Source organism: Dehalococcoidia bacterium, from assembly GCA_025054935.1.
GTDB lineage: Bacteria > Chloroflexota > Dehalococcoidia > SpSt-223 > SpSt-223 > JANWZD01.
In genome coordinates this window covers 57413-114870 of the sequence record JANWZD010000007.1, presented here as the reverse complement: position 1 = coordinate 114870, position 57458 = coordinate 57413, and the positions used below count along the sequence as shown (strand labels likewise).

52 protein-coding genes and 1 tRNA gene (2 of these 53 running past the window's edge) are annotated in these 57458 nt (G+C 65.9%); 24 read left to right on the top strand and 29 right to left on the bottom strand.

The features are described from left to right. Positions 1-260, top strand: the 3' end of a protein-coding gene (locus NZ773_09465) for a 4-(cytidine 5'-diphospho)-2-C-methyl-D-erythritol kinase (protein MCS6802150.1). 589 nt of this gene lie to the left of the window's left edge; the window shows 260 of its 849 coding nt (coding positions 590-849); its start codon lies off the left edge, out of view; it ends in the stop codon at positions 258-260. Here the strand turns inward: NZ773_09465 and NZ773_09460 are convergent. The 6 genes from NZ773_09460 to NZ773_09435 form a co-directional block, all read right to left on the bottom strand. Next, positions 244-660, bottom strand: a complete 417-nt coding sequence (locus NZ773_09460; protein MCS6802149.1) for a hypothetical protein — start codon at positions 658-660, stop codon at positions 244-246. The genes NZ773_09465 and NZ773_09460 overlap by 17 nt on opposite strands. A 71-nt stretch (positions 661-731) precedes the next feature. Beyond that, on the bottom strand, positions 732-1589 hold the full coding sequence (locus NZ773_09455) for a polyphosphate kinase 2 family protein (GenBank protein ID MCS6802148.1): 858 nt from the start codon (positions 1587-1589) through the stop codon (positions 732-734). Between the two features lie 118 nt (positions 1590-1707). Next, positions 1708-2214, bottom strand: coding sequence for a hypothetical protein (locus NZ773_09450; protein ID MCS6802147.1), 507 nt, complete (start codon positions 2212-2214; stop codon positions 1708-1710). 793 nt (positions 2215-3007) lie between these two features. Further along, entirely contained in the window at positions 3008-4111 is a 1104-nt protein-coding gene (locus NZ773_09445; GenBank protein ID MCS6802146.1) for a Cof-type HAD-IIB family hydrolase, read from the bottom strand. Between the two features lie 224 nt (positions 4112-4335). Continuing rightward, complete coding sequence (locus tag NZ773_09440; protein ID MCS6802145.1) at positions 4336-5034, bottom strand: dienelactone hydrolase family protein; 699 nt, start codon at positions 5032-5034, stop codon at positions 4336-4338. A 132-nt stretch (positions 5035-5166) separates the two neighbouring features. Then, complete coding sequence (locus tag NZ773_09435; protein MCS6802144.1) at positions 5167-5925, bottom strand: SDR family oxidoreductase; 759 nt, start codon at positions 5923-5925, stop codon at positions 5167-5169. Positions 5926-6060: 135 nt separating this feature from the next. On the opposite strand from NZ773_09435, the gene NZ773_09430 reads away from it, so the two are divergent. Next, positions 6061-7125 carry a ParB/RepB/Spo0J family partition protein gene (locus NZ773_09430; protein ID MCS6802143.1) on the top strand — a complete coding sequence of 355 codons (1065 nt, stop codon included), beginning with the start codon at positions 6061-6063 and terminating at the stop codon, positions 7123-7125. Here NZ773_09430 and NZ773_09425 read toward each other — a convergent pair. Further along, positions 7122-8051 carry a DMT family transporter gene (locus NZ773_09425; GenBank protein ID MCS6802142.1) on the bottom strand — a complete coding sequence of 310 codons (930 nt, stop codon included), beginning with the start codon at positions 8049-8051 and terminating at the stop codon, positions 7122-7124. The genes NZ773_09430 and NZ773_09425 overlap by 4 nt on opposite strands. Positions 8052-8074: 23 nt before the next feature. Here NZ773_09425 and NZ773_09420 point away from each other — a divergent pair, with 23 nt between their 5' ends. Beyond that, positions 8075-10705, top strand: a complete 2631-nt coding sequence (locus NZ773_09420) for a glycosyltransferase family 39 protein (GenBank protein ID MCS6802141.1) — start codon at positions 8075-8077, stop codon at positions 10703-10705. Next, the gene (locus NZ773_09415; GenBank protein ID MCS6802140.1) at positions 10702-11937 is read left to right on the top strand and encodes an MFS transporter; all 1236 of its coding nucleotides are present in this window, start codon (positions 10702-10704) and stop codon (positions 11935-11937) included. Before NZ773_09420 ends, NZ773_09415 begins: the two co-directional genes overlap by 4 nt. Positions 11938-12117: 180 nt before the next feature. On the opposite strand, the gene NZ773_09410 is transcribed toward NZ773_09415, so the two are convergent. Then, positions 12118-13344: an MFS transporter gene (locus NZ773_09410; protein ID MCS6802139.1), complete on the bottom strand. Its 1227-nt coding sequence runs from the start codon at positions 13342-13344 to the stop codon at positions 12118-12120. Positions 13345-13355: 11 nt separating this feature from the next. Beyond that, entirely contained in the window at positions 13356-14240 is an 885-nt protein-coding gene (locus NZ773_09405; GenBank protein ID MCS6802138.1) for a VOC family protein, read from the bottom strand. Positions 14241-14328: 88 nt separating this feature from the next. Here NZ773_09405 and NZ773_09400 point away from each other — a divergent pair, with 88 nt between their 5' ends. The 3 genes from NZ773_09400 (at position 14329) to NZ773_09390 (ending at position 16875) form a co-directional block, all read left to right on the top strand. Next, positions 14329-15252 carry a cobalamin-binding protein gene (locus NZ773_09400; GenBank protein MCS6802137.1) on the top strand — a complete coding sequence of 308 codons (924 nt, stop codon included), beginning with the start codon at positions 14329-14331 and terminating at the stop codon, positions 15250-15252. 99 nt (positions 15253-15351) lie between these two features. After that, positions 15352-15579, top strand: a complete 228-nt coding sequence (locus tag NZ773_09395) for a hypothetical protein (GenBank protein MCS6802136.1) — start codon at positions 15352-15354, stop codon at positions 15577-15579. A 126-nt stretch (positions 15580-15705) separates the two neighbouring features. Then, complete coding sequence (locus tag NZ773_09390) at positions 15706-16875, top strand: hypothetical protein (GenBank protein ID MCS6802135.1); 1170 nt, start codon at positions 15706-15708, stop codon at positions 16873-16875. On the opposite strand, the gene NZ773_09385 is transcribed toward NZ773_09390, so the two are convergent. Beyond that, positions 16876-17580 carry an SCO1664 family protein gene (locus tag NZ773_09385; protein MCS6802134.1) on the bottom strand — a complete coding sequence of 235 codons (705 nt, stop codon included), beginning with the start codon at positions 17578-17580 and terminating at the stop codon, positions 16876-16878. It lies immediately after the preceding gene. Positions 17581-17585: 5 nt separating this feature from the next. Beyond that, a complete protein-coding gene (gene clpS, locus NZ773_09380; GenBank protein MCS6802133.1) occupies positions 17586-17882 on the bottom strand; it encodes an ATP-dependent Clp protease adapter ClpS in 297 nt (98 codons plus the stop codon). A 62-nt stretch (positions 17883-17944) separates the two neighbouring features. Here clpS and NZ773_09375 point away from each other — a divergent pair, with 62 nt between their 5' ends. Next, entirely contained in the window at positions 17945-18481 is a 537-nt protein-coding gene (locus tag NZ773_09375; GenBank protein ID MCS6802132.1) for a hypothetical protein, read from the top strand. 171 nt (positions 18482-18652) lie between these two features. Here NZ773_09375 and NZ773_09370 read toward each other — a convergent pair whose 3' ends face one another. The 7 genes from NZ773_09370 to NZ773_09340 form a co-directional block, all read right to left on the bottom strand. Further along, the gene (locus NZ773_09370) at positions 18653-19135 is read right to left on the bottom strand and encodes a MaoC family dehydratase (protein ID MCS6802131.1); all 483 of its coding nucleotides are present in this window, start codon (positions 19133-19135) and stop codon (positions 18653-18655) included. After that, a complete protein-coding gene (locus NZ773_09365; protein ID MCS6802130.1) occupies positions 19132-19530 on the bottom strand; it encodes a RidA family protein in 399 nt (132 codons plus the stop codon). The genes NZ773_09370 and NZ773_09365 overlap by 4 nt, the downstream gene beginning before the upstream one ends. Positions 19531-19626: 96 nt before the next feature. Continuing rightward, a complete protein-coding gene (locus NZ773_09360; protein ID MCS6802129.1) occupies positions 19627-21861 on the bottom strand; it encodes a VWA domain-containing protein in 2235 nt (744 codons plus the stop codon). Positions 21862-21864: 3 nt separating this feature from the next. Further along, entirely contained in the window at positions 21865-23259 is a 1395-nt protein-coding gene (locus NZ773_09355) for an AAA family ATPase (GenBank protein MCS6802128.1), read from the bottom strand. Positions 23260-23428: 169 nt separating this feature from the next. After that, positions 23429-23800 carry a hypothetical protein gene (locus NZ773_09350; GenBank protein ID MCS6802127.1) on the bottom strand — a complete coding sequence of 124 codons (372 nt, stop codon included), beginning with the start codon at positions 23798-23800 and terminating at the stop codon, positions 23429-23431. Between the two features lie 179 nt (positions 23801-23979). Next, positions 23980-24426 carry a YbjN domain-containing protein gene (locus NZ773_09345; protein ID MCS6802126.1) on the bottom strand — a complete coding sequence of 149 codons (447 nt, stop codon included), beginning with the start codon at positions 24424-24426 and terminating at the stop codon, positions 23980-23982. A gap of 35 nt (positions 24427-24461) precedes the next feature. Beyond that, positions 24462-25781, bottom strand: coding sequence for an amidohydrolase (locus tag NZ773_09340; protein ID MCS6802125.1), 1320 nt, complete (start codon positions 25779-25781; stop codon positions 24462-24464). A gap of 114 nt (positions 25782-25895) precedes the next feature. On the opposite strand from NZ773_09340, the gene NZ773_09335 reads away from it, so the two are divergent. The 4 genes from NZ773_09335 (at position 25896) to NZ773_09320 (ending at position 31111) form a co-directional block, all read left to right on the top strand. After that, positions 25896-26348 (top strand): hypothetical protein, encoded by a 453-nt coding sequence (locus NZ773_09335; protein ID MCS6802124.1) that lies wholly within the window; start codon positions 25896-25898, stop codon positions 26346-26348. A 95-nt stretch (positions 26349-26443) separates the two neighbouring features. Continuing rightward, the gene (gene polA / locus NZ773_09330; protein ID MCS6802123.1) at positions 26444-29272 is read left to right on the top strand and encodes a DNA polymerase I; all 2829 of its coding nucleotides are present in this window, start codon (positions 26444-26446) and stop codon (positions 29270-29272) included. Beyond that, positions 29265-30164, top strand: a complete 900-nt coding sequence (locus NZ773_09325) for a hypothetical protein (protein MCS6802122.1) — start codon at positions 29265-29267, stop codon at positions 30162-30164. Before polA ends, NZ773_09325 begins: the two co-directional genes overlap by 8 nt. After that, entirely contained in the window at positions 30164-31111 is a 948-nt protein-coding gene (locus NZ773_09320) for a formamidopyrimidine-DNA glycosylase (protein MCS6802121.1), read from the top strand. Before NZ773_09325 ends, NZ773_09320 begins: the two co-directional genes overlap by 1 nt. Here the strand turns inward: NZ773_09320 and NZ773_09315 are convergent. From NZ773_09315 to NZ773_09305, 3 genes are read right to left on the bottom strand one after another with little or no spacing between them, the layout of a single operon-like run. Further along, entirely contained in the window at positions 31008-32408 is a 1401-nt protein-coding gene (locus NZ773_09315; GenBank protein MCS6802120.1) for a hypothetical protein, read from the bottom strand. The genes NZ773_09320 and NZ773_09315 overlap by 104 nt on opposite strands. Then, positions 32405-33235, bottom strand: coding sequence for an alpha/beta fold hydrolase (locus NZ773_09310; GenBank protein MCS6802119.1), 831 nt, complete (start codon positions 33233-33235; stop codon positions 32405-32407). Before NZ773_09310 ends, NZ773_09315 begins: the two co-directional genes overlap by 4 nt. Continuing rightward, positions 33232-34326, bottom strand: a complete 1095-nt coding sequence (locus tag NZ773_09305; GenBank protein ID MCS6802118.1) for a cysteinyl-tRNA synthetase — start codon at positions 34324-34326, stop codon at positions 33232-33234. Before NZ773_09305 ends, NZ773_09310 begins: the two co-directional genes overlap by 4 nt. Before the next feature lie 186 nt (positions 34327-34512). Here NZ773_09305 and NZ773_09300 point away from each other — a divergent pair. The 6 genes from NZ773_09300 to NZ773_09275 all read left to right on the top strand — a co-directional run bounded on the left by NZ773_09300 (position 34513) and on the right by NZ773_09275 (position 42798). Continuing rightward, positions 34513-34585, top strand: a tRNA-Ala gene (locus NZ773_09300). Positions 34586-34883: 298 nt separating this feature from the next. Beyond that, positions 34884-37331, top strand: a complete 2448-nt coding sequence (gene leuS / locus NZ773_09295; GenBank protein ID MCS6802117.1) for a leucine--tRNA ligase — start codon at positions 34884-34886, stop codon at positions 37329-37331. A 135-nt stretch (positions 37332-37466) separates the two neighbouring features. Continuing rightward, positions 37467-39122: an ABC transporter substrate-binding protein gene (locus NZ773_09290; GenBank protein MCS6802116.1), complete on the top strand. Its 1656-nt coding sequence runs from the start codon at positions 37467-37469 to the stop codon at positions 39120-39122. Between the two features lie 75 nt (positions 39123-39197). After that, a complete protein-coding gene (locus NZ773_09285; GenBank protein ID MCS6802115.1) occupies positions 39198-40865 on the top strand; it encodes an ABC transporter substrate-binding protein in 1668 nt (555 codons plus the stop codon). 72 nt (positions 40866-40937) lie between these two features. Next, complete coding sequence (locus NZ773_09280; GenBank protein ID MCS6802114.1) at positions 40938-41894, top strand: ABC transporter permease; 957 nt, start codon at positions 40938-40940, stop codon at positions 41892-41894. Continuing rightward, a complete protein-coding gene (locus tag NZ773_09275; protein ID MCS6802113.1) occupies positions 41887-42798 on the top strand; it encodes an ABC transporter permease in 912 nt (303 codons plus the stop codon). The genes NZ773_09280 and NZ773_09275 overlap by 8 nt, the downstream gene beginning before the upstream one ends. Here the strand turns inward: NZ773_09275 and NZ773_09270 are convergent. The 5 genes from NZ773_09270 to NZ773_09250 all read right to left on the bottom strand — a co-directional run bounded on the left by NZ773_09270 (position 42741) and on the right by NZ773_09250 (position 47311). After that, positions 42741-44117, bottom strand: coding sequence for an amidase (locus NZ773_09270; GenBank protein MCS6802112.1), 1377 nt, complete (start codon positions 44115-44117; stop codon positions 42741-42743). The two genes, NZ773_09275 and NZ773_09270, sit on opposite strands and share 58 nt — an antisense overlap. Further along, positions 44114-44323: a hypothetical protein gene (locus tag NZ773_09265; GenBank protein ID MCS6802111.1), complete on the bottom strand. Its 210-nt coding sequence runs from the start codon at positions 44321-44323 to the stop codon at positions 44114-44116. Before NZ773_09265 ends, NZ773_09270 begins: the two co-directional genes overlap by 4 nt. A gap of 3 nt (positions 44324-44326) precedes the next feature. Beyond that, entirely contained in the window at positions 44327-45652 is a 1326-nt protein-coding gene (locus tag NZ773_09260) for a 2-oxo acid dehydrogenase subunit E2 (GenBank protein MCS6802110.1), read from the bottom strand. A gap of 43 nt (positions 45653-45695) precedes the next feature. Then, a complete protein-coding gene (locus tag NZ773_09255) occupies positions 45696-46367 on the bottom strand; it encodes an MBL fold metallo-hydrolase (protein MCS6802109.1) in 672 nt (223 codons plus the stop codon). Positions 46368-46474: 107 nt separating this feature from the next. Further along, on the bottom strand, positions 46475-47311 hold the full coding sequence (locus NZ773_09250) for a sigma-70 family RNA polymerase sigma factor (protein ID MCS6802108.1): 837 nt from the start codon (positions 47309-47311) through the stop codon (positions 46475-46477). A 288-nt stretch (positions 47312-47599) separates the two neighbouring features. Here NZ773_09250 and radC point away from each other — a divergent pair, with 288 nt between their 5' ends. Next, entirely contained in the window at positions 47600-48316 is a 717-nt protein-coding gene (gene radC, locus NZ773_09245) for a DNA repair protein RadC (protein ID MCS6802107.1), read from the top strand. Further along, positions 48313-48783 carry a DinB family protein gene (locus tag NZ773_09240; protein ID MCS6802106.1) on the top strand — a complete coding sequence of 157 codons (471 nt, stop codon included), beginning with the start codon at positions 48313-48315 and terminating at the stop codon, positions 48781-48783. The genes radC and NZ773_09240 overlap by 4 nt, the downstream gene beginning before the upstream one ends. On the opposite strand, the gene NZ773_09235 is transcribed toward NZ773_09240, so the two are convergent. Beyond that, positions 48780-51623 carry a hypothetical protein gene (locus NZ773_09235; GenBank protein MCS6802105.1) on the bottom strand — a complete coding sequence of 948 codons (2844 nt, stop codon included), beginning with the start codon at positions 51621-51623 and terminating at the stop codon, positions 48780-48782. The genes NZ773_09240 and NZ773_09235 overlap by 4 nt on opposite strands. Positions 51624-51647: 24 nt before the next feature. Then, positions 51648-52949, bottom strand: coding sequence for an ammonium transporter (locus NZ773_09230; protein MCS6802104.1), 1302 nt, complete (start codon positions 52947-52949; stop codon positions 51648-51650). A gap of 357 nt (positions 52950-53306) precedes the next feature. On the opposite strand from NZ773_09230, the gene NZ773_09225 reads away from it, so the two are divergent. The 4 genes from NZ773_09225 (at position 53307) to clpX (ending at position 57268) form a co-directional block, all read left to right on the top strand. Beyond that, a complete protein-coding gene (locus tag NZ773_09225) occupies positions 53307-53732 on the top strand; it encodes a hypothetical protein (protein MCS6802103.1) in 426 nt (141 codons plus the stop codon). Between the two features lie 170 nt (positions 53733-53902). Further along, positions 53903-55276, top strand: a complete 1374-nt coding sequence (gene tig, locus NZ773_09220; protein MCS6802102.1) for a trigger factor — start codon at positions 53903-53905, stop codon at positions 55274-55276. Positions 55277-55320: 44 nt separating this feature from the next. Then, entirely contained in the window at positions 55321-55902 is a 582-nt protein-coding gene (locus tag NZ773_09215; protein ID MCS6802101.1) for an ATP-dependent Clp protease proteolytic subunit, read from the top strand. Between the two features lie 76 nt (positions 55903-55978). Further along, positions 55979-57268: an ATP-dependent Clp protease ATP-binding subunit ClpX gene (gene clpX / locus NZ773_09210; GenBank protein ID MCS6802100.1), complete on the top strand. Its 1290-nt coding sequence runs from the start codon at positions 55979-55981 to the stop codon at positions 57266-57268. 51 nt (positions 57269-57319) lie between these two features. On the opposite strand, the gene NZ773_09205 is transcribed toward clpX, so the two are convergent. Then, positions 57320-57458, bottom strand: partial view of a YfhO family protein gene (locus NZ773_09205; GenBank protein ID MCS6802099.1) — the end only. It continues 2810 nt past the right edge of the window; the window shows 139 of its 2949 coding nt (coding positions 2811-2949); the start codon falls outside the window, past its right edge; it ends in the stop codon at positions 57320-57322.

The following is a 57458-nucleotide window of genomic DNA, read 5'->3' as shown; positions in this document are numbered from 1 at the left end:
TCGCTCAGCTTCGGGATGGCACGGTCGACCCTGCGGCCTTCGCTAACGACATGACCGCGGCGGCGTGTCGTCTTTTTCCGGCGGTGCGGGCAGCCTTCGCGGCCCTCGACCGGCTCGGGGCGCGACCGCATCTCTCCGGCGCGGGCCCGTCGGTCTTTGCTGCTACTGTCGATCGGGAGGAGGCGGCACGATGGGCGGCGGCGCTGCACGCCGCGGGTGTTCCGGCGCTCCTCGTCGAGCCGGTCAGTACCGTTCGCTGATCGTCCAGCCGGCGGCAGCGGGGCGAAGCGTCAGCTCTCCCGCCGGGGTGGAGAGGCCGGCGTGCAGCCACTCCACGGTCGGCAGCACCGCGGCAATCCAAGCGCTGAGGGCGTCGAGCGCGGCGAGACCAGTCGGTTCGTCCCACTCGCCGGCAGCGGCGAACACGGTGTACGGTTCGGTCGTCCACGCGATGGAGGAGAGGGGGTCGCGGCAATTGACATCGGCGTGGAATCCCGCTGGCAGGCTGGCCACAACCGAGGCCGCGAATTCCAGCCGCACTTCGACGTCGTGCACCCCGGGAATGCTCCACCAGTCGCCGGCGACCGCCCGATGAGCGTACGGCTCAAGGGCAGCGCGATGGCCACTCTCGGCGCGGATGGCAAGAACCAGCTGGCTCATGAACGGCAGTATACGCGATTGCGGCGCGGTTCTCCTGCGATGCCGTGAGCTGAGATGGGTGGAGGGGGCGCTCACCGGGAGTGGAACGCCGTCTCCCGGCTTTCGAGATACAGCTTCACTTCCGCCCGGCGCTGCGCGCCGACTTCGAGCATGACAGCGCGCCAGCGGTCGCTCAGGGTCTCAAGGCAGCGGCGCGTGATCCGCGCAATCGCAAGGTCGCGATACCATTTCCGGTCCGCGGGAATGACATACCATGGCGCGAAGTCGGTCGACGTTCTGTTCAGCATTTCCTCGAAGGCCGCTTGATACTCGTTCCACCGCTCGCGGTCTTCCCAATCGGCGACGGCTAGCTTCCACCATTTGTCCGGCTGGTTCAGGCGATCGTGAAACCGCTCAAGCTGCTCTTCGGGGGAGAGATGGAGGAAGAACTTGAGAAGGAGAGTGTTGCTTTCGGCAAGGACCTGCTCGAAGCCGTTGATCTCGGAATAGCGCTTTGCCCAAACGTCGGCCGGAACGATGCCGTGTACCCGCTCGACAAGTACCGATTCGTAGTGAGAGCGATTGAAAACGACGATCTCCCCGTGCGCCGGCACATTCTTGTGGATTCGCCAGAGGTAATCGTGGCGCGCTTCAAGCGGTGTCGGCGCTTTGAAGGAGATGACCCGACACCCAGCCGGATTGAAGGCGGTGAAGACATTGCGAATGACGCCGTCCTTGCCTGAGGCGTCGATCCCCTGCAGGATGATCAGCACGGCATGGGTGGAAGCGACGTAGAGGAGGTCGTGAAGCGCAGTCAGGGCGCTCCGATGCGTCTCGAGTTCTGCGGCAGCGTCAGCGCGCTTCAGCCCATCATCGACCCGTGTTTCGACTGCGGCGAGGCGGACGGGGTGTCCCGGCGGCACGCGGTAGCGGGCGGAGAAGTCATCCACGGACGCGGCTCAGACGCAGTGCCCGCCGGAGCGGGCGGAGGCGGTCAACCGCCGCTGCCCCAGCGGCGATCGGCAGCGCAATCGCGGCGAAGAGACAGAACGGGCACATACGCGCTCCTCAGGGCTGGACGAACTCCATCTCGCGCCGCACGGTTTCGACATACGCCTGGATAGACTCGTCCGCAAGCAGGACATGGTCGACGGGGCCCACCCGCACGAGCCGGATCTTTCCGCGACGCTGGGCGTCTTGGACAAAGTCCTTGAACCGCTCGTAGGGGATCCGATCATTGGGGAGTTCCCCGAAGCGTCGCCGCACTTCTTCGTTGACGGCGGTAAACAGGCGGACGGTCCCGCGATCGCGGAGCTCGCGGACGACGTCGACGAGCAGCTCAATGGCGAGGTCGCGGTCGGCGGTCGGCGCGGCACGCTCGGCGCTCTGCCGCGGGGGCTCGGCGGGCGGTCGCCCAACTCCATTACTGGCGAGGGCGGCGACCATGCGCTTCAGCTCCTGCACCTCACGTTGGAGGGCGCTGAGCTGGGCGCTGATCCGTTGAAGGTGGGCCGTGTCGGGCTCACGCGGCTCGCGCGACGGTTGCCAGTTGCGAGATCCAAGATACTCTGCCATACGCTCAATCATCCCTCGACTGACCGGAAACAGATGCCGGCCCCGAAAAGTTGTCGGCCCTTCGAGAAGCGTCTCGTCCCTGTGATCGTATCGCGAACCGGTCGCTTTGCCGCCGGTTCAGCGGATGCGCGAAAAGGAGGGACAGCCGCGGGAAAGAGCATGCGGTGCTCTCGCGGGGCAGACCGCGGCGATTGCGCACCCGAAAGCAAACTCTGCGGAGAGGGAGCCTACTCCTTCCGGGTGGGCGCCGGGTGAACAGCCTGCCGAAGCGGGTTCTGACCGCATTCAGAGGAAGGGGGAGAGAGATGCCACCCCCTCCGGCGCAATTCCTCTTCATCTTCCCGCACCCCGTCGACAGGGCGGCGCCGGCGACCGGCTTTAGCGGTGACCTCAACGAGAAAAAGCGAGCGCGGGGGATAGTCCAGGCAGGCAATGAGACGTGGCGCGAGGCTCGGAGGCCGGCGAGGACCGCAACATCGTCGGGCAGGCGGAGAAGGGCGTGGAGCGTCTCTCGGTCCACTGTTTCGCCGTTCCCGAGGTAAAACTGCGCCACCTTCTCCTCGCAGATCGGCGTTCTTCCGTCGGCCGCGAACAGGCTGTCGGAGACGTCGGAGCGGCGGGGTGGGCTGGACAGCCGAGACAATTGTCTGCGGTTGCCCCGACCGCTCGCCTCGTCGTGAATGCGCTCCGGCGGGAGTGCTGCGGCTAGGCGGGCCGTTCCCCGTCCTTTTCAGCAAGCTTATGAGAGGCGTCTTCTGACGTCAAGGAGAGGGGCAGAAACCACTCGTCCGCCCTACACTCCGAACAGGTGCCGGATCGCCCACGCCGCCCCGTCTTCGGTCACCGGCGGAGCGACGAGGTCGGCGATCGCCTTCAGCTCTGCCACAGCGTTCCCCATGGCGACGCCGACGCCGGCGTTCTCGAGCAGAGAGCGGTCGTTCTCGTGATCCCCGATCGCTACAATCTCGCAGCGGCGAACGCCGAGCTTGCGGGCGAGGGTCCGCAGGGCGGAGCCTTTCGACACTCCACGCGCTGTAATCTCGGCGAAGCGCGGGTTCGACTGGGTGACTTGTGCGACAGCGCCCCATCGCGCGGCGAGTTCCTCGTAAATGCGGCGGACGCCCTCGGGCCCGCTGATGAAGACGATCTTGGTTGGGCGACGTTTCAGGAACGAAACGAGGTCGCCGACTTCCGCAACGGGGATCCGATTCAGTTCGGCGTAGTAGGCCGATTCCTCGGTGAAGCGAGCGGTGTAGGCGCGGTCGTCGTGGTAGACGTGCATCGTCAGGTCGTTGGCGCGAGCAAAGGCGGCGATCTGGCGGGCTAAGGTCAGCGGAACGGGAACATGCCGGAGAATGCGCTGCTCTCCCTCGATCTCGCGCACCAGCGCGCCTTGGTAGCAGATGAGGGGCGCCGTGATGCCGAGCGCTTCGGCGAACGGACGTGAAGAGACGTACATCCGGCCTGTCGCCAGCACGACCACAATTCCGCGCTCGATCAGTGCTGCAACCGCAGCGCGGACGGCGGGCCGAATGGTCAAATCGCTCCCGATCAGCGTGCCGTCGAGGTCGACGGCAAGCAGGCGGAAAGGGCAGGACGGTCTCGCGGGTGGAAGAGCGGTGGGGGCAAGAGCGGCGCTTGGGATAATAGCGTTCTCCACGACAGGAAGCTCGCCGAATTCTAGCGGCAGGCGCCGTGCCGGGTCAGGGCGCGCCGCGGCTGCGTCGGCCGCAGCAGCGGGAGGCGCTGCAAGCAGTCGCGCCTGCCCGAGGAGGGCGGCAGAGGACGCAGGGTCGGCGGCGAGGAGATAGCGAAGCGGGTGCTTTCGGCTTCTTGTCGCAAGGAGAACGAGACGCAGCAGCCGCAGAGGCTGCCGAACGCTGCGGCGCCGCTCCAAGGAGGTCGCACCAGCCCTTTGAGACGATGCTCCCGTGGCTGGCGGAGTGCCTGCGAACACGGACGCGCCTTCGAATGCTCCTGGGGATGCGGGTCTCGTCGCGCTGGAGCGCGGAGGCGTGCGAGCAAGCGGGAGCGGCGCCGCAGGCGGTTCTCAAGGGGCGGGGCCGGCTTCAGCGCTGAGGGCCCCGCCTCTCGAAGGGGCGGAGCGGCGGCTGTGCGGGACTAGCGCAGCTTGTCGCGAAGGAAGCTGACGGCCTCGTTCCACGCCTTTTCCGCCGACTCTGGATGCAGGTTCCCGTGGTCGGGGTTGATGAAGGCGTGACCTGCGGGATAGATCGAAATCCGGATGTCTTTCCCCGCCTGCTTGTACACTTGCTCAACCCGCTCGATCTGCTCGCGGGGCACGAACGGATCCTGGGCGCCGTAGATGGCCAGGATCGGGGCGCTGACCTTTGCGACTTCCTCAACCGTCGGCTGGTAGTTGACGCCGTAGACCGGCACCGCGGCGCCGATTTGGTCGCCGAATGTCTCTGCGGCCTTGTAGGTCAGCAGCCCGCCCATGCAGAAGCCCATCACCCCGATTTTCTTCGGGGCGACGTTGTCCAGCCCCCGAAGGTACTCGATCGACGCGCCGATCTCTTTGATGGCCCGCTGCATGTTCTCAAACAGCAGCATCATCTCTTTGCCGGCTTCATCCGGCTCGGTGGCGACCCGGCCGTGGTAGTGGTCGGGCACGAAGACGACAAACCCGGCGGCCGCGAGCTTGTGGGCAAGCTCGAGCACGTGCGGCTCGATCCCCCACCACTCTTGGATCAAGACGACCCCCGGACGCTTCTCGGTATCGTCGAGGTGGACGAGGGTGCCGTCGAGCATCGCGCCATTGATCGGGAGATGAACGGCTTTTTGGCGAAGAACGGCCACAGTGCTGCTCCTCTCGTAAGATCGCGATCACACTACCATACTGCGCCGCGTCGCGGCAGTCCTCATCTCAGCTGCAGCTAAGCAGACTGTTGAGACTATCTGCCGCTCCTGTTTCGTGGAATCGCAGTCCTGTCAGTCCGATGCCGCGTTTCCCGCGCCGCTGGTGGTCTGCTTTGCGGCTTCCACTTCGTAGCGCCAGTCTTCGAGGTCGTTTTCTATCGCTGCGACGATGTCGCGCGCAGCATCTTCTGAGGTGCGCGCGGGGCGCGTCACCCGCAGCCGCTGGGCGACGGGCGAGTCGTCGACAATATAGGCGTGGTCAGCGAATTCGTTGCCGATGTAGCCCGGAAAGATATTGAGCACTCGGATGCCGTCTTCGCGCAGTTCCTTGCGCAAGGTCTCGGTCAGGAGGTTGAGAGCGGCTTTTGTCATGGCGTAGCCGGCTAAGCTGGGAGAGGACAGAACAGAGGTTACTGACGAAATGTTGACGATCAGAGCGCGGTCGGACTTCCGCAGCGCCGGCAGCGCGGCTTGAATTGCGAGGATCACGCCGAGGACGTTGGTCTTCCACGTCTCAAGGAGGAGGTCAGCGGGCAGCGACTCAATGAGACCATAGAGGCCGATGCCGGCATTGTTGACGAGGATGTCGAGCCCGCCGAACCGCTCGACCGCAAGCCGCACCGCGCGCCGGAGGTCGTCCGCCTCAGTAACCGAGCCGACAACAGCGAGGGCGCGCTCGCTTCCGATGCGCGCAACGACCTCACCCAGTCGCTCGGCGCGACGAGCAAAGAGGACGACCCGCGCTCCCTTTTTCGCCAGCTCCTCTCCAAGCGCGGCACCGATCCCGCCGGATCCTCCCGTGATGAGCGCGACTGCCCCGTCAAGGTTCATCGTTTCCTCCCTGCTGACGGTAGCACATTTGCGCGCGCGCTGCTGCCGGCGTGCCCTAACTGCTTCTTTCTCGGCAGCATGTGGCGTACAGTGGCCGTAAGCAAGCGGCCAAGCTGGCCGAGCAGGCGGGTGTCGATGAGAGAACGGCAGATCCTTTGGCTCGATCCGAACACGCTCCAAGTTGATAGCAGCTATGTGCGCAAGAAGGAGGGCGATATCGCGGGGCTCGCCTCGACGATCCGGGAGTTCGGAGTGCTTGAGCCGCTCGGGGTGCGCCAAGTGGGCACAAGCTACCGGGTGGTGTACGGCAATCGCCGCCGGCGGGCTGCCGTGCTGGCTGGCGTCGAGGCGGTGCCGTGTGTCGAAGTGGCCGACAGTGAGGAGGAGGACTATCTCGTTCACCATCTGATCGAGAATCTCCAGCGTCGGCAGCTTGGCGATATGGAGCAGGCGGAGGGGCTTGCCAAGCTGCGGCGGCGGCTTGCCCAGCGGGCGCCGACCCTGAGCGAGTCCGAACTCGACGAGCGGGTCGCGGCGATGGTCGGCTTTTCGGTGCGGACAGTGCAGCGCTACCTGTCGCTCCGGGAGCTGGCCGCCGGGGTACGCGATCTCATCCAAGACGAGGAGCTGTCGGTCAGCCAGGCGCAACATTTGCGGCTCATTCAGGAGCCGGCGCGCCAGCTTGAGCTGGCGACGCTCGCCGTGCAGCTTGAGCTACCTGCCTCGCGCCTGCGCGACGCTGCCCAGCTGATGGCGCGCCACAAAGGGCTTTCAGCGGAAGAAGCGATCCATCTCGCGGGGAGCGTCACGCTCGAAGAAGAGCGCGCGGGCACGCCTCCCGCCCTCGATGACCGGGTGAAGCGCGAATCGGCCGTGGTGGCCGATGAAGACGCCGACCTGTGGGAGGAGCAACCGCGCGACGAGATCGACGCCCTTCTCGATGCGTCGCCGGCCGGTGCTGCGCTTGAGACCACCGACCGCAGCCGGCTCCGCAGGATCCGGACGATCGATGCCTTCTGCGACGAAGTCGACCGGCTGGCGCGCGCCCTCGAGGAAGGCGACCTTGCGAAGGCCGCCGCGCGCCAGCCCGAAGCGGCTCCGCGGCTGCGCTTGGCGTACCGCCAGCTGCGGTGGGTCGCCGACGCGCTGGGAGCGTTCCTCGCCGAGCGAGGCTGGCACGAGACCGAGCCGGTTGCCTAGCTCTGCGTTGGCGCCGGCCGCGCATGCGGGGTGAGGCGGCCGGCAACGCCGGTGCTCTTCGCCTCGGCAGGGATAGCGAAGAGCATGCCGATCACGATGAGCGCTCCGCCGACGACCTGCAGCGCGCTGAGCGTCTCTCCGCCCAGCAGCACAGCGAAGAGCGCCGCGAACACAGGTTCGGCGGCGAAGATAATCGCGGCGCGGGTAGGCGAGACCGTGCGCTGTGCCCACGTTTGCACGACAAGAACGAAGACCGTTGCAGCGAGCGAGGTATAGACCACGCCGAAGACTGCAGCGGGAGTCGTCGGGATGGGCACGCGCTCAAAGGCGAGCGCGAACGGCAGGGAAAGGAGCGCCACCAGGCCGACCTGACCGACGACAAGCACCGGAAGGGGATGACGCTGGGTGGAGTGCCCGAGGGCGATGATATGGCCTGCGAAGCAGACGGCGCAGCCGAGCAAGAGGAGGTCGCCCGTCTCCACTGTCAAATCGCCTTTGAGCGTGAGCAGCCCAAGGCCGAGGGTGGCCAAAGCGGCGGCGAAGGCGAAGCGCCATCCCGGCGCGCGATGCTGCCAGAGCCAGACGCCGATCGGCACGAAGATAACGGACAGTCCGGTGATGAACCCTCCCTTGCTCGCGGTGCTCCGTTCGACGCCGAGCATCTGCAGGGCGTAGGCGCCGAAGAGCCACAGCCCCACGACAAGGGCGGCGGTCCAGTCGGCGGCTGTCATCCGGCGGAGGTCGCGCCCATAGAAGGGCAGCAGGCAGAGCGCGGCGAGGCCAAAGCGGAGAACGAGAAAGCCGAAGGGGGCAATTCCATCCAAGCCGCCCTTAATGGCGACAAACGTGCTGCCCCAAATTGCGGTCACCGCGATCAGGGCCGCAACCGGCAGAACGGATTGGTACTTGTGAACGCCACTCGTCATGCTGCTCTGCTACTCTTCGGAATATGCCTCGCCCGGCGCCTCTCTCCACCGCCGCGCTGGCGCTTCCCCAGTCGGCTTGCCTCGCGCGCTGTCGCGCCGTGCCGCTCGCCCTGCTGGGGCTCGCCTTTGCGCTCCGCCTCGCGGGAACTATCGACCGGCCGCTGTGGTTCGACGAGGGCTACACCATCTACTTCGCGGGCAGTTCCCCCGTCGAGACGGCGCGGCTGACCGCGCTCGACATTCATCCTCCCTTTTACTACTGGTCGCTTCAGCTGTGGACCGCTCTCGTCGGGTGGAACGAGCTGTCGGTGCGGTTCTACTCGGTCGCCCTCGGCACCCTCACCGTCGCTGGAGTGATCGCTTTCGGGAGCCGAGCGGTGGGACAGCGGAGCGCCTGGCTTGCTGCCGCTGCCCTCGCGCTGTCGCCGCTCCACGTGGCGTACTCATTCGAAGTGCGGATGTACGCCTTGGTGACCCTCCTTGCCCTCCTCGCAACCTGGCAGTGGTGGCGAGTTGCGACGGGACGGTCGGTTGCGCTGTACGGCGGCGTGATGGCGGCGGCGCTTCTTACTCAATATTACGCCGGATTTCTCTTTCTCGCCCATGCGCTGACGCTCCCCCTGTTCGGTCACCGCCGCCTCCGCCTCCTCGCCCTCCTGCTGGCTGGCGCGCCGTTCGCCCTCTGGGCTGCTTCTGCGGGCTCACAGCTCGCTGCCTATGTCCAGACAAAAGTGGCCGTTGAGGGTTATCTGCCGCTCGATCCGGTCAGCTTCTTCGGAGGCTTCGGCGCGGCGGCGTTTGGAGGCGGAGCGCTCGGAGCGGCCGCTGCCGTCACGGCTGCTGCTCTTGCCCTCGCGAGCCTCGCGCGGCCGGCGCGCCCCGTCGCTATGCTGCTTGCGGTCGCGGTCGTTCTTCCGCTCGCGCTCGGGTATCTCGTCAATCTGCGCTATCCGTTCAATCCGCCAGGCTGGGAACGCCTTTTTCTGTTCGTCCTTCCGCTCTGGCTGCTGCTCGCCGCAGACGGCGCAGCGCGCGTTCTCCCGCAGTTCGGCGCGCGGCCGGTCATCTTCGTGCTCGGCGGAGCAGCAGCGGCTCTTCTCCTTGCCGCTTCGTCGGCAGGAGTTTGGGCCGCGCTCGCTCAGCGCCCTGCGGATGACCCCCGCCCGATGATCCGCGTTATTGAGCGGCTCGCTCACCCCTCCGACCTGTACCTCGCGGTTTACCCGTGGCAAGTGGGGTACCTCCGCTTGTACGACCGACGGCCGCCTCCGGAGGCGCGGCTCGTGCCGGCGGAGCTGTGGGCTGCGGACCCCGCAGCGATGGAGCGCGACCTTGCGGCATGGACAGCCGGCCGGCGGGTCTGGCTGCCTGCCTACCAGCGCCTCGGCCGCCAGCTGGAGAGCCGGCTCGAGCGCGCTTTCTCCGAGCAGTTGTTTCTCATTTCAGCCGACTGGTACGGCGATCATCGGCTCCTCTTTGCCCAAGCGGGCGAGGCGCCGGACGTTCGGGCGCGGGACGTTCGCTTCGGCGACCGTCTCCTCGTCAGCGCCGCGATAGACCCGGCGCCGGTGGAAGCAGGGAAAGGAGCCGTGCCGGTAGAACTGGTCTGGGGTGCTGCTCCCAGTCCAGCGACGGCGCATCTTCGCTTGGCGGATGCGCGCGGGGTGACGTGGGCGCACCACGACACGCGCGTGATGACGGAGCGCGCCGCAACGGTCGACCGGCGCGCAGTGCTTGTGCTGCCGGCGACCCCGCCGGGACGCTATCGGCTACTGCTCTCGCTTTCTGACGGCACTGCGCTCCTCTCCGCTGTCCGCCCCGGCGCTCCCCCGGCGCCGGAGCTCGACCTCGGGGAGATCGAAGTGCAGCCCGCCCGCACGCCCCTCCCTCCAGACTCCCTCGCCATCGGTCGGCCTCTCCGCCGCACGGTTGCGCCCGGACTCCAGCTGCTTGGCGCCGAGTTCGGAGAAGGACCCTATCATGTCGGCGAGGCGGTGCTGGTCAGCCTCTATTGGCTTCCCGCAAGCGAGGAGATGCCGGAAGTCACCCTCCGTATCGGAGGCGCGGCGAGCCGCGCTCGGCCCCCGCAGGGCCGCCTACATGAGCCGATCCGCGAGGTGCGCGAGGTCATCCTCCGCGAGCGCGGCCGCCTCGCAGTGGAGGTTGCCGGCCCCTTCGGCACGACGCGGCTGGGTGAGGTTAATGTGATCGGCCGCGCTCCGGCGGCTGATGTGCCAACACCCGCCACTCTGCTCAACGTTCGGTTCGGCAGCGCTATCCGCCTCATTGGCGCGACCGTGTTCGGCCCGGAGAGCCAGGTGCTTCCGTCCGGTGCGCTCGGGCGCGAGATGGAGGTAGAGCTGCTCTGGCAAACGGCAGCTCCTCTTGACGAGGATCTTGCAGTCTTTGTCCACCTTGTCGGCCCCGACGGCCGGCCGGTGGCACAACACGACTCCCGCCCCGCCAATGGCACCGCCCCGACGCGCGGCTGGGCACCGGGCGAGATTATCATCGACCGCCATCGGCTTGTCGCCCCAGCGGGAATTGCCGGCGAGTACGCGCTCGTAGTCGGGCTGTACCATCCTCCCGCGGGGCCCCGTCTGCCGGCCGAGACGGGAGAGAGTGTCCTTGTGCATTGGGGAGTGCTGCCGTGAGGGTGCGCGCGCCGGTCTCCTCGTCGTCGCCGCCAGCGGTTGAGGGATGGCGGGTCAGTTTTGCTGCGGTCTTTGCCTCGCAGTTTGTGGCAGTCCTTGGGTTCAGCATGTTCGTGCCGTTCCTCCCGCTCTATTTGGGGGAGCTGGGCGTGCCGACTGCCGCAGAGCAGGCGCTCTGGAGCGGCGTCATTTTCGGCATCACGCCGCTCCTCGCCGGGCTGGCCTCGCCGTTCTGGGGGTCGCTAGGCGACAAGTTTGGTCCGAAGCTGATGCTGGTTCGCGCCCAGCTGCTTGGCGGCCTCGCGGTCGCGCTGATGGCGTTCGCGCCGAACGCGCTCTGGTTGCTGGCCTTCCGGATTGTCCAAGGGGTTGTCGGCGGGAATATGGGCCCCGCTGTCGCCTTGGCTGCCGCCGTCTCGCCGCCGGCGCGGCTGGGGACGACGCTCGGACTGATGCAGATGGCGGTCTACGGTGGGGCGAGTGTTGGCCCGCTTCTGGGGGGCATCCTCGCCGAGGCAGTCGGCTATCGTCTCGCTTTTCTCGTCACGGCGCTCTGTCAGCTCACGGCCGGTCTGCTCGTCCTGCTGGTTGTCCGCCACAGCGGACGCGTCGCGACGCGCCGTCAGGAACAGACAGTGCTCGGAGATGTTCGGATCCTGCTGACGACCCCCGCTCTCTTGTCGGTCGTTGCGGTCGCGTTCGGGGTCTACTTCGCGAATGGCGGGCTTCAGTCGGTCCTCTCGCTCTTTGTCGAGTCGCTCCATGAAGGAGGATCGGTCGCGTTCACCGTCGGCGTGATCTTTGGGCTTGCGGCGGCGGCGAGCACCGTCTCGGCTGTTGTCTCCGGCCGGCTCAGCGACACGATCGGCCAGCGGACGGTGCTGGTCGTCGCTCTCGCCGGCGCCGCGCTCGCTTCGGCGCCGCTGGCGTTTGCCTCGTCCAGCTGGCAACTCGGGGTCGGCCGCGTGGTGATGGGGCTGTTCGTCGGCGGCGCGCTGCCTCTGATCAACGTGCTGGCGGCGCGGATCGGCGGACCCGAGCGGCGCGCGGGCGCGATTGGCGTCGCCCAGATGGCCGGCTCCTTGGGGCTGGCGAGCGGTCCGCTCGCGGGCTCGGCAGTGGCCGCGCTCTTCTGGCTCGGCGCGCCCTTCCTCCTGATCGCCGCTGTGCTCGGTGCCGGCGCTGTCTGGGCCTTCGTCGCCCTCCGCCATACTCGGGAGGACGGTCGATAAGCAGCGCCGCCGAGCGCGCCCGTGCTTCCTCTCTGCTCTAAGCGCCCCGGGCGGCGGAAGGGCGCGGCAGGGGTGCTCCTTCTGCCGACGCTCGTTTTCCGGCGCAGCCGCATGATGCCCACCCCGCGGTCGGGCCTTACGGCGGCTGTCCGGCCTACTTCCCTATGCCGCCGCCACCCTTTACGCGCGGACGGCAGACCGTTCTGGGGTGCGCGCTGCCGGCAGCGTCCACAGCAGCAGCGTCATCGCGAAACCGAGCATGCCGGCGCCAATGAGGGTTCCGGAGGCGCCGAACAGTTGAGCAGCGGGCGCGGTCAAGAGGTAGGAGAAGGGGGAGAGCGCTGTCGAAAAAAGCCAGTCAAGGCTGGAAATGCGCCCCAGCAGCTCCTGCGGGACGCGCCGCTGGAGCAGGGTGAACCAGGCGACCATCGCAAATGTGAAAAGCGACTGAGCGAATACGCTGGCGAGCGCTGCGTGCCAGACGGTGCTCGCCCCGCCGTAGGCGGCCAGCGAGAGCATGCTGAACGCCCACGACCAGTACATCGCCGTAACCAGCCGCGCCGGGAGCCCGCTCTGGGCAATGAGGATGCCCGTTATAACCGCCGCAGCGCCGCCCGCTGCGTAGATGAGCCCGAGCTCTTCTGCCCCCGCGCCGAGATCGTTCTTCACCCGGTACGGCACCAGCACTTGGACGGGGGCGTCGTAGAAGACGAGGGTCAGGGTGCCGCTCGCGAGCGCGATGAACAGCCAGCGCTCCCGCCAAGCATAGCGGAACCCGCCGACTAGTTCGTTCAGCACGGCGCGCCCGCCCGCCCTCGCCCTCGTCCCGGCGGGGAGCTTTCGCATGCAGAGCACTGCTCCCGCGGAGATGAAAAAAGTGCCAGCGTCGAGCAGGATTGCAGCTGCCGGTCCTGCGCTCCCAACAATGAGCCCGCCGAGCGCAGGACCGATCAGCGTCATCATCATCGGCCGAATGGTTGAGCGCAGGGCATTCGCCTGCGGCAAGTCGTCGGCGGGAACGATGCGCGGCAGGATGGCGAACGCTGCCGGGTTGAACAGCATCGTGCCGACCCCCATCGGGATCATCAGCACGGCGATGTGCCACACCTCGAGCAGACCGCCGGCGGAGAGCAGCCCCATCGCGCCGGTCGCCGCGCCGCGCACGAGGTCGGCCGCGATCAGCACTGCGCGCGGATCGCTCCGGTCAGCGACTAGGCCGCCGACAAGCGCGGAAGCGACAATCGAGGCCGACAGGACAAAGCCGACAAGCGCGAGCGCTGCCGGGTCGTTGTCGAGAAGGTACACCTGCCACGCAAGCGCGACGTGAAAGAACCCATCGCCGAGGAGGGAAACTGTCCACGCGAAGGCGAGCAGCGCGAAGTCACGCTGCCGGAGAGGGCGAAGGATCCGAAGGTGGGTCAGCCGCTCCGTCGCAGTCGTTCCAAGCGCGCGAGCGCCTCGCGATCTTCTGGCCGCGGAGAAGAGGGGAGCCGGCTCTGGATCCCAAAGAGGTGTCCTTCCGGGTCAGCAAAGTAGGCGACCCGGCCGTGCGGAACATCGAACGGCGGAGTAACGACCTGCGCTCCGGCGCTGCGGAATTCGGCGGCGCAGCGATCGGCATCGGCGACGCGCAGCACAAAGGTGTCGGTGACATCGGCGTGGCTGGCCGGCAGGGGCTGAGGGGTCCCGCCCGGCGCGATTTCGATCCGCGTCATCTCGCCGGCGACGAAAACGACGGAGTCCTTCGTTCGGTGCGACACCTCGAGGCCGACGACGTCGCGGAAAAACTGCGCCACCCGCTCGACATCGGCGCAGCGGAGCACCACCCAGCCGAGCGGCAGCAGATGAGGCGGGAGAGCACCGACCCCCGGGATGGTCAGCCGGCCGCTATCCCATCGGCGCCATGCCTCGATATCTTCGGGCCGCGGGCTGGTCCGCCGCCGTTCGGCCAAGCCCGTGACGTTCCCAGCCGGGTCAAGAAAGTAGGCGAAAACAGAGTGCGGACGCTCGAACGGCTCGTTCAGGAACGTGACGCCCGCGCTCTTCAGTCGTTCCACAATCCGGTTCATCGAGACGACGCGGAAGACCGGAACGCACGGTGCCTCGGCACGGTCACGGTACGTCGGCGCAATCCGGCCGCCGGGGGCGATTTCGAGCGCCATCGTCTCGCCTGCCCAATAGGCGCTGACCTCGCCTTCGCGGAGCGTCGGCAGGCCGATGATCTCGCCGTAGAAGTGCCGCAGCACGGCCGGCTCCGGCGACCGGCGCACGAACCAGCCGAGCCCGAAAACGTCGTGCCGCATCGTCCTTCCTCAGCGTGCCATCCTACACCGTGGCACGATTCGCGCGCTATCCCGCATCTCGGGTAGGCTGAAAAAAGGAGGCACGAGGATGGTCCCCCAGCGAATTGTCTCGTTACTGCCGAGCGCGACTGAGATTGTCTATGCCCTTGGTCTTGGCGATCGTCTCGTGGCAGTCACGCACGAGTGCGACTACCCCGAAGCGGCCGCCACCAAACCGCGCGCAACGTACAGTCTGGTGAAGCACGAGTCGCTCACCGCGCTTGAGATCGATATCGCCGTGCGCGACGCGCTGCAGAACGAGGGGACCCTCTACGACCTCGACCGCGCCTTGCTCGAAACACTCCGTCCCGACCTGATCTTGACGCAGCAGGTCTGCGATGTCTGTGCGGTCTCCTTCGATCGCGTCTGCGTTGCCGCCCCGTCCTTCGGCGATCCCCAGATAGTGTCGCTCAATCCGCACCATCTGCACGATGTGCTCGACAACATCCTGCTGGTGGGGCGCGTCACGGGAACCGAAGAGCGCGCGTGCGCGCTGGTCGACGAGGCATACCGTCGGATTGGCCGCGTCGCGACGATCGCCGCGGGCCTGCGCGTCCGCCCGCGGACTGTCGTGCTGGAATGGCTCGACCCGCCCTATCGGGCTGGTCATTGGACGCCGGAAATCGTCCATCTCGCAGGCGGGGACGATCACGTCGGCCGGCCAGGGCAGGATGCGACGGTGGTGGACTGGCAGGAGGTCCTTGCGTTCGCGCCTGAGGTGATCATCATTGCGCAGTGCGGCTTTGATCTCGCGCGGTCAATGACCGAAGCGCGGCGGGTGCGCTGGCCTGCCGGCTGGGAAGCGGTGCCGGCAGTGCGCGCGGGTCGTGTCTACGTCGTCGACGGGAACTCGTATCTCAGCCGTCCGGGACCGCGGATCGTGGACAGCCTGGAGCTTGTCGCTGAAATCTTGCATCCCGAGGCCTTCGCCGGCCTGGCGCCTGCCGGAAGTTACTGTCGATTGACGTTCTAACACAGCGCTAACAGAAGTCCATCGAGCCACTAACAGAGCTGCAGTGAAGAAATCGATAGGATTTGGTAAACCTCTCGACTGGTTCAGGGAGAACGTCTCATGGCTGATGCAACCATGGAGCGTCCTGAGGGACGGGCGCAGCGGTATCTCGATCTAGTCGATCAACTTGGCAAGGCCGAGGCGCGGAATGTGATCCGCGAGGCGCTTGTTCAGGCTGGCGTGAAGCCGGTTGAGATCGATTGGAAAGAGCGCCGCGCCAAGACGTTGGCACTCCTTGACGCGATCGAGCGCGCGCTGGATCGCGACCTAGCGCGGCTTGCCGCGTAACTGACCGGCGCTGTTCTGAGAGCGGGCGGCGCCCAGCGCAACAGTTCCGCTGGCGGTCGGCCCGCTTTCTGTTTCCGCGCGCAGACGAGCGCATCTTCTTCCTCGGAGAGGAAGTACAATCCGGTAATGCTCGCCTCACCAGGTCCAGAAGGGGAGATCCACGACCATCTCTGCCTCTACTGCGGGCGTTGGTCGCGCGCGGGGGAGGAGAACGGGGCGTGCCCGCGCTGCCATCGCGACAGTCCGCCGATCCACTCGGCTCACCAGCTGCTCGGCGCATGGGGACTGAATGTTTTTCTCGAAGAGCGGGGGGTGACGGAGACGGTCGCCGAGCCGGCGTGGGCAGTCCGCGTGCTGCCCGGCGCTGTCCGCGAAGAGGTGGCGCTCGAGATCAGCTGGACCGCGCTCGACCCGCCGCGCGTCCGGCGGCTCCTCGATCGGTGGTGTGCGGCGATCGGCCTCGACCCTCGGCCTCGTTTTCGGCGGCGAGTCGAGGGGCAAGAGGTCTATGTCGCAGCCGAACTGTACTCCTTGGAGCAGTTCACCCATCCTGCCGGCCTCTACCGGCTGCTTGCCTCGCGTCTTGCGCTTACGGTTGGGGCATTGCTCAGCCTTGGCGATTCGTTAGCAAGCGGCGCCGCCCGGCCGAAGCCGCCGCGGGTGCTCAGCTGGGTGGGGGAGTGGCTGGTTCGCTTTCTCTCTGCTCCCCCTCTGCTTGATCCGCGGCGGCTCGTGGACCGGTTCTGCGTTCGCTGCTTCCATGACGAAGTGGGCTTCTTCGAGCCGACCTGCACCTACTTTCGGGACAATCCGGAGATTGCATGGGGCGCCGGCGGCGAACCGTGGTATGACCTGATGGTTGCGCTGGGCGATCAGCTAGCCGATGAAGAGGTGCGGGCCTCCTTTCTCGCTGGTCCGGACGGCGCGATGCCGCCGGTGCCTCTCGATGGGCCGGCCGACGGCTTTGCGCTTATCGGGCGAGTGCTCAGTCACTTCCGGCCGCGCCGCTGTCCGGGCTTTGTGCCGACGGGGCGGATGCTGACGCTGCTTGATGACTGGGCGACCGGAAAGGCAAGCCTCACCGAGGTGGCGCTCGGCGCGTATGACCCGCTGCTCGTGCGCGCCGCTGGCGACCGGCTGGAGCTCTGGATCGCGGATCTGTTCGAGGGGAAGGTGCAGCCGTTTGAGCGCAAGGAGCGGCGCCCCGGCGAAACCGCCTTCGTGGCGACGCGGCTGCTGAACCTTGCGGAATGGCTGAGCGCGGGCGCGCTCGAAAATCCGCAGCGCGCGCCCTGATTACCACCAATACCACGCGCTTCTGCCGCGGCCTTCCGGGATGACCCCGCGCTCGAGCACGCGGTCGAGCCGCTTGAAGAAGTCGTCCACCTCTGCGGGGGCGAGAAGGTCGCCGAGGGCACGGCGCAACCGCGTGACTGCCGCCGTGTCGTTCCGCCATCGCCGTAACCGCGCGAGTTCTTCGGCCGGGACCGGCTTCCCAAAGAACTGAGAAAGAACCGTGCGCTGCTTCGGCTCGCAGTGGAACGTTAGGCCGTGATCGATCGCCCAGACGCGGCCGTTGCGGTCGAGAAGACAGTGCGCCGCCTTCCGGTCGGCGTTGTTGGTCAGGTAGTCGAAGAGCGCGATGAGCCGGAGTTGGTCGAGAAGGCAGTCCCGGAGAGCGGTCAGCCCGCTTTCATGCTCGATATACCATTGGACCGAGCCGACACCGAGCGGCCCGTCGCGGATGACCGTCGGGGGGACGAACGCCCAGCCAAGCGCTCGAGAGGTCAGGTAGGCGGCGTACTCGCGGCGGTAGAGAGTGCCATCGGGAAAATCCCACAGCGGCGCCTCGCCGGCGCGCGGCTTGTAGATCGCGCGTCCTGCTGCTACTCCCTCATGGAGCAGCTCAACAAGCCACACGCCGTTCGACCCCCACAGGACGGGCTGCCGATTGGCCAGTTCGGCGTCGCGCAGGATGCGAAGGGCGCTCTCGGGGACCATCGCGCTTACGTGGCGGGCTCGATCGTGCTGGTGAGCCCCGCGCTCTCGAGCCGGTCGCGATACAGCTCCGCTTGCTCCAAGGGGCAGATGATGACGGTGGCGCGGCCGGTATGGTGCGCCTCGAGCATAATGGCCACTGCCTGCTCAGGAGAGAGGCCAGGGATAGCGCGGAGCAGCACGGCGACGACGTAGTCCATCGAATTGACGTCGTCGTTATGAAGGATGACCCGGTAGGGCGGGAGCACTTCGCTCCAGTGCCTCGTTGCTGGAGCGGTTTCGGTGATCAATGCGTGTGCCGGCATCGAGTACGATTATTGAAAACCTCTTGAACGAGGGCAAGTTCTGATGCCGGAGGAGGGACCCCGTGCAGATACCCGAGATTCGAGCCAGCCTCCTCGGCCAGCCGGCGCGTCGCATTGCGATCGATATCCTTGAAGAGGACTACCGCGCCATGCTCGACCTCTTCGCCGAGCGGGGGTTGACGGAAGAAGAGGGAGTGCGGCTCGCGCTCTTCACCGGCCTCGCGGAGCTTCGTCGGCAAGGCGAGGCAGAGACCGATGAGGAGTCGCTCGTCAAGCAGCTGAACCGTCTCGAGGGCGCCTACATCGGGATGAAGCATAAGGCGTACCTGCTTGCCCTCGATAATGAGCGGATGGAACTGGCCCGCAGCGGCTGGGAAGTGGAATTGGAAGCGCTGCGGCGAATGGTGGCGCAGCTGCGCGGCCAGGAAGCGCCGGCTGCGGCCGCGCCGCACGCGTCCAGCCCGCCCCCTTCTCCTGAGAACACCCCGCCGCGCCGTCCTGACGATTGGGAGCTGGAAGCGCCGGCGCATCTGATGGACGATGAACCTGCCGCCAAAGGCGCCGGGAAGTCGCTCTGGCGGCGGCTCACCGGCCGCTGACGGCGCTTTCCCGGCGTTCTGCGCCCTAGTTTGGAGAAGGCTGCCTGCATCGCGCCCGCTCGGCAGTCGCCTTGCCGGAGAAGCGGTGCGTGAGCGGCAGCCCGCGGAATGGGGTCGAGCGGTGAGGACGGTCAGGGCGGAGCCGCGGTAAGCTGACAGCTCGCCCGCGGACTACGCGGGCGACGCCGACCCGTCAGCGGCACTATCCAGCGGCTGCCGCCGCTTGATGAGATACGTTTGCGTCCCTTCGAGGACGATATCGCCGTGCTGGTTGGTGACCCACGTTCGAAACTTCACTGTCCCTTGCCGGCGCCCCGGGATCAATTCGATCACTTCGCCCTGCGGCGTGAGGGTGTCGCCGACGAAGACAGGCTTGAGGAAGCGGGAGGACTGCTCAACGAAGGCGACAATGGTCTGCTCGATCGCCCAGTTCAGGTTGCTCGCGCCCATTGCGGTGAGCACGGTGACAAGGTAGCCGTGAGCGACCGGACGACCGAAGCGGGTGGTCTTGGCATATTCGACGTCGTAATGGATGGGATGGGTGTCGCCGGTGATCGCCGAGAAGAGCAGAAAGTGCGCTTCATTGATGGTTTTCGACGGCACCCGAAAACGATCGCCGATCCGAAAGTCTTCGAAATACTTTTCGTCGGTCACTTTGAGTCCGGCAGAACAGCGACGGCGTCGATCTCGATCAAGGCGCCTTTGCGGAGGAGCCCGGCGACGATGACGCCGGTCGAGGCGGGGAAACCGTTCTTGAAGAACTCTCGGCGAACGTCGGCGGTAGCACGATACCCTTCGGTCGTCGTGATGTAGTCTGTCGTCATGACAATGTCATCGTAGGTTGCGCCAGCGGCTTCGAGAATTTTGCCGATGCGGAGGAAAATCTGGCGCGTCTGAGCGACGATATCGCCTTCGCCGACGAGATTGCCTTCGTCGTCGGTGGCGGTGGTGCCGGAGATGAAGAGCAAGTTGCCGCGCCGGACGGCGGGGGAGAAGGTTAGCTTTCGGAAATGCTCCCAGCCGGGATTGATGATCTCCTTTTCGCTCATGCCGTCTTGCCCTCCCGAAATTCGCCGAGCGGAAGGGTCGCGGAAAAGAAGGGGGAGCGTCAACAGTCGCTGGCGTCTCCCTCTCCCGCGGCGGCGCTAGCGGATGCGCTTGCTCTTGTTGGTGACGTAGTCGACGAGGACGTACTCGCCGAGCTTATCGGGCGTGGCGTAGAAGGCGCGACCGCGGTTGATCTTCGTCATCTGCTCGACAAAGCTCATCAAATATTCGCCTGTTTCGAGCATGAAGGTGTTGATGACGATCCGCTCCTTCGTGCAGCGGCGCACTTCTTTCAGTGTCTCTTGAATGGTGCGGAAGGTCGGCGGATAGGCGAAGGAGACGCGGGGACCCTCGAAGTGCGCTGTCGGCTCGCCGTCGGTGATGACAATGATCTCCTTGTTGACCGAGCGTGACTTTGCAAGCCACTCGCGGGCGAGCTGGAGGCCGTGCTGGAGGTTTGTGCCGTACTCGTACTCCTCCCAAGAGAGGGAGGTGAGGGTGTCGGCCTTCAGTTCACGGGCGATGTAGGAGAAGCCGACAACGAGCAGCTGGTCCTTGGGGTATTGGGTTTTGATCAGGCTCTCGAGCGCCATCGCCACTTTCTTAGCGGCGAGGAAGCAGCCGCGCAGCAGCATCGAGCGGCTCATGTCGAGGAGCAGCACCGTCGCCGACTGAGTGGCGAGTTCGTTGCGGTAGACCTCGAAATCCTCGGGATGAAGACGAAGCGGCGTCCCTCTGCCAGAGCGGATGACGCTGTTCATGACGGTGCGGCCGATGTCAATCTGCATCGGGTCGCCGAATTCATACGGCTTGGTCTCGTCCAGCCGCTCGCCGCCGACGCCCCGCTGCTCGCGCACCTGATGGTTCCCGAAGCCGTTGCGCTTCAGGTTGCTGAAGATGTCGCGCAGCGCTTTGTCGCCGATCTTGCGGATCGCGCGGGGAGTGAGCTGCAGTTTGCCGTCTTGGCGCTCAACCAGCCCCGCCTCTTCTAGGGTCTGGGCGAGCGACCGCAGGTCCTCGAGGCCGGTGGCTTCTTCCTCGCCGAGCAGTTCGCGCACCCGGTCCGGGTCAATCGCCTCGAGGTCTTGGTAGTCACGGACGGACTTGAGGTCGCGCTCCAGTTCGTCCATCTCCTGCAGCTGCTCCATCAGGCGCATCGCTTGCTCAAAGGTGAGCGAGTCGTCGCCCCGGAAGGGATAGCGCTGGGGCAGAAACTGGCCAGGCATCAGCTGCTGGAGCATCAGCGAGAGCTCGGTGAGCTGCTCGCGCAGTTCGGGGTCGCTGAGCAGCCCTTCCATAGCGCTCTGCAGCTGCTCTCGCTGCTCAGGCGACATGCTGTTGAGAAGCGACTGCATCTGCGCCATCGACCGGGCGAGATGCTCCAGCAGCTCTTCGAGGCTGGAGATCCCGGGCGGGAAGAAGTGGCCGTGGCGCTGCATGAACTGCTCAAAGTTCGGGCGCTGCCCCATCGCCGCGTCGCGCAGCATCTGGTTGAGATCGCGCAGCATGTCGCGCAGCCCTTGGCGCTGCTGGGGCGTCATGCTCTGAAGTGCCTGCTGCATGCCGCGGAACATGTTGTTCAGCATGTGCTTCTGCAGCATTTCGAGCAGCTCTTGGAACTGCTGGCGCGCGGTCGGGTCCATGAACTCGTATTCGGAGAGCGCTTTGATCTGACCGCCGAGGTCGCTGGGCAGCTGGTCGAGATACTCGAGCTTGCGCTGCGCCAGCCGCTCGAGCATCTCCCGGAAGGCATCGGGACTGCCGCTCGGCGCGCCGGGCTGGCCGCCTTGGCTGCCGTGCTGGCCGCCTGCCGATCGATTGCCGCGCTGGCGGCTGCCGCCGCTCTCCTCTCCGCCGGCGGCGGCGCGGGTGCCGTCTTCGCCCTCGTCGGCGCGCTCGCCCGACATCCCTTCCAACCCTTGGAGTGCCTCGAGGTCGTCGGCTGCCGTCGGCTCCTCGCTCCTGTCGGGTGAGGGCGCGTCACCGCGCTGGGAGATGCCCCGCGCTTCGTCGAGCTTGCGCTGGATTCCTTCGCGCTCAAGCTGCTTGATGCGCTCCAAGCGCTCGCGAATTTCGTCGACGACCGAGCCGAGGTCGTAGCGGTCGAGTTCACGGCGGCGGCGCTGGCGCAGCCGTTCGATCAGGTCTTGGAGCCCCATGATCTTTTCGCCGAACCGGTTCTCGCCGCCCCAGTGCATCAGCTTCCGAAGCGCCCGCTTCAGGTCGCCATCCGCCATCAGGTCGTCGGCCATCGCTTCGAGCAGGTCCTCGGCATCGAACGGCGCGACCCGCTGCGTTCCATCCCAGCGCGAATACTTGAAGGTGTAGGGCATGGCTTACCTCCGGTACCGGAGCGCGCCCGCAACGCGGTCCTTATTCAGCTTGCGGTTAAGGTGGAGACCTTCGAGGATGAACTCAACTGCAGCGGCAATGCTCGCTGGCGAGCCGGTGGCGCCGAGTTTGGCGACGGCGCTCTTGAGGCTCTGGACATCGCTCAGCTGCTGAACGTACGACATCGAGGGGGCGGAGTCGCTCACCTCGACTGTCAGGCCATTTTCGAAGCGCTGGATGACGTCGTCGAACTCCTGGAGCAAGAAGTAGCGCTTCCAGACATTAAGGATCGCGCCTTGGATCAGCTTGTCGACGACCTTCTCTTCTCGCTGGTCACCGGACGACTCGAGCTCGATCTTCCCGGTGGTTGAGGCGAGGATTGCCGGCAGGTCGCTGATCCGGGGCGTCACTTGGCGTTCCCCGAGCCGTACCGAGCGGCGAAACGCGCTCGACAGGAGGTTCTCGTAGTTCGAAATCGATACCCGCGCCGAGACGCCGGAGCGCTGGCTGATGTCGGGGCTCTTACGCGCGAGGTGCGTGAACTCGGCGATGATCTCCTTCATGTAGCGCGGAACGACAAGCTCGTATCCCTCGGAGGGGAAGGTTTGGCGTTCCGCTTCCATGATGTCGATCTCGTGCTCGAGCGTTCGCGGATAGTGAGTGCGGATCTGGGAGCCGAAGCGATCTTTGAGCGGCGTGATGATCCGGCCGCGGTTGGTATAGTCTTCGGGGTTGGCACTGGCGACCACGAACAGATCGAGCGGAAGGCGGATTTTGTAGCCCCGAATTTGGACATCGCGCTCTTCCATGATGTTCAGCAGGCCGACCTGGATCCGCTCGGCGAGGTCGGGCAGCTCGTTGATGCAGAAGATGCCGCGATTTGTGCGCGGGATCAGCCCGTAATGGATCACGTATTCGTCGGAGAGGTAGCGGCCCTCCGCGACCTTGATCGGGTCGACCTCGCCGATCAGGTCGGCGATGGTGGTGTCGGGCGTTGCGAGCTTCTCGCCGTAGCGGCGATCCCGCGGGATCCAGACGATAGGGGTGTCGTCCCCCATCTCCTCGACAATCCGACGCCCCTGCGCGGTGATCGGGTTGAAGGGGTCCTCGTGCAGTTCGGTGTCGGCAATGGCCGGGATCTCTTCATCGAGGAGCTGAACGAGGCTGCGCGCGATGCGCGTTTTCGCTTGGCCACGCTCTCCAAGCAGCACAATGTCATGGCCGGAGAGGATCGCGCTCTCGATCTGCGGGATGACCGTTTCCTCGTAGCCGTAGATCCCGGGGAAGAGCGTTTCTCCAGCCCGAAGCTTGGCGATGAGGTTGTTCCTCATCTCCTCCTTGACCGAACGAGGTTGATACCCGCTCGCGCGGAGCTGGCCGAGCGTGGTGGGTCGAGTCATCCATTCCCCCTGCATGTGGAAGCGCGACGAGCGGCAAGGTGGCGCTGAGTGGACGAACGTGTCCGGTGCGCGGGACCAAGGTGCCTGCTGTCGGTAAACGTCATCCCGACGATTATATCACCGCCGTCGGGCCAGTATTCGACATGTCATACAACCGAGAGAGCAGGCCTCAGCTCGGCGGCGAGGTGGCAGCCGCTTGACAGCATGGGACCCCGCTCGGGCTCTCGACCCGAACGGCGATCGTCGCGCGCCCCTCGTCGAGCAGCCGAGCCGGAAGGCGGAAATAGCTCGCAAGCGCGCGGCCGGCGTCCAGTCCCGACGGATAGCGGTGGCGCTCGAGCGGAGCCCCATCGACGAGGAGGACAACATCGAAGGTGGGACACTCCGCTGGCCCGAGATTGCGGACCACGTAGTTCACGCGCCAAGTCGGGGGCGAGAACGGGGCAAGCGCGCTCTCGAAATCGGCGAGGAATGCGGGAGTGACGGTTGCGACTACAGTGAGCGCTCGAGGAGGCGCGAGATGCGAGGATTGGTTCGGCATAGCACTGCTCCGCGCCGACACGGTGCCTTCCTGAGCTGCGAGGGGATGCCACCGGGAGCCTACTCGAGAGAACATGCCGATTCCAAGGGGTTAATAACCGAGGGAGCGATTCTTTCGGACAATCCGCTTCCTCGCCTGAGGCGCGAGAGCCGAAAGCGCCGCTCTTGCCGCCGCTCTTCCTAGAGGCCTTTCTCCCGGTGCGCCCAGATCCAGAACTCCACCGCCGCCGACCGCATGGTGTCGAGCCAGTCGTCGAGCAGGTCCTGATGGATGCCGGGAGCGAGGTCGATATTCTCTTCGAGGTAGATTGCTCCCTCAGGGTCATCGGGGGCGCGCGCGTAGAGATACGCCTTCGGCCAGCGGCGGTCCCGGTTCCACTCGTTGCAGAGTTCTATCACGCGGCTGAACTCGGAACGGGGAATGGGCCGCAGCCCGACGGCGCGGAAGGCGAGGATCTGCCGGTCGCGTCCGCCGATCAGGAACCAGCAGTCAAGGGCACAGCCGAGCTCCTCGTCGTAGGCGAACGCAACGCGGTAATCCCCGTCTGCGTCGCGCTGATAGGCAAGGCGGCGCGAGCGAAAATATGTTTCCAGCATTGCGGGCGAGAAGGTTTCCACACTCGCCACGGAGCGAGCCTCCCAGAGCAGCGCGGTTCGACCGATTATTCGCGGAACAGCTGAATGCGGTCCATCTGGCGGAGGAAGGCGAGATACTCCTCTTTCGACATCCGCGGGCGGTCGCGGGCGAGGATCTCGCGCGCTTTGGCGGCATCGTCGAGGAGGAGGTCGAGCGCGGTGAGCGCCAGCGCCTTCCCCGGGTTGAGCACCGCGTGCTCGTAGTTTTCGATGCGGTAGTCGGCGCCATGGCCGGTGCCCGCGGCGCCCGCGGCCGACGGGTGGATGGCGGGCATGATCTGAGAGACATCGCCCATGTCGGTGCCGGCGGCGATATGGCCTTTGCGCCCAACCTGTGCGGCCCCGACAATCCGCGCGGCGTTGTGGCGGAACAGGTCGAGCATCGCTTGGTTCTGGTGGAGCGGGAGGTACCCCGGCAGGGTGGTGATCTCCACCGCCGCGCCGAGCGCAAGCGCGCCGGCGCGCATCGCGCGATCGAACTTGCGGTTGGCATCGTCGATTGCGTCGACAGTCTTGCCGCGGACGAAGCTCTCCAAGCGCACATCAGCGGGGATGGCGTTGACGACATCGCCCCCTTTCGTCAGGATGGGATGGATCCGGACGGTGTCGGCGTCCTTGAACGTCTCGCGCTGGGCGTCGATCGCCATCAGGGCGAGCATGGCGGCACGCAAGGCATTGATGCCGTGGTGGGGAGCACCGGCCGCGTGCGCGCTCCTGCCGAGGAACCGGACGAACTTGATCACGTGGCCGTTCGACGTGTCGCTGGTGACAAGCAGCCCGTCGCTCGCTTGCGGGCTGGTGTGGACCATCATCGCGAGGTCAATGTCGTCAAACTCCCCAAGCCGGATCAGCTCTGCCTTGCCGCCGAGGAATTCGATCCTTCCTGCCGCTTTCTGGCTCAGGCGCCACTCGACTTCAACCGCCTCCTCGGCCGGCACTGCGAAGAACACGACGTTGCCGGCAAGATGCTCCCGCACCTCGAGGAGGCCGCTGGCGGCAGCGATGAGAGAGCCGATCTGCGCATTGTGCCCGCACGCATGAACGGCGCCCGTCTCCGGGTTCCAATCCGGATGCTCGCGAATGGGCAGACCGTCCAGTTCGCCGAGAATGGCGACCGTCGGTCCGGGCCGCGCGCCGCGCAGGACCGCCTTGACCCCCGTGAGGGCGAGACCAGCCCGGTAGGGAAGCTGCAGCGCCTCAAACGCGCGGCGCACTTTGGCGGCAGTCCGCTCCTCCTTATAGCCGAGCTCTGCCTCGCGTCCAATCGCCTTGGTGAGAGCGATCGCCCGTTCTCCTTCGCGGTCGATCGCCTCGAGCACGCGAGTTTTCAGCGCTTCCCGGTCCACGGACGGCTCCTCCCTAGGGAGTGATCGCGGGCAACCAGCATATCAGAACGGAGAGCGCTTGCGGGGCCGGCCTCGCTTCGCTAGAATTCGAACAAATGTTCTTAGGAGCGCCAAATGGTAGAGATGGGACTGCTGTGGTACGAGCCTAACCGCATGGTGCCGCTCGCCGACCGGATCGACGCGGCGGCGGCGCGCTATCTGGAGCGGTTCGGTGTTGCCCCCAATGTCTGTCTTGTCGCCGCGAGCGAGCTGGAGCCATTCAGTCGGATCACCCTCCGGGGTGACAAGCGCATTCAGCCTGGCTATCTCTTGATCGGCGTCGAGCACGAGGAAGCCCTCCCTCCGTGGCAGCCGGAGCGGCGCTCCTCGGACGAGGCGGAGATTGCGCTGCTCGCTCCGGATGGTCGGGTGCTGCAGCGGCTGCGTCCTCTTCGCGCGCCAGCACACGTGGGGTCACCCTCAGACCCCGCTCAGCGGCGCCTGCGCCGCCGGCAGCCGGCAGCGCAGGCCGATGCGCCTGCCCAGCGCAGGAAGGTCTCCGCGCGTCCCGGCCGCTCTCAGCAATAGCGAGCGCTTTTCTGCTCCCTGCGCTGCGCGGAAGCGAGGCAGAGGGTGCCGGCCGGCGGACTATACTTCATCCAGCCCGCGGAGGAGGCTCGTGCATGGCGGATCGTCCCGGTCTGTTCCTGCTCTTTGATGGTCATGCGTTGGTTCACCGGGCATATCACGCAATGCCGCCCCTCACCGTGCAGCGCACTGGCGAACCATCGGGCGCCGTGTTTGGGGTCGCGACGATGCTGCTTCGCCTCCTCGCCGACTATCAGCCGAGCTACCTTGCGTTCGCGTTCGATCTGCCGGCGCCGACGTTTCGGCATGCAGAGTATGCCGACTACAAGGCGAACCGCCCTGCCGGCGACCCTGACTTGCGCGCTCAGATCCCCCGCGTGCGCCAGCTTGTCACCGCTTTTGGCATCCCCTACTACGAGGCCGAAGGCTACGAGGCCGACGACATCATCGGCACGCTCAGCCGCCAGATTGAAGAGCGCGGTCTCGACACCATCATTGTCACCGGCGACCAGGATACCTTTCAGCTGATCGACGACCATATCTCGGTGCTCACGAGCCGAAAGGGGTTCACCGACACGGTGCTGTACACGCCGGCGGCAATCCGCGAGCGCTACGGGATTGCGCCGCACCAAATTCCGGATTTGAAAGCGCTCGTCGGCGACCCCTCTGACAATCTCAAGGGGGTCCCGGGGATCGGGGAAAAGACTGCGGCGAAGCTGCTCCAGCAGTTTGGCTCTGTCGAGGGAATTCTGGATCATCTCGAGGAGGTCACCCCTACCCGCATTCGGGAGGCTCTCGCGGCCCATCGCGACAACGTCCTCTTCTCAAAGCGCCTTGCGACGATCGTGCGCGATGCGCCGGTCACCCTGGACCTTGACGCGAGCGCGGTGGGCCCGTTCGATCTCGCGAAGATCACCGAGTTTTTCCGGGAGATGGAGTTTCGGAGCTTGCTGGGGCGGGTGCAGACGCTTCCGGGCCTGAGCGAGCGTGCGCGCTCTGAGGTGCAGCTGGCGATGTTTCCGGCGGCGGCGCAGGCGGCAGGCAGTGCGCCGCCCCCCACCATTGTCCGCACCGAAGCCGACTTGGAACGATTGGAGCGGATACTGGCCTCGGCGGAGGAGATTGTGCTCGACACCGAGACGGACAGTCGGGAGGCGATGCAGGCGCGCCTCGTCGGGATCGCGCTCCTCCCGCTGCCGGGTGACGAGGCGTTCTACATCCCCGTCGGGCATGTCGACGGCCCGGCGCTGCAGGTGGTGCCTGCCAAGCACGGGCCCGCTGCCGCTCTGCTCGCGCCGTCCGCGGCGGCAGGGCAGCTGCCCCTTGACCTTGTTGTCGCCCGTCTTAAGCCGGTGATGGCCGATCCGGCTAAGCCGAAAATCGCCCATAACGGCAAATACGACCTGATCGTGCTCGCAGAACATGGCGTCGAGGTCGCCGGCCTGCGCTTCGACACGATGATCGCCGCCTACCTGCTCAATGAGCGGGCGCTCGGGCTCAAAGAGCTTGCGGCAGCAAAGCTCGGCATGGAGATGACGCCGATCAGCGACTTGATCGGCAAAGGGGCGAAGCAGATCTCGATGGCGGAGGTCGCTATCGAGCCGGCGGCGGCGTACGCTGCTCGCGATGTCATCGCGACCGCGCGCTGCCGCGACGTGCTCGCCCGCGAGATCGAGGCGCAGGGGCTGAGCCAGCTGTTTTACGACATTGAGATGCCGCTTGTGCCGGTGCTGGCGGCGATGGAGCGATGCGGCATCGCCGTCGATACCGCTCTCCTGCGGTCGCTCTCGCGTGAACTCGCGGAGAAGATCCTCGAACTCGAAGCGGCGATCTACTCGTCGGTCGGGCACCGCTTCAACATCAACTCGACGCAGCAGCTCGGCGCGGTGTTGTTCGAGGAGTTGAAGCTTCCCTCTGCGCGCCGCACTAAGACCGGCTACTCCACCGATGCGCAAGTGCTCGAGGAGCTGCGCGGGCTTCATCCGGTCGTTGAGCAGATCCTCGAGTACCGCCAGCTGACCAAGCTGAAGGCGACCTATGTCGATGCCCTTCCCGCCCTGATTAATCCGAAGACGGGCCGGATCCACACCAACTTCAACCAAACCGTTGCGCGGACGGGCCGCCTCAGCTCATCCGAACCGAACTTGCAGAACATCCCGGTCCGCACCCCCCTCGGCCGCCGCATCCGCCAAGCCTTTATCGCCGGACGGCCCGGAGCGGTGCTGCTCTCTGCTGACTACTCCCAGATCGAGCTGCGCGTCCTCGCCCATATGTCGCGGGATCCGCGGCTGGTTGAAGCGTTCGAGCGGGGTGAGGATATCCACGCGGCGACGGCGGCGGCGATTTTCCGCGTCCCGCTCGAGGACGTGACCCCAGACCAGCGGCGGGTTGCGAAGACGACCAACTTCGGCATCATCTACGGGATCAGCGACTTCGGGCTTGCCGAGCGGACCGAGCTGTCGCGCAAGGAGGCGGCGGAGTTCATCCGCACCTACTTCGAGACCTACCCCGGGATCAAGGAGTACCTCGAACGGACAAAGGCGGAGGCGCGTCAGGGACGAGTCCAAACGCTCACCGGCCGCTATCAGCTCTTCTCCGAGCGGGAAATTCTCAGCCCCAATCCCTCGGTCCGCGGCGCTGCTGAGCGCACCGCCATCAACATGCCAATCCAAGGCACGGCTGCCGACATCATCAAGATCGCGATGATCCGGCTGCACGAAGAACTGCGCCGCCGGGAGATCGACTGCGGGCTCCTGCTGCAGGTCCACGATGAGCTTGTGCTGGAGATTGACGAACACCGGCTCAAGGAGGTCGCGGCGCTTGTCCGTGAGGTGATGGAGCATGCGTTCCCCCTCTCCGTTCCCTTGCAGGTTGAGGTCAAAGCGGGGAAAAACTGGGACGAGATGACCCCGGTCCATGGCTAGCGTCACGCTCCCCGTCCCGGAGGATGCCCTCGACCTCGCTGCGACCCTTACCAGCGGGCAGGTATTTCGCTGGCGGCGGGAGGGAGACTGCTGGGTCGGCGTTGTCGGCCAGGCGGTCTGGCGTGTCCGCTTCGCGCGCGGCGCGCTCACCGTTGAGAGCGTCGGCGCTCCGGTCACCGCGGCGGACGTTGCGCGCTTTTTCCGCCTCGAGGTCGACCTCGCCGCTCTGCGCGCGGCGCTCCGCCGCCTCGCTCCTCCCCTTGACGACGCCCTCGACCGATTTCCGGGCTTGCGCGTCGTCCGCCAGCCTGCCGCCGACGCGCTCGTCAGCTTCGCGATCGCCTCGGCGAACCATGTTGGGCGCATCGCCCGCTCCCTCGACCGCCTCGCCACCACCTATGGGACACCGGTGGGGGAACTGGACGGAACGCGCTTCTGGGCACTGCCGTCATGGGAGCGGCTCGCTGCGGCGGACCCGCGCGCGCTTTGGCGCGATGCTGATCTCGGCTACCGCGGCCGAGTGCTGCACCAGCTAGGCGCCGTGCTGGCAGCGCGCCCCGCAGCGTGGCTGGAAGGGTTGGCAGCGCTTCCCTATCGTGAGGCCCGGGCCGAACTGATGGCGCTCCCGGGGATCGGCCCGAAAATCGCCGATTGTGTCTTGCTCTATGGGCTCGGCTTCGACGAGGCGGTGCCGGTTGATTCGCATATCTGGGCGACAGCCCGCGCGCTGTTTGGCGAGGCGATCCCGACCACGAGCCTGACGGAGCGCACCTATCTCCGCGTCGCCGACCTTTACCGCACGGCGTTTCCGGCCAATCCCGGCTGGGCGCAGCACTATCTCTTTCACCGTCGCCGGCAGACCCCTCCTGCCGCGCGGCGGCGGGCAGCGTAATGCCAGAGCTCCCCGAGGTTGAGACGATCCGCCGCGGGCTTGCCGAGCGGATTGTGGGACTGCCAATCGCTGCTCTCGACCTCCTGCTGCCGAAACTGTTCCTCGCCGGTGATGCCGCGACGCTCGTGGGCAGACGGATTGTCGGAGTACGGCGGGTCGCCAAATTCCTCGTCTGGGACTTCGATGACGGCAGGAGCCTTGTCCTTCACCTGAATCTGTCGGGCCAGATTGTCTATGAGCATCCCGATGGTGGCCGCTTCGCCGGCGGGCATCCGATCCCGGCGTTCGACTCTCCCTTGCCGCACAAGACGACGCGGCTGGTCATCCATTTTCAGGACGGCTCACGGCTGTATCTCTCTGACGTTCGAACGTTCGCGAAGGCGCGCCTGCTGCCCGGGCCGGAGGCCGCCGCCTTCTTAGCGGCGCAGCGGCGAGGCCCCGATGCGCTGCTGGACACTATCGAGGCGGGCGAGTTTGCGGCGACGCTGCGGCGGCGCAAGCGAGCGCCGATCAAAGCGGTGCTGCTCGATCAGGCGGTCCTCAGCGGGATCGGCAATATCTACGCGGACGAGGCGCTGCATGCGGCCGGGATCCACCCCCTGCGGGCAGCGTCCAGCCTCAGCGATGCGGAGGCCGCTGCGCTGCTCCGCGAGGCGCAAGCCGTAGTCGCGCTCGCTGTGACTGAGGGGGTGGCGAAAGTGCGAAATGGCAGAGCGGCGCCCGATGCCGCGCTGCCGCGTGTCCATGCTCGCCGCGGTGAGCCGTGCCCGCGCTGCAGGACGCCGATCGAGCGGATTGTTGTCGCGCAACGAGGGACGTATTTCTGTCCCCGCTGCCAGCCGGCTACTCGAAGCGCGCCACCCGGATCCGAGGGAACTGCTGCTCGACCGTCTTCCGCCGAAGCGCTTCAAGGGTTGGAACAAGAGACGGCGGCACCGTCGGGTTGACTTCGACAAGCCAGACGCGGGAGGCAGGCGCGACCTTCGGAGCGAGCTGGGCGGGGTCCTCTCCCTCACCGAACGTGATGAGGGGCAGCGCGCCGTTGTAATACCGCGCCAAGACGATCGCTTGGTAGCCTTGGTAAAGCACGAGGACGTCGCCCGGCTGTTCTTCGGCCTTAAGAAGCGCGGCGACTCCGTGCCAATCCTCCTTGGGGTGGAGGAAGAGTACGAGAGCGAGCGCCGGCAGCCCCGCCGCGACGAGCGGCGGGCCAAGCCGAGGCCGCCAGGCTGCGATGCTGACCGCGGCGCTGGTCAGCGCGAGCGGCGCGACCACAGCGAGGTGGCGTTTGATGCTGTTGCCGGCCGGCGTCAGCATGATTGCGGCAAGACCGAGGATGACGACCGCCGCGCCTCTGCCAAGGAGGGGCCGCGCGGTCGCAGGGTGACGGCGGACCACCCACCAGCCGCCGGCGCCTGCGAGCACGAGCGCCGCCACGCCTGGCACGAACAGGAGCACGGCTCGCTCAGCGAAGCGGTGCCCGCTCAGCTGGCCGAGGGCATCCTCGAGGCGGGGGAGGAGCGGCAAGCTCCCAAGCATCACCAGCGCCGTGACGACACTCCAGCCGACGAGCAGGTCGCGCCGCTTCCACCCCGCGGCGAGGAAGGCGACGCTCAGCGCGCCAAGGAGAGGGATCATCGCGTAGTGGGTCCACACCCCGAGGAGCGCTGCAAGCCCAGAGGCTGCCCAAAGCAGCAGCGGTGGCAGCGGGGTCGCGTGCCGACCGTCGCCGCCGCGCCGATGGCCGCGTGTCGGCTGCAGGAGACGGGGGGACAGCAGCAGTGCGAGAGCGGCGGCGGCAACCGTGAGCAGCAGGGCAGTGAGGGCGACGCTCCGCTGCTCTTGCGAGTACCACACGCCAAGAGCAGAGGTCGTGGTCAGCGCGGCGGTCAGCCCCGCCCCCGGCAAGCCGAGGGCGCGAACAGTCGCCGTGCAGACGACAACGGTAAGCGCGCCGGCGAGCGCCGAGAGAAGGCGCCGTCCGCCGTCTCCATCGAGCAGCGGGTGGAGAGCCGCCCATCCTTTCAGGAGCAGGGGATAGAGCGGGGGATGAAAGGGATCATGCCCGACGATCACGGCCACAGGCTGCGCCGAGAGCCAAGCGCTGTATCCCTCATCGGTCCAGAAGGCGCGATCGCCGATGCGGATAAGCCGCACTCCGAGCGCGACGACGAAGAGCAGCGCAAGCAGCAGGCCGAAGGAGCGGGCCGCCTGCTGCCGCGCCTTTGGCGCGAGCATGGTCACGGCGGAATGATAGGCGGCTCTTCTTGGAGAAATCGCACAATTGCCGCCGCAAGCTGCTCACTCTCTGGGGCTTCCAGTCGGATCAGGTCGTGGCCGCCCTCGAGCTCAATGTAGTGGACCGGCCCGCCGAGGGAGCGGAGGAGCTGGCGGGTCGCGGCGACAGGCACAGTCTGATCGTGGCGGCCCTGCAGGACGAGGGTGGGAGCACGCACGCGGCGCAGCGCTTGCAGGCTCTGCCGCCCGAGGCGGCGGATCTCATCGATCGTCGGGGTTGGGATCGTCAGCTGGCGGCGCAGCTGCTCTTGGACGGCGGGGTCGTCAAGGTTGAGGTCGGGAGCGACATCTCGGAAGAAGGCGCGGAGTCGAGGGTCGTCGAAGTTGGCGTGACGGAACGGCGCAACGGTGGGGATGATCCGTTTCAGGACGGGAAGGAGGAACTCGCCGACGACGCCAAGGCGCCACCAAGGTGCGACGAGGATGAGCCGGTCGGGCGGAGCGCTGGCGGCGAGGGCGGCCGCGATCGTGGCGCCGAACGAATAGCCGAGGATGGCTGTTCGGCGCGCGCGCTGGCGAAGCTGACGCCATTCGGTCGCCGCCGCGCGCACCCAGTCGCGCCCGGTGTGGCGGGAGAGCGCAGCGATCTGTTCGCCGAAGCCGGGCAGCAAGATCCCGCGCGCGCGCCAGCCGACAGCGGCGAGGCGCGTCGCGAGCGGGCGGAGCTCGCGCGGGGTGCCGGGAAAGCCGTGGACGAGGAGGATGCTGTCGGTCCCGTCGCCGATGACGAAGGGGCCATGGTCAGGACCGGCGTAGAAGAGATGCGTGGTCACGGGCTGCGGGAGGAGGTCTCTCGAGGGCGGAGAAGCGGACCGGTCGGCGTGTCGTCGACCCACCAGCCGCGCGCCACGATCTCGGCGCGGAGGCGGTCGGCAGTCGCCCAGTCGCGCGCGGCGCGCGCCGCGGCACGCGCTTGGACGAGCTGCTGGACGGTAGCATCGGGCTGCGGCGCTGCATCTGGCTCCGCGAGGGCGGCGAGGGCAGCGTCCCAGAGAGCCGGGTCGATCCCTTCCCGCAGGTCGGCAGGGAGTGATCCCTCCCCCAGCACCGAAAGGGGGAAGAGGTCGCCGGCGCGATAGATGGTCTGTTTGCCTTCTCGGAGGATGGTCACGGTGTCGAGCCCCATCACTCGGCAGCGCTGTTCGGCCACCTCGATGATAAGCGCAGTGTGGTCGTCGATGCCGACGATGGTGTGACCTGGCGGCAGCATGGCGCACATCGCCTCGAACCGCTCGCGGCCGATGTAACAGCGGGAGGTATCGAGGGCTGCGCCGCCGTCGGTGTTATTCCAATGGGGAACGAATGTCACGCTCAGCCCATACTGGGCGAGGAGATCGAGCCCGTCCTTCCAGTGGGGGTCCTCGCCCACCTTGTAGATCTCATAGATCGGCATGGTGTAGCGACTGACGGCGAGGGAGGCGGCACTCTCGAAGCAGATCGGCGCTCCCATCCGGTGGCGGACCATGAGATAGCGCCAGGCGAGGCTGTCGCGCAGCTGGCGGACGGTGTAGGTCGGGCTGCCTGCGCCGAGGTAGAAGTAGTTTGCCTTCAGCATCGGCGCGCAGATCGCGGGGTCATCCGGGCTGAAGGGGGTGCCTCGTTTGCGCGCCGGGATCACGACTACCTGCGGCGCGTAGGGCTGCAGCCGCTCGCGCAGAAACTTCGCATACCGGCCGGCGACGTCAGCGGAATTCAGTTCGAACCCTGCCGGGGTTTCCAGAATGGCGACGCGAATGGGGCGGTCGAGGCCGCGCCACAGAGCGTCGTGGACTTTGCGGCCCGTCAGGGTCATTTCCATAGAGCCGAAAAAGACCAAGGGGCCGGGGCGCTGCGGCGGGATCGGGATGGCACGAGGCTTGGTCATAGAGCGTCCCGCGTCGATCCGACCCTTGCGAGGCCGGACGTCGCTCAGGAATCTACCATGCACCTGCAACTTGTTCAGGGCGAGCGTGAACGCCGCGCACTGCTCAGCCGCATAGCGCTCCTAGGACTGCAACTCGCTGAGGGCGGTTGTGGGGGGAATGCGTGTCTGGTACACTTTTCACTTGCTGGGCCTGTGGCGCAATTGGGAGCGCGCCTCCATGGCATGGAGGAGGTCAGGGGTTCGAATCCCCTCAGGTCCACCCATGCGCCGGCCGAGACGGAGAGAAGAACGGACCACCCCGACCGCGATGGCTGCTGTCGCGTGCGCCGCTGTTTCGCAATCTGCCCCGAATGTCCTGAGGCTGCGGGAAGGGGGAGTGTCGCTGCGCAACGGGGCGTCCGACTCGCCGTGGGCGAAGGGCCGAGGCGGTGGCGCGCTCTCCGAATGACGGTCGTCTCGATGACGCCGCGGTGATGCCCTAGGTGGTCTCTCCCGTCCCTCGTCGCTGCTGAGTGGTCGACAGGGCCGGGTTTTTCTTTTTCCGTAGGGAGGAGCAGATGACGGAGCGACGGGTCGCGATCCCGCCCTACAAACCTGCCGAGATTGAGCCGAAGTGGCAAGCCCGCTGGGAGGCGGATGGCCTGTATCGGGCGCCCGACTATGTCGAGCCGAAATGGTACTACCTCACCATGTTCCCCTACACCTCCGGTGACCTGCATATGGGGCACTGGTATGCGATGGCGCCGACGGATGTCCAAGCCCGCTGGCGGCGCATGAAGGGCTACAACGTCATGCTGCCGATCGGCTTCGATGCCTTCGGCCTGCCGGCGGAGAACGCCGCGATTAAGCGCGGCATTCATCCCGCCGCGTGGACGATGGCGAATATCGAAAACATGCGCCGTCAGCTGAAGACCATCGGCGCGAGCTTCGATTGGAGCCGCGAGGTCATCACGTGCCTGCCCGAGTATTACAAATGGAACCAATGGTTCTTCCTCCGCATGCTCGAACGCGGGCTCGCCTACCGGGCGAAGGCGCAAGTCAACTGGTGTCCCGATTGTCAGACGGTGCTGGCGAACGAACAGGTAACTCCGGCAGGCCTGTGCGAGCGCTCCGACACCCCCGTCTACAAGCGCGAACTGGAGCAATGGTTTCTGCGCATCACGGCCTACGCCGAAGAGCTGCTGAACCATGAGGGGCTCGATTGGCCCGAGCGGGTCAAGCAGATGCAGAAAAACTGGATCGGCCGCTCGGAAGGCGTTGAGGTCAGTTTCGGGATCGAGGGGCGCGAGGGAGAGATCCGGGTCTTCACGACGCGGCCGGACACGATCTTCGGCGTCACGTTCATGGTGCTCGCGCCGGAGCACCCCCTCGTCGAGGAGCTGACGACCCCCGAGCAGCGCGAGGAGGTAGAGGCCTACATTGCCCAGACGCGCCGCTTGTCCGAAATTGAGCGCCAGTCGACTGAGCGCGAGAAGACAGGGGTACGCCTTGGCAGCTATGCCATCAACCGGCTGAATGGCCAGCGCGTCCCGATCTTCATCGCCGACTATGTACTGGCGACCTACGGCACGGGCGCTGTGATGGGGGTGCCGGCGCACGATGAGCGCGACTTCGAGTTCGCCCGCAAATATGGGCTGCCGATCCCGGTGGTAATCGCGCCGCCCGGCTGGGATGGCGCGCCGCTCGAAGCGGCCTACGTCGGTGAAGGAACGATGGTCAACTCGGGCCAGTTCGACGGCCTGCCGAGCGCCGAAGGGTGGCAGCGCATCGCCGACTACATCGAGGCGAACGGCTGGGGCGGGCGCCGCGTCACCTACCGAATGCGCGACTGGCTGATCAGCCGCCAGCGCTACTGGGGAACGCCGATCCCGGTGGTGTATTGCGATCGTGACGGCATCGTGCCGGTTCCTGATGACCAGCTCCCGGTCACTCTGCCCGAGCAGGCCGAGTTTCGCCCGACTGGGCAGTCTCCCCTCACCTACACTCCCGAGTTTCTGCACACCACCTGCCCGAAGTGCGGGGGGCCGGCCCGCCGTGAGACCGACACGATGGATACCTTTGTCGACTCCTCGTGGTACTGGTTCCGCTATCTCAGCCCTCACGAGACGACGCGGCCGTTCGACCCAGCGCTGGCGAAGTTTTGGACGCCGGTCGACCAGTACACGGGCGGCGCAGAACACGCGACGATGCACCTGCTCTACGCGCGCTTTTTTACGATGGTGCTGCGCGATCTCGGCCTGATCGACCACGGCGAGCCGTTTCGCCGCCTCTTCAACCAGGGCCAGATCTTGGCGCAGGGGCGGCGAATGAGTAAGTCGCGGGGCAATGTCGTCACGCCGGATGACTACGTTCGCCGCAACGGCGCCGACTCAATGCGGCTCTTTCTGATGTTCATCGGGCCGTGGGACCAAGGCGGCGACTGGAATGACCGGGGGATCGGCGGCATCTCGCGCTGGCTAAACCGCGTCTGGAACCTTGTGCTGACCGAGGCGCCGCCGCGGGAGGCGGACCCCGCCGCGGAGCGGGCGCTGCGTCGGCTGATCCATCGGACGATCAAGAAGGTGGACGAGGATATCGCCGCGTTCCGCTTCAACACCATGGTGGCGACCCTGATGACCTTCACCAACGAGCTTGCCGATCGCCAGGCCGAGCTGGCGGGAACGGCAGCGTGGCGCGAGGCGATCGAGACCCTGCTCCTCCTGCTCGCTCCCTCAGCGCCGCACCTGACCGAGGAGCTGTGGGAACGCTTGGGCAAGCCGTACAGCATCCATCAGCAGCCGTTCCCCAGCTACGACCCCGAGCTGGCGCGGGAAGAGGAGGTGGAGATCCCCGTTCAAGTGAACGGGAAGGTGCGCGACAAGCTGACCGTGCCGGTAGGCGCAGATGAGGAGACGGTGCGCAAGCTGGCCCTGGCCAGCGAGCGGGTGCAGCGACACCTCGACGGCAAGCCGCCGAGCAAGGTGATCTACGTTCCCAACCGGCTGATCAACATCGTCATACGCTGACCGCTGATGGCGCTCCCCTTCACGCAGCGGGCGCGCTTTTCGGCATGCGCCGAAGGAAGGGATACGCCAAATTTTTGACCACTGTCGGCGTATCGCCTATCGTTTCTGCCATCGACAGTAGTGGAGGGCGCTGAGATGATGCGGAGCTTCCGGCGCGGCGCAATGGCGACCGCGGTGACGCTCGGAGCGGTGTTCGCTCTGGTTCTGACCGCCTGCAGCCCGTCGCCCCCCTCGGGCACCGCGACGGGCGGAACGCAGCCGGGCGGTCCGCGTCGCGGCGGGACCTATACCACGGGCAGCATCGCCGACGCGACCTCCATGCAGCCCCTGATCACGAACGACACCGCCTCCTCGACCTTCCAATCGCTCCATTACAACGCCTTCCTCAACAGTGTCGACCCGGACACCCTTGCCTTGGTCTGTAAGGATGGGACGTGCGAGTCGTCGGAACTGTCGCCCGACGGCAAGCGGCTTACCTACAAGCTGAAGCCGGGGCTGGTCTGGAGCGATGGGACGCCGCTCACCTCCGCTGACTACAAGTTCACCTACGAGAAAATGATCGATCCTAAGGTGGACTATCCCGCGCGGACGCTGACGCTCAGCGCCATCGAGTCCGTCGAAGCACCTGATCCGTTGACGCTCATCTTCACCTTCCGAGAAGCGGGGTTCTGTCCAGCGCTGCTCTTCACGAACATCAACCCGATCCCGAAGCACATCTTCGAGAACCTGGACATCAATGACAATCCGCAAAACCTGCGGCCGACGGTCGGGTCGGGGCCGTGGCTGCTGAAAGAGTGGGTGAAGGATAGCTACGCGATCTTCGAGGCGAACGAGCGGTTCCGCTTCGGACGGCCGAACTTCGACCGCTACGTGATCCGCATCGTCAAGGATCAGAATGTCGAGTATTCGATGTTCAAAGCGGGCGAACTCGACTCGATCAGCCTGCGGGCAGAGCAGTGGCAGGAAGCGATCACGCTGCCCAACGTCACGACCTACCGCTTCTACGCGCCGGGGTCGGGCTATACCTTTATCGGCTTCAATCTCGACACGCCCTTCTTCAACGACGTGCGCGTCCGCCGCGCCGTCGCGATGAGCATCGACCGCCAAGCGATTATTGACCGGATCCGGCTCGGGTTTGCACGGCCGGTCAATTCGATGCTGACGCCGGGGACGTGGGCGTTCGCGCCGGATGTCCCTGCTGTCCCCTACGACCCGGCGCGAGCGCGCCAGTTGCTCGATGAGGCCGGCTGGCGCACTCCGCCGAACAATCCGCAAGGCATTCGTGTTAAGGATGGACGCGAATTTAGGGTGCGGATCTTCTACAACACGGGCAATAAAGACCGGGAACAGATTGCCACAGTTGCTCAGGCGCAGCTTCGCCAGGTGGGGATTGAGCTCGAAGTTATCCAAGAAGAGTTCAGCGCCTTCCTCAATCGGGTGCAGCGGACTAAAGACCTTGAACTGTACATCCTTGGCTGGACCCAGACGCTTGACCCGAACAGCGGCCGCAGTATCTGGACCACGGGAGGAAGCCAGAACTTCAGCGGATATTCCAACCCGCGCGTCGATGAAGCGTATGAGCGGGGCGCGAAGGCGCCCGGATGCACGGAGGCGGCGCGCCAGCCGTTTTATGCTGAGATCCAACGGCAAATAGCCGCCGACCAGCCGTATGTGTTCCTCTATGAACCGGAGTCGCTCCTAGCGCTGAACAGCCGGATCGTGCCGAATGAGTTGAAGCGCGCGGGGATCAGCTACCGCATCTGGGAATGGTACTCGCGGACGGGGTCGTAATCCTACCCTTGGGCTGGCGCGTCGTGTACCCTCGGCGCATCCTCGAATGCGCGAGGAAGGAAAAGGAGGGGAGCTATGAATCACCGCGCACCCCACCGCCGTCTCACCCGGGCAGCTGTTGCGCTCGGGATTGGCGCTCTTCTCTTCCCGCTGCTTGCGGCGTGCGCTCCGGCTCCGCCTGCCGCACCCGGCGCTCCGGTCCAACCCGGCCAGCCCGTCCGGGGCGGGACGATCACCGAAATCAAGTTCGCCGACGCCTCAACCATTCAGCCGCTCTTGATCCAGGACGCCGCCTCGCGCGCCTATGAGATCAAGCATTACAACGCCCCGTTGCTTCGCTATGACCCGGAAACGTTGGTGCTCGGAACGAAAGATGCCGTCGCGGAGTCGTTTGACCTGTCGTCGGACGGGCTGCGGGTGACGTTTCGCCTGCGTGACAACGTGAAGTGGAGCGATGGGCGGCCGATCACGGCGCACGACTACAAGTTCACCTTCGACAAGATGAAAGATCCTCAGGTGGACTTCCCGTACCGCGCGCTCTACGCGAGGATCGAGCGGGCTGAGGCGCCAGACGATCGCACTATCATCTTCTACTTAAGCGAGCCGTTCTGTCCCATCCTCGGTCAAATTGCCGACATCAACCCTCTGCCGAAGCATGTTTTCGAGAACCTGAACATCAATGACAACCCGCTCAATATCAAGCCGACAGTCGGCTCAGGGCCGTTCTTGCTGAAGGAATGGGTCCGCGACAGCCACGCTGTCTTCACCGCGAACGAGAACTTCTACCTCGGACGGCCGTATCTCGACACGTGGACGATCAAGATCGTCCGCGACCAGAATGTCGCCTTCTCGCAGTATAAGAGCGGGGAAGCTGATTTCGTCGCGCTCCGAGCACAGGATTTCGAAGAGGCGAAGGCGCTTCCGAACAGCCAAGTCATTCAGTTTTACGCCGCGCAGTCAAGCTGGACCTACATCGGCTTCAACATGCGGAGAGAACCGCTGAATGATCTCCGGGTCCGGCAGGCGCTCTCCTATGCGGTGGATCGTCAGCAGTTGATCGAGCGCGTTCGCTACGGCCGCGCGCGCCCGACCCAAGGCATCGTCACGCCCAGTTCGTGGGCCTATGTGGATGATGTGACCAAGTTCACCTACGACATGGCCAAAGCGAACCAACTGCTCGATGAAGCCGGCTGGCGGCGGCCGCCGAACAATCCGCAAGGGATTCGCTCCAAAGACGGCCGCGAACTGCGGATGCGGATCTTCTATAACACGGGCAACAACGAGCGCGAGATGATCGCGACAATCATGCAAGCGCAAGCCCGCCAGCTCGGTATCGAGCTCGAAGTGATCGGGGAAGAGTTCCAAGCCTATATCAACCGGGTGAACAACACGCGCGACGTTGAGCTGTTCATCCTTGGGTGGCTCTCCGGGCTCGATCCGAACGGGACCGAAAATATTTGGTCAACCGGCAAGCCGCAGAACGCAACCGGCTTCAGCAACCCGCGCGTCGACGAACTATATCCGCGGGCGGCGACAGTGCCGGGCTGCAAGGAGAGCGACCGCCGGGTGCTCTACGGCGAGATCTCGAGGCTGGTCACCGCGGAGGCGCCGTATATCTTTCTCTATGAGAACGAGCTCCTGTACGGGCTGTCGGGCCGCATTCAGCCGGTCCCCTTCGGCAAACTGACGGACGCGAGCCGTGACACCCGCTACTGGCTCTGGTACTCGAAGACGGGTCGATAAGCTGGCTGAAGGGGGCGGCGAGCGTCAGCCGCTCCCTTCGCTGCTCGGCGCTGTTCCCCGGAGAGGGGGGCGATGACGAAGTACATCATCCGGCGGGTTCTTCAAGCTATCCCGCTCCTCTTTCTCATCAGTTTCCTCGCCTTCTGGATCTACAGCATTATTCCCAACACGCCGTTCCGGGCCGAGCTCGCGCTGAACCCGAACGCGACTGAAGAGGATATTCGCCGCCTCGAAGAGAAGTACGGCTTCAACAAGCCGTTCCCCGTCCGCTATGTGGAGTGGCTCGGCAATATTCTTCGAGGCGACTTCGGCCGTTCCTACTTCACGAAGCGGCCGGTGTTCGAGATGATCTTCGAGCGTCTGCCAAACACCCTTCTCCTCGCGAGCTCAGCGTTTCTTATCAGCTTGTGCGTTGGGATACCGCTGGGGATCTATTCAGCGCTCAATCGCAACACTGTCTCGGATAACATCATCCGCTCGGTCACGGTGTTCTTTACCGCTCTTCCCGCTTGGGCAATCGGGCTGATCCTGATCATCGTGCTCGGCGGCCAGCTTCGCTGGTTTCCGCAGGGAGGGATGTATACGATCGGCAAGGAAGCCGACCTGCTGAACCGGCTGCATCATTTGGCGCTTCCCGCGCTCGTGGCCGGCATCGACGGATGTGTCGGGTATATCCGGCTGATGCGCTCGCAGACACTTGAGGTGCTGCGCCAAGACTATGTTCGGACGGCCTATGCGAAAGGCCTCGGCCGCTCAGCGGTCATTTGGCGCCATGTCTTGCGCAACTCGATCATCCCGGTGTGGACGAGTTTCGGCGGGCTGCTTGCGGCGTTAGTGAGCGGCGCCGCGATCTTCGAGACAATCTTCTCCTGGCCGGGGATTGGCCGGCTCGTTCTCGACTCTGCCCTGAAGCTGGATTACCCGGTTGTCCTTGCAACAACGATGGTGGGCGCGGTGCTGATCCTGATCGGCTATCTGATCGTCGACATCGGCTACGCCTGGCTCGACCCGAGGGTGCGGCTTGAGTAGCACTGTCGGTCTCGCTGCCTCCCGCCTTCGTCGCGAGCCGCGCGGGCGTCCGCTAGGGTTTTGGGCGGCCTCATTCCAGCGCTTGCTTCGGAACAAGCTCGCGCTGTTCGCGCTCTTTGGGCTCCTTGTGCTCGCCGGTCTTGCGCTCTCCGCGCCGCTCTTTGAGCAGGCGCTTGGGCTGAGCCGCGACGAGATCAACCTCGCCAACAACTATCAGCCGCCGAACGCCCGCCACTGGTTCGGCACAGATGAATACGGCCGAGACTACTTCATCCGGATGCTCTATGGCGGCCAAGTGTCGATGACGATGGGACTTGCCGTCGCCGCGGTCATTCTTGCGATCGGGGTACCGCTCGGTCTGGCGGCGGGCTATTACGGCGGCCTGTTCGACGACGTGCTGAACTGGGTGATCCAGATCATGGTCACCTTGCCTGTGCTGTACGTTCTCATCTTTGTCTCCGCGCTGATCCCCCCGGCGCCGATTGTCCTTGCGCTCATCATCGGCGCCTTCGGCTGGATGAGCAACGCGCGGCAAGCACGCGGCGTGACGCTTCAGCTGAAACGGGCAGAATATGTCGTCGCAGCGCGCGCTCTCGGCGCAAGCGATGCGCGGATCCTCTTTCGGCACATCCTGCCAAACATCATCTCACTGATGATCGTTCTCGCCGGGTTCGATGTCGTCGCAGGAGCGATCGCCGAGACGAGCCTCTCCTTCTTGGGTCTGGGGGTGCGTCCGCCACTCCCAAGCTGGGGCAATATGCTGACAAATGCGTTCAGCTATATGTTCCGTGCCCCGTATCTCATTGTCTTCCCAGTGGTCGCGATCAGCCTGTTCGTCCTGTTCGTCTATATGCTGGCTGATGGACTGCGAGACGCCTTCGATCCCAGCCTCAAAGAGTCGTAATCGGGGGAAGGAGGCGGCGGGAGAGGCGCGAGATGCGCTTCTACCCAGGCGGCAACAGCGAGGAGGTCGGCATCTGCGCCCGCCCGGCCGACAAGCTGCAGGCCGAGGGGGAGCCCCTCGCGCGAGAGGCCAGAGGGGACCGTGATCGCGGGCGTGCCGATGAGGCTCCAAGGCGCAAGCGAGGTACGGTCGCCGGTCGTTGTCGGGCTGCCGGCGGGCGAGGTAGTGGTCGGCATGATCAGCGCGTCGCACTCCTCCATCGCCTTCGCGGCGGCAAGGCGGTAGCGGCGGCGAAGCCGGTCGGCGCGGAGAAGGTGCTCGGCTGGGAGGAGCGCCCCGATGCGGACATTGTCGCGCAGCCGCGGTGTCGGCAGTCCGGAGGCAAAGTTGGTGAGGTCTCGGTGGACTGCGGCTGCCTCGGCCCACATGATGATGCGCTGCACTGCCGCCATCTCGTGGACGGGCAGCGTTACTGACGCAATCGTTGCTCCCGCGCGAGCGAGCTGCTCCAGCATCCGGCGGGTGTGGGCGATCGTCTCGTCATCGCATCGCTCGAACATCGTCTCGACGAGGCCAAGCCGCGGAGGGATGCGCACGTCCCGGGATGGTGAGGAGGGGAGAGGGGGACGGCAGGCAGGATCGTCCGGGTCGAGGCCCGCCATCGCCTGGAAGAGCACATGAGCGTCGCGCACAGAGCGGCAGATGAACCCGATATGGTCAAGCGAGGGGGCGAGCGGAGTGACACCGCTCCGGCCGGTCCAGCCGAAGGTGGGTTTGAACCCGACAGCGCCGCAGTAGGAGGCAGGCCGCAGCACTGAGCCGGCCGTCTGGGTTCCGAGCGCGGCGGGCACCGTGCGTGCTCCCACAGCGGCGCCAGAGCCGCTGCTCGACCCGCCCGGGGTCCGCTCGAGGTGATACGGATTGCGCGTTGCTGGCGGGTCGACGAACGCGAACGGCGCGGTCGCGGTCTTGCCGACGATGATCGCGCCGGCAGCGCGCAGCCGTGCGACGACAAAAGCATCTCGTGGGGGCACCCGTCCGCCCGGAACGCCGTTGGTCGTGGGCATGCCGGCGACGTCGATCACGTCCTTCACCCCGACCGGAACGCCGGCAAGCGGGCCAACGCGCTCCCCCCTCGCAAGGCGCTCGTCGATCGCGCGTGCCGCTGCATGCGCGTGGTCCGGGGCCAGGTAGGCCCACGCGTGGATCGCCGGCTCCCACTGGGCAATGCGGTCGAGAACGGCCTGCAGCGCCTCGTGCGCTGATAGAGCGCGGCGCGCGATCGCCTCGGCGAGAGCGGTGGCGTCGTTGAAGGTCATGTCGTCCACGGCGGCTCCAAGTCGGGCCAGTCGACAGTGGGGTCGATGGTTGCCGCCGCGACGACGGTCAGCTCTGCCGCGGCTTCCACAATCAGATCATCGAGTGCGCGCGCAGCATCGCTGCCCCAGAGGAGTTCGGCGTCGCGCCGCAGCCGCTCCACAATATCGGGGTTCGGCGCCGGGGGATGGTAGCGCGTCACCGTCATGTCTCAGTACACCTCGGCAGTTTCGGGGTCGAACGCTTCGAGGCGGCGGCGCACGCTGGAAAGAAAACGAGCCGCTTGGAGCCCATCGAGCACGCGATGATCGAAGGAGAAACAGAGGAACATCATCGGGCGGATCGCCAGCATTCCCTCAACAACGACGACGCGGTCGACGACCGCCTCCATCGTCAGGATGCCCGCCTGCGGCGGGTTGATGATGGAGTAGGAGATGATGGTGCCGAAAGTGCCGACATTGTTCACCGTAAAGGTGCCGCCCTGCATGTCGGCGAGGGTAAGCTTCCCCCGGCGGGCGCGGTCGGTCAGGTCGTGCAGCGCGCGCGCGATCCCGGCGAGGCTGAGGCTATCCGCGTTGCGGATGACCGGCACGACGAGGGCGTCCTCCGTGCCGACCGCAACCCCGATGTTGACATCGCCATGCTCGATGATGGCATCGCCATCCCACTGCGCGTTGACGCGGGGGTTCTCGCGCAGCGCCTCGGCAGTTGCCTTAATGACAAAGGGGACATAAGTGAGGTTCACTCCTTCGCGCCGGCGGAAGTCGTCTTTCACCTTGTTGCGGAAGGCGGCGACTCGGCTCATGTCCACCTCCTGCACCTGCCAGGCGTGGGGAATGGTGGACTTCGAGCGGGTGACGTTGTCGGCGATCATCCGGCGCATCGCCGTGATCGGAATGCGCTCGCTCGTCCCCGGGCGCGCCGGTGCGGGCGCGGCACTCGCCGCGGGTGGCGGAGCCGCTTCGGCGGTTGCCGGGCGGGCAGGGGCGGAGGGAGCGGGCAGAGGGGGCGCCGGCGGCGCAGTCGTCTCCTCGCGTTCGACATAGCTGAGCACATCGCGCCGCGTGACCCGTCCGCCGACCCCAGTGCCGACCACTTTCGAGAGGTCGATCCCCCGCTCCTTTGCCAGAAGCTCGACCGAAGGAGAGACGGCCGGCGGGACCGTCGGCTGGCTTGGAGGCGGCGAGGGAGCGAGCGGGGGAAGGGTGGAGGGCGGTGCCGGCTGCGGCGAGACGGTCGGCTCTTCCGGCGCTGCGCCCGGGGGCGTTGGCGCTGCCTCGCTGGGGGGGACCGCGACGTCGGCGGTCTCGACGATCGCAATGGGCGCGCCCACCGCGACCGTCTGACCGGGCTCGGCGAGGATCTGGATCAGCTTCCCCGCGAAGGGAGCGGGCACCTCCGCGTTGACCTTATCGGTGATCACCTCAACCAACGGGTCGAAGGCTTGGAATTCGTCGCCGGGCTGTCGAATCCAGCGATCGATCACCCCTTCGACGATGCTCTCGCCTAACGATGGCAACGTGACAGTCGTCTGCATCTCCACACTCGCACCGGGACTGCATCGGGCTTTTATTAGCGTATCACAGCGTGCTGCGCTGAATTTCGAAGCGCACGATATCGGCCGGCTGGTCGGCCCAAAACTGCGGGTCGTGACTGGGAAGCGGGATCGCGCCTTCTCGCCACACCTGGATCAGCCGCTCAAGGGAGCGCGCGGCCGCCGCCGTGTCGACATGGAGGCCGGGGAGCAGCCGCTCACGCAGACTGCGGCCAGTCGGCGCAGCGTCTCCAGTGAGCAGCAGCTGAGTGGTGCCGACCCGGACAATCACGGAGACATGGCCGAGCGTATGCCCTGGCGTTTCGATCAGGAGAACCCCGTCAAGGGGAGTGGTATCGCCGCGGTAGAGCTGCCACGCCACGGGAGCGGCAAGGAGGCTCGGGTGGTAGCCGGAGCGCTCCCCCGCCTCCTTCGCGGCGGCCAGTTCTGTCGCGTGGACCCACACCGTGGTGGCGGACGGGAGGTCAACCAGCGCTCCGGCGTGGTCGAAGTGGAGATGGGTCAGGATGACGCCAGCGATGTCCGCGCGCATGAGGCCGACTTCCGCGAGCCGTTCCTCAAGCGTTTCGCTGAGGGCGAGGCGGGCGCGCCGGCCACCAACTCCGTAGCACGCACGAGGGTCGGGGGCTGCCGCGGCGGCGAGACCGCAATCGATCAGCCAGACCCCAGCGTCGCTCTCGAGGAGCGCCCATGTGATTGGGACGAGAAGCTGGGGGCCACGCTCGCCCCACCACAGCGACCCAGTTTCGGCGAGGAGTGCTCCGGCGCGGACGAACCAGAGCGAGCGAACAGCCGTGACGCCTCCTACTCGCGCGGCTCCGTTAGCCCTTCGCTCAGCCGAAGACGCCGCAGCGCGGCCGCTTCGAGTTGGCGGACCCGTTCTCGGCAGACGCCCAATGCGCTCGCGATCGCTTCAAGCGACTGCGGGCTGCAGCCGCCGAGCCCATAGCGGCGAACGATCACCTCCCGTTCGCGCTCGGGGCAGCGGTTGAGCGCCGAGGCGAGCGACTGGATCAGCACCGCGTTGATCGCGTCGCGTTCGGGGTCAGCGGTCGGGTCAGGAAGGCTGTCGGCAAGCCGCTCCGTTCCCGCGCCCGGTTCATCGAGCGAAGCAGGGGGCAAAAGGTCGAGGCGGGGCGCGCCGTCGACGTCGTCTGCCGGCTTCTTCGCCACGCGGCGAGGAATGCGGACGACGCGTTGGTGCCGCTGCGCTGCGCGGTCGACCGCTTGACGGATCCAGGGGACAGCGTAGGTGCTGAAGCGCACGCCGCGGTCAGGGTCAAATCGCTCGGCTGCCTCGATCAGACCGATGCATCCTTCCTGCACGAGGTCGGCAAGATCGACCCAGCTCCCGCGATAGCGAAGAACCTCGCGGTAGACCAAGCGCAGGTTCTGGCGCACGAGCCGGTCGCGAGCGGCTTGCGCTTGGCAGCGCAGGAACTCGAGAAAGAGCGCGTGATCGAGCGACGCCGCAAAGGAGCTTTCTGGGATATGCTTGGCAGCCGCAATCATGCGGGCGAGCCGCTGCTCTTCCTCGGCGGTGAGCAGCGCTCCGTGTTCATCCCCTTCGTCGTCGCTCCCTGCGGTCGAGAAGAGCAACGTATCATCGGCGTGGTCAGGCTCTATCGTGATCGGCGTCACGGTCGCTCCATAGGCGTGGAAACTTTGTGTCCAGCCGCGGCGATGTTGCAGCCGCCGTACGGGTGGTCACGGAGTTCATCCACTTCTGGAAGTCATCATTTGCCGGTGCGGCGATCAGGTGTTCTGTCCTCTGCCGCTATTCGTGTCATCTTCCCGGTCGGCGTCTCGCTTCGGACTCGCGCGGGAAGAGAGGCTCTCTGCGCCTCACGGTGAGGCGCCCGTTACAATGCTCGCATTGTACAGCAGATGGGCTGAAGCGTGCTGCCGCCCGGAAATGAGGCTCGCGGTATGGGAGATCGATCGCGCTACCTGCTGATCCGCGACCTTCCCACGAGCGAGCGGCCGCGCGAGCGGCTGCTTCATTACGGTCCGGCTGCGCTGTCGAATGCGGAGCTGATCGCCATCATTTGGCGCACGGGCACTGCGCGGGAGAGCGTTCTCGACCTTGCTTCCCGCACTCTCAGCCAGTTTGGGTCGCTGGCGGCGCTCGGCAGGGCGAGCATTGCAGAATTGACTGCCCTGCGGGGGGTCGGCGAGGCAAAAGCGGTCGAACTGCAGGCGGCGATCGAGCTTGGCCGGCGCACGATCGCGCTCGCGCCGGAGGAGCGCCTGACGATCCGTTCGCCGGCAGATATCGCGAACTTGTGCATTCCCGACATGGCGCTTCTCGACCGGGAAACGCTCCGCGTCATTCTGCTGAACATGAAAAACCATGTCCTCTTCGTGCAGGACCTCTACCGCGGCAGCTTGAACCGGTCGGTGGTGCGAGTGGCAGAGGTGTTCCGGGAAGCGATCCGCCAGAATGCTGCCGCGATCGTCGTCGTTCATAACCACCCGTCGGGCGACCCGTCGCCCTCGAGCGAGGATCTCGCCGTTACCCGCGAGCTTGTGGCGGCGGGGCGGCTGTTGGAGATCGAGGTGCTCGACCATCTCATCATCGCGGGCCAGCGCTATGTTTCGCTCAAAGAGCGCGGGTTGGGCTTTCCGCCTGAGGAGAGGAGATGACCGCCAAACAAGAACTGCGCGCGCTGCTCGATGCCGCCGATGACGAATTGAACGCGCTGCTCGACTCGCTGGCGCCTGACGAGTGGGAGCGGCGGACAGCCACGCGGGATAGGTGGACAGTGCGGGAGACGGTAAGCCACATTGTCACCGGCGAGGCAGGGAACCTCGCCATCGCGCGCGGAATCGCGGAGGGCAAGGACATGTATCGCCCCGATTTCGATCTCGATCGCTACAACCGGCGCGCTATCGAGAAGTCTGCCCACCGCTCCCCCGAGGACCTGCGGGCCGATCTCCGCGCTCGCCGTCAGGAGACGCTCGCGTTCCTCGAGCAGCTTGATGAAGCGGCGCTCCAGCGTGCCGGGCGACGCACTACCGGCGAGAGGACGACCGTCGCCGAGGTGTTCCGGCGCATCGCGGAGCATCAGCGCGAGCACGCCGCCGAGATCCGGGCCGCCGTTGGGCGTTAGCGGCTCGGCTCCTCAGCCGCTGACGAACGGAGCGTGAGCGGCAGATAAGCGGGAAAGCGCGCTGCCGCCCCGAATGAGACGACCACCGGCTCGTGGTCGCTCAGCCGCGGCGGGACCCCGCGCTCTGTCGGCGCAGGGTCGGGCCGGTCGGCCGTGACGTGCGCGACGCGCGCGTCGATGAGGCGCGCGGCAAGGCGGGGCGAAAGAAGGACGTGGTCGATCGCGTCAGCAACGCCCTCAAAAATGAATGTGTAACGCTCTAGCGGGGGCACGCGGTCGAGCGCGCTGCTCAACCTCCCGCCCGGGAGCGCCTCCTGAAGCGCGGGCAGCGCTGAGGCGGGAGCGTTGAAGTCGCCGGCGATCGCGACGAGGGCAGCAGGATCAGCCTGAAGCGCGCGTCGGGCGAGGTCGACCACGAACGCGGCTTGGGCAGCTCGCCGAGGGCGAAAGTCGGTCGGCGTGCTTTTGAAATGCACCCCGATCACCAGCAGCGCCGCTCCGTCCTCCAGCGCAAACCGCATGAGGAGCGGGGGACGGGAAAACAGCAGTTCCCCCTCACCATCGGCAGCAACCACCGGGTCGGCGGCGGTGTTCAGGGCGAGCGGCGCTGCGCTGGCCGCCGACTCCGTGAACTCCATCCCCAGCGGCAGCGGCTCGAGGCGGTCAGGCCGGTAGAGAAGCGCGGTGACGATCCCGCGTTGGTCCGTTCCTCGGCGGTCGGCAGCGGGCAGGTAGCGCACGCTGCCGGAGGAGCGCAGGCTGACCGCGATGCTCAAGTCGTGGAGGACATCGAGCAGCCCATCGCTACCCTCGTCGGCGCCGCAGCGGCCGAATGCCTGCCCGCCGCTGTGGCAGAGGTCTTGGCTTTCGGCCTCTTGGACGACGAAGACGTCGGGCGCGCCCAAGGGACCAAGGATCAGGTCTGCGGTGGCGAAGAGCCGCTCCCGGTAAGCGGCGACCGAAGGAGGAATGAACGGCGCGCCGGGGTTGTCGTTGCTGTCTGCGGGGTTATCCCACCGGTCAAAGAAGTTGCGCAGGTTAAACGTTGCGATGCGAAGCGCTGCGGATTCTGTGAGGGGGAGAGGGCGCGGCCTCGGGCCCGCAGAGAAGCTCGGCATCTCGTCCGCTGCTACCGCCGGGCGGCCCCCTTGCCGCATCACCACCCCACTGACTGGTTGCTCAAGGCGATCGAGCGAGTGCACGGGGGGCAGCACCGCGTCGTCTGCGGCTGCGCGCAGTGCTTGGCTGCTCAGCCGCACCAGTCGGTCCGGCGGAAGACCGGCGGCGGTGTCTGGCCCGAAGACGCGCTGTTTCCGGGGGTCCGACTCCGCGCCGAGGGCGACGTCGATGAACGTCTCGCCGCTGGCGAGGGTGACGCGCGGGCCAGAAGCGACCGCGCCGGCAGGAACGAGAACGCGCATCCCCTCCAGCTGGGCCCACGCGCAGCGGTCGAGCTGCGGCGGCAAGGGGCGTGGCGTCGGCAGGGGCCCGCTCGGCTCGCGGTGGTCGATCGCCACAGCGCTCAAGATCGTCTGCCCGGCGTGCTGTCCGACCACGCCGGAGACCGTGACGCGCTCACCAATCCGCACTGCGCCCGCAGGCAGTCCGTCCAAGGCGATCGCGCTTGAAGCGTCGCCGCCGCTGGCGTCTTGGAGCAGCGCGAGCAGGCGACTTCCCTCGCGGACGAGCGCGGTAATTGTGCCGGTCAGCCGGACGGGCCTCGCTATCCACCGCGGCGGACGGCTGCACCCGTCCGGGATGGAGAGTGGACCGCGTGCCTCGCTGATCGAGAGGGAGGTGAGGGGAGGAGGTGTATTCGGGCTGCCAAGCGTCGGCGCGGTTGGCCCGAATGCGGCGCCAGCTCCCGGGCCGCTCGCCCACCGCCCGATGCTCTGGCCGGCACTTGGGCGGGGGAAGGCGGCAAGCGCCAGCGCCGCCCGCAGCGGCGGGTCGGCTGCCCCAATCACAACGGCGTCGAGGAGCTGAGGGGGCGGAGGCGGCAGCTGCGGATCTCCTCGGACAAGCGCGAGAAGCCGGCTTTCGCCGTCGGGAGGGTTCACCACGGTGCCAAGGGAGAGAAGGCGGCTGCCCGGCAAAGAGCCGCCGCTGGAGAGTGTTCCGGATAACGGGTGCGCTTCAAGGAGCAGTCCATTGCCATCGGAGAGAACGAGCGTCAGCCCGGTCAGCGCGGCACCCCGCATCCCGATCAGTTCGATCTCGCCGCCGGGGCCGACCTCATTCAGGCGGGCGGGACCATTGGCGAAGCCGGGCGAGGGAGGCCAGTCGCTCCGCCAGGCGCCATCCCATCCTCGGCTGAGCGACGCCGTGACGCCGTCTGCGGGGAGAAGCGGCGGCGGGGTGTGCGGGCGGAACCGGGCGCGGAAGAGCGGGTCGTCGCGGTCGCCGTAGATGACAACATCGACGAGCGAGGACGGCGTCGGAGAAGCGGGCGCGGCGTCATCGCGATAGAGGGCGACGGCATCGGGGGCGCCAGCGCCGTTTTGGATCCCGTTGCTCTCCCAAGCGACGAGATCGACGCTGTCGACCAGCGCGGACCCGACGACAAACCGGCCGCGGGGGCCGACCGACCACCCATCAAGCCGCACGGTCCGGTAGGCGGGAGCGGCGGCTGCGCCGCCGCTGAAGAAGACGAGCCGGAAACCGTCGAGCGGCGCGCCTGGCGGGCCGGCGAGCTCGACAAACTCCCATCGATCGGTGCCGGCCTGGTCCGCGTCGACCTCGGCGATGGCGAGCGTGAGCGACGCTTCCCCCGGCGCTCCAAGCGGAGCCCCGATGAGGGACGAGAGAACAATGAAGGCCGCCAGCACCCCCGGGCGCATGGCGGCCATGATACTTGAGCGCGCCTACGAGCGCGGGAGCACGCGTCGCTCCTCGTAGCGGTAGGCGGTGACCTCGCCGTGGAGCGAGAGGTCGAGCCCGGCAGCCTCCTCTTCCGGGCTGACGCGCAGGCCCATCAGCCGGTCGAGGACTTTGAGGAGGAGGAAGGTCGCGCCGAAGGAGAAGCTCCCGGTGATCGCGACAGCGGCGACTTGGATGCCCAGTTGGCCCGGGTTGCCCGCCAGCAGGCCGTTCGCGCCGGCCGCGTTGACGGCGAGCGTGGCGAAGATGCCGGTTGCGACCGCGCCCCAAGCGCCGCCCACTCCGTGGATGCCGAATACATCGAGGGAGTCATCGATCTGCATTCGGTTGCGCAGCTGGACGGCGAAGAAGCAGGCGATGCCGGCGACCAGCCCGATGATCACGGCTGCCCCCGGGGTGACAAAGCCGGCGGCTGGGGTGATGGCGACGAGGCCGGCAACGGCGCCGGACGCCGCGCCGAGGACGCTCGGCTTGCCCGACTGCCACCACGAGATCGCCATCCACGCGAGCGCGGCAGCGGCAGCGGAAGTGTTGGTCACAACGAAGGCGTTCGCGGCGAGCCCTCCTGCGCCGAGCGCGCTGCCGGCATTGAACCCGAACCACCCGAACCAGAGGAGGGCGGCGCCGAGCACAGTCATCGAGATATCGTGCGGCTCAATCGGGATCTCGCCGTAGCCTTGGCGGCGTCCAAAGACGATCGCAGCGGCGAGCGCCGCCATGCCCGAGCTGACATGCACTACCGTGCCCCCCGCGAAGTCCAGCGCTCCCCAGCTCCGCAGCCAGCCAGGGATGCCGCTGCAGCCGGCAACCGCCTCTGCTCCCTCGACCGGCGTGCAGCTCCAGACCCAGTGCGCAATCGGGGCGTAGATCAGCGTCGACCAGAGCGCAGTGAAGACGAGGAAGGTGGAAAACTTCTTCCGCTCAGCGAACGCGCCAGTGATGAGCGCCGGCGTGATCACCGCGAACATGCATTGGTAGACGGCGAAGGCGAGATGAGGCACTGTTGCCGCGTACGCGCCATTCGGCTCCTGACCGACGTTGGCGAACCCGAGATACTGCAGGCCCCCGATAAATCCGCCGAGGGTTGGGCCGAACGCGAGGGAATAGCCCCACAGAACCCAGATCACGCTGACGAGGGCGACAATGATGAAGCTTTGCATGATAGTCGCGAGGACGTTTTTGCCGCGCGCCATCCCCGCGTAGAAGAAGCCGAGCGCCGGCGTCATCAGCATGACGAGCGCAGCCGAGGTCAAGAGCCAAGCGGTATCTCCAGCCTGTATCTCCATCCGACGGTTCCTCCTTGCCGATCCTCTCAGCGGCAGTGTGATGTGAGGCGCAGGGTCGGCATCCCGGACGACCGCGGGCGCAGCAGCGCTGACTTGGAGAAACGCCCAACATTGGGCGCGAGCATGATGCTAAACTGGCTGCGGACGGCGATAGTATTCGCGCTTTGCTCGAAAATAGCCGCAATCTTTTGGGCAATCTTCCAAAGATGCTGCCCGGAGCAGAGCGCCGCCGAGAGAGAACACGGGAGACCCCTTGTGGCATTGGAAAAACATCCAAAGCGGCGGCAGTGGTCAAGCGAGGGGCGTTCTTGCTAGGATGATTGCGGTATCCCCGCGACTACGCGATCGGAGGAGGGTGTGACCCGCTTCCTGGAGCCGATCCTTGTTCCCTTGATCGCTTTGGCGATCCTCGTGCCGGGTATTGTCGGCATCGGGTTGCTGCTGCTGGCAGCTGGTCACACCGGCGCGATTGTCGTCGCGCTGGCCATCATGACGGGGATCACGGCCGCAGCGTTTCTGCTCGACCGCGCGCCGCGAGCGCAGGCACGCGCTGAAGCGGCAGGTATTTCGACGCCGATCAGCAAGTATGTCTGGCGGGCGGTCCTGATCGTCACCTTCTTCGCCATCGTTGGGATTACCTTCTACCTCACCTTTGCGTGGATCACGATTGCATACCTCTACCCCACGCCGGGGCTGATTTTGATTGTTTCGGGGCTGATCGGCACGCCTGCGCTGATCGGATTGGCGGTCGCGGCGGCGCTGCTGCGTCCTCGCTGGGCATAGCGCCGGTTCGATCGCTTCTCTTGACAGGGGAGCAACCCCCTCCTACGATTTCATCCGATTTCCTCTTGGGACTGCCGGGCGAACGCAGATGACATCCGGTTGCAACGCGTCGTCAGGGCGGCCGAGAGGCTGTGGTATACTCGGTTGGCGGAGTTTGCTATCCGGTGAAAGTGACATCAGAGCGTGCGCCCGAAAGTCAGGTCATTCTCACAATCGAGATTGAGCCAGCAGAGCTTGAGCGATCACTCGAATCGGCCTATCAGCGCCTCGCTCCTCGCGCGCTTGTTCCCGGTTTCCGGAAAGGCAAAGCTCCTCGCGCAATCATCGAGCGGTATTTCGGCCGCGCCGCCCTCTTGGAGGATGCAATCGAGCATCTTGCGCCGAAGGTGGCCCAAGATGCCATTCAGCAGGAGAAGATCGAGCCCCTTTCGCAGCCGCGTCTTGAAGTGACTCAGCTTGACCCGGTTGTTGTCAAGGCGACGGTCGATGTTAAGCCAACGATTGATCTGCGCGAGTATCAATCGATCCGCGTTGACATTGTTGAGCCAACGCTGGAGGAAGACGCTGTCGATCGAGCTATCGAGAGCGTGCGCGAGCGTCATGCAATCTGGGAGCCGGTCGAGCGGCCGATTGCGGAGGACGACCTCGTTCTTCTCGATTACCGCGCTTGGGAAGGAGAGCGGCCGGTTGGCTCAGCCGATGGCCTGACCTACCGGGTGATCGTCGATCGGCGCGACCCGCTTCCGGGATTTGCGCGGGAGCTGATTGGGATGTCGGCCGGTGAGACCAAGACGTTCACGCTCAGCTACGGAGAAGAGGACGCCGCGAAAGAGCTGGCAGGCAAGTCGTTCGACGTGTCGGTCACGGTGCGCGAGGTCAAAGGGAAGCGGCTGCCCGACCTCGACGAGGCGTTCATCCAAGAGGTCACCGGCGATTTGAAAACAATTGAGGAGCTGCGCGAACGGGTGGAGGCGAACCTTCGCCGGCGCGCGGAGATTGATGCCTACGCCAAAATGCGCGATGCGGCGCTGAGCGCCTTGAGCGCGCTGGCAGAGGCCGAAGCGCCGTACAGCTTGATCGAGAGCCAGCTCGACCAGATGATTGAGGAACGGCGGTCTCTGATGCAGCGTTCGGGGATCCGGTGGGAGGATTACGTCCGCGTTGTCGGCGGCTCGGAAGAGGCGATCCGCGAGCAGCTGCGGGACGAAGCGCGCGAGCGGGTGCGCCGCCGTCTTCTGCTGAGCGAGCTGGCGACAGTCGAAGGCATTACGGTGACGGCCGACGAGATCAACGACGAGCTGGCCGACCAAATCCGCACCTCAGGGCTGTCCGCCGCGCAGGCGAGCCGCGTGCTCGAGCATCCTAACGCGCGCGCGATCGCCGAGCAGAACCTCCGGGTCCGGAAGGCGCTCGCACGGCTCGTCGAGATCGCAACGGAAGGGAAAGTTGCGCCGCCGGCGGGCGAGGTGGACCCGGCGCTTGTCGGCGAACAACGTGAAGATGAGGAGCATGGTCGTCGCGCCGGAGCGACGGAAGAAGGGTGACGATGCATATCCCGCCGAGCATCCTGCCGTATCTGCCGCAAAACATCATCCCAATGGTCATTGAGCAAAGCCAACGGGGAGAGCGTGCCTTCGATATCTACTCTCTCCTGCTGAAGGAGCGGATTGTCATCTTAGGCACCCCGATCAACGATCAAGTTGCCAACCTGATCATCGCCCAGCTGCTCTATCTTGACCGCGAAGACCCGGACCGTGATATCCAGCTGTACATTCAGAGCCCGGGCGGAGTGATCACGGCAGGGTTGGCGATCTACGACACGATGCAGCTGATCAAAGCGGATGTCTCCACGATCTGCATGGGCATGGCAGCAAGCATGGGGACGGTCTTGCTCGCTGCGGGCAAGAAGGGGAAGCGCTTCGCGCTTCCGAATGCCACTGTGCACATGCATCAAGCGATTGGCGGCGCTCAAGGGCAGGCGGCGGACATCCGAATTGCCGCCCGCGAGATCGAGCGGCTGCAGAACAAGATCCTGTCGATCTTGTCAAAACACACTGGGCAGCCGATCGAGAAGATTGAGCGTGATGCCGACCGCGACTACTATCTGCCCGCTGAGGAGGCGGTCGCCTACGGCATTGTCGATGAGGTGTTGACCCCTCAGGAGAAATGAGCGAGGTTCGTGAGGCGGCACGCCGCTCGCCGCCTCACTGGCCGGCGCCCGATGGTTGACGAGCGGTGGAGGGTCGATGGCAAACTCGCGCAATAGCCGGATGCAATACCACTGCTCCTTTTGCGGGAAGACCCAAGAGCAAGTTCGGCGGCTGATCGCCGGTCCCGGGGCGGTCTACATCTGCGACGAGTGCGTGGAGCTGTGTCGCGAGATCATTGATGAAGAAGCGAAGCCGCAGCCGAAGCCAAAGACACCGCTTCCCAAGGTGCCAACGCCAAAGCGGATTTATGAACTGCTGAGCGAATATGTCATCGGCCAAGAACGCGCCAAGAAGGTGCTCTCTGTCGCTGTCTATAACCACTACAAGCGGATCAATCTTGGCGCCCAAGTCGATGATGTCGAGCTTCAGAAAAGCAACATCTTGCTGATCGGGCCAACAGGCTCGGGGAAGACGCTCCTTGCCCAGACATTGGCGAAGATCCTCGACGTGCCGTTCACCATTGCCGACGCAACCTCGCTGACAGAGGCAGGATATGTCGGCGAAGATGTCGAGAACATCCTCCTTCACCTGATCCAAGCGGCGGACTTTGATATCCAGCGTGCCGAGCGGGGAATTATCTATATCGACGAGATCGACAAAATCGCCCGCAAAGGGGATAACCCCTCGATCACCCGCGATGTCTCGGGCGAAGGAGTACAGCAAGCGCTGCTCAAGATCTTGGAAGGGACGGTTGCCAATGTTCCGCCGCAGGGCGGACGGAAGCACCCGCATCAGGAATTTCTGCAGATCAACACGACTAACATCCTGTTCATCTGTGGCGGCGCGTTCGAGGGACTCGATCGAATCATTGCGAAGCGGCTGAATAAGCGGCGCTCAATGGGGTTCCGCGCCGACGGCAAGAACGAGATCATCGACGATGCTGACGAACTGCTGAAGCAAGTGACCCCCGATGACCTGCTGCATTACGGCTTGATCCCCGAGTTCATCGGCCGGCTGCCCGTTGTGGTGTCGTTGCATTCGCTTGACCGCGATGCCTTGGTGCGGATCCTGCGCGAGCCGAAGAATGCGATTGTCAAGCAGTATCAAAAGATCTTCGCCTTTGACAAGGTTGAACTGGTCTTCGAAGAAGATGCATTGATCGCTGCCGCCGAAGAAGCGCTCGCGCATAAAACGGGGGCGCGGGGGTTGCGCTCGATCATCGAGGAGATCTTGCTCGACGTGATGTTCGAGATCCCCTCCCGCGGCGATGTCCGCAAGTGCATCGTCACTCGGGATGCCATCGTGAACAAGGCTCGCCCCGAGCTGCGCACCCGCTCGGAGCGCCTCATCGAATTTGACGTTTTCGAAGAGCCGCAGTCGGCCTAACGCTCCAGTCGCACGCCTGCCCATCCCCGGTTTGACCGCAGCTGGCAGCGCCTAGGCGTGCAGCATTCCTGCGGGCGGGCGTTTGATGCGGAAGGCGAGCGGGAGAGCGACGGCGAGCAGCAGCCAGAGCGCCAGCACTCCCAGCCCGATCGCCGCCACCGTTTGCGTGACCCACAGGCCGAGCGCGACG

Excerpts from the sequence above, each read along its gene's own strand:
- NZ773_09460 (MCS6802149.1), bottom strand. The coding sequence starts at position 660 with ATGAGCCAGCTGGTTCTTGCCATCCGCGCCGAGAGTGGCCATCGCGCT.
- NZ773_09450 (MCS6802147.1), bottom strand. The coding sequence starts at position 2,214 with ATGGCAGAGTATCTTGGATCTCGCAACTGGCAACCGTCGCGCGAGCCG.
- NZ773_09435 (MCS6802144.1), bottom strand. The coding sequence starts at position 5,925 with ATGAACCTTGACGGGGCAGTCGCGCTCATCACGGGAGGATCCGGCGGG.
- NZ773_09430 (MCS6802143.1), top strand. The coding sequence starts at position 6,061 with ATGAGAGAACGGCAGATCCTTTGGCTCGATCCGAACACGCTCCAAGTT.
- NZ773_09425 (MCS6802142.1), bottom strand. The coding sequence starts at position 8,051 with ATGACGAGTGGCGTTCACAAGTACCAATCCGTTCTGCCGGTTGCGGCC.
- NZ773_09420 (MCS6802141.1), top strand. The coding sequence starts at position 8,075 with ATGCCTCGCCCGGCGCCTCTCTCCACCGCCGCGCTGGCGCTTCCCCAG.
- NZ773_09405 (MCS6802138.1), bottom strand. The coding sequence starts at position 14,240 with ATGCGGCACGACGTTTTCGGGCTCGGCTGGTTCGTGCGCCGGTCGCCG.
- NZ773_09400 (MCS6802137.1), top strand. The coding sequence starts at position 14,329 with ATGGTCCCCCAGCGAATTGTCTCGTTACTGCCGAGCGCGACTGAGATT.
- NZ773_09395 (MCS6802136.1), top strand. The coding sequence starts at position 15,352 with ATGGCTGATGCAACCATGGAGCGTCCTGAGGGACGGGCGCAGCGGTAT.
- NZ773_09390 (MCS6802135.1), top strand. The coding sequence starts at position 15,706 with ATGCTCGCCTCACCAGGTCCAGAAGGGGAGATCCACGACCATCTCTGC.
- NZ773_09385 (MCS6802134.1), bottom strand. The coding sequence starts at position 17,580 with ATGGTCCCCGAGAGCGCCCTTCGCATCCTGCGCGACGCCGAACTGGCC.
- clpS (MCS6802133.1), bottom strand. The coding sequence starts at position 17,882 with ATGCCGGCACACGCATTGATCACCGAAACCGCTCCAGCAACGAGGCAC.
- NZ773_09365 (MCS6802130.1), bottom strand. The coding sequence starts at position 19,530 with ATGAGCGAAAAGGAGATCATCAATCCCGGCTGGGAGCATTTCCGAAAG.
- NZ773_09360 (MCS6802129.1), bottom strand. The coding sequence starts at position 21,861 with ATGCCCTACACCTTCAAGTATTCGCGCTGGGATGGAACGCAGCGGGTC.
- NZ773_09355 (MCS6802128.1), bottom strand. The coding sequence starts at position 23,259 with ATGACTCGACCCACCACGCTCGGCCAGCTCCGCGCGAGCGGGTATCAA.
- NZ773_09350 (MCS6802127.1), bottom strand. The coding sequence starts at position 23,800 with ATGCCGAACCAATCCTCGCATCTCGCGCCTCCTCGAGCGCTCACTGTA.
- NZ773_09335 (MCS6802124.1), top strand. The coding sequence starts at position 25,896 with ATGGTAGAGATGGGACTGCTGTGGTACGAGCCTAACCGCATGGTGCCG.
- polA (MCS6802123.1), top strand. The coding sequence starts at position 26,444 with ATGGCGGATCGTCCCGGTCTGTTCCTGCTCTTTGATGGTCATGCGTTG.
- NZ773_09325 (MCS6802122.1), top strand. The coding sequence starts at position 29,265 with ATGGCTAGCGTCACGCTCCCCGTCCCGGAGGATGCCCTCGACCTCGCT.
- NZ773_09320 (MCS6802121.1), top strand. The coding sequence starts at position 30,164 with ATGCCAGAGCTCCCCGAGGTTGAGACGATCCGCCGCGGGCTTGCCGAG.
- NZ773_09305 (MCS6802118.1), bottom strand. The coding sequence starts at position 34,326 with ATGACCAAGCCTCGTGCCATCCCGATCCCGCCGCAGCGCCCCGGCCCC.
- leuS (MCS6802117.1), top strand. The coding sequence starts at position 34,884 with ATGACGGAGCGACGGGTCGCGATCCCGCCCTACAAACCTGCCGAGATT.
- NZ773_09290 (MCS6802116.1), top strand. The coding sequence starts at position 37,467 with ATGATGCGGAGCTTCCGGCGCGGCGCAATGGCGACCGCGGTGACGCTC.
- NZ773_09285 (MCS6802115.1), top strand. The coding sequence starts at position 39,198 with ATGAATCACCGCGCACCCCACCGCCGTCTCACCCGGGCAGCTGTTGCG.
- NZ773_09280 (MCS6802114.1), top strand. The coding sequence starts at position 40,938 with ATGACGAAGTACATCATCCGGCGGGTTCTTCAAGCTATCCCGCTCCTC.
- NZ773_09270 (MCS6802112.1), bottom strand. The coding sequence starts at position 44,117 with ATGACCTTCAACGACGCCACCGCTCTCGCCGAGGCGATCGCGCGCCGC.
- NZ773_09265 (MCS6802111.1), bottom strand. The coding sequence starts at position 44,323 with ATGACGGTGACGCGCTACCATCCCCCGGCGCCGAACCCCGATATTGTG.
- NZ773_09260 (MCS6802110.1), bottom strand. The coding sequence starts at position 45,652 with ATGCAGACGACTGTCACGTTGCCATCGTTAGGCGAGAGCATCGTCGAA.
- radC (MCS6802107.1), top strand. The coding sequence starts at position 47,600 with ATGGGAGATCGATCGCGCTACCTGCTGATCCGCGACCTTCCCACGAGC.
- NZ773_09240 (MCS6802106.1), top strand. The coding sequence starts at position 48,313 with ATGACCGCCAAACAAGAACTGCGCGCGCTGCTCGATGCCGCCGATGAC.
- NZ773_09235 (MCS6802105.1), bottom strand. The coding sequence starts at position 51,623 with ATGCGCCCGGGGGTGCTGGCGGCCTTCATTGTTCTCTCGTCCCTCATC.
- NZ773_09230 (MCS6802104.1), bottom strand. The coding sequence starts at position 52,949 with ATGGAGATACAGGCTGGAGATACCGCTTGGCTCTTGACCTCGGCTGCG.
- clpX (MCS6802100.1), top strand. The coding sequence starts at position 55,979 with ATGGCAAACTCGCGCAATAGCCGGATGCAATACCACTGCTCCTTTTGC.